The organism is Roseburia zhanii (genome assembly GCF_014287635.1).
GTDB lineage: Bacteria > Bacillota > Clostridia > Lachnospirales > Lachnospiraceae > Roseburia_B > Roseburia_B zhanii.
In genome coordinates this window covers 1-57,671 of sequence record NZ_JACOPH010000014.1, presented here as the reverse complement: position 1 = coordinate 57,671, position 57,671 = coordinate 1, and the positions used below count along the sequence as shown (strand labels likewise).

61 protein-coding genes and 3 pseudogenes (1 of these 64 running past the window's edge) are annotated in these 57,671 nt (G+C 39.9%); 10 read left to right on the top strand and 54 right to left on the bottom strand.

Annotated features, from left to right (window positions below; translation table 11 throughout):
- The 16 genes and pseudogenes from H8S17_RS13100 to H8S17_RS17140 form a co-directional block, all read right to left on the bottom strand.
- A protein-coding gene (locus H8S17_RS13100) for a hypothetical protein (protein WP_006859337.1) crosses the window boundary here: on the bottom strand, positions 1–483 show its 5' portion. Its footprint begins 6 nt before the window's first position; the window shows 483 of its 489 coding nt (coding positions 1–483); its start codon is at positions 481–483; its stop codon lies beyond the left edge, outside the window.
- Positions 484–629: 146 nt separating this feature from the next.
- Positions 630–779 carry an AgrD family cyclic lactone autoinducer peptide gene (locus H8S17_RS13095; protein WP_005602841.1) on the bottom strand — a complete coding sequence of 50 codons (150 nt, stop codon included), beginning with the start codon at positions 777–779 and terminating at the stop codon, positions 630–632.
- Positions 776–1,357 (bottom strand): accessory gene regulator B family protein, encoded by a 582-nt coding sequence (locus H8S17_RS13090; RefSeq protein WP_005602844.1) that lies wholly within the window; start codon positions 1,355–1,357, stop codon positions 776–778. Before H8S17_RS13090 ends, H8S17_RS13095 begins: the two co-directional genes overlap by 4 nt.
- Before the next feature lie 137 nt (positions 1,358–1,494).
- A complete protein-coding gene (locus H8S17_RS13085; RefSeq protein WP_005602847.1) occupies positions 1,495–2,799 on the bottom strand; it encodes a sensor histidine kinase in 1,305 nt (434 codons plus the stop codon).
- On the bottom strand, positions 2,800–3,525 hold the full coding sequence (locus tag H8S17_RS13080) for a LytR/AlgR family response regulator transcription factor (RefSeq protein WP_015561011.1): 726 nt from the start codon (positions 3,523–3,525) through the stop codon (positions 2,800–2,802).
- Between the two features lie 189 nt (positions 3,526–3,714).
- On the bottom strand, positions 3,715–4,299 hold the full coding sequence (locus H8S17_RS13075; protein ID WP_005602852.1) for an accessory gene regulator B family protein: 585 nt from the start codon (positions 4,297–4,299) through the stop codon (positions 3,715–3,717).
- Between the two features lie 14 nt (positions 4,300–4,313).
- Entirely contained in the window at positions 4,314–4,478 is a 165-nt protein-coding gene (locus tag H8S17_RS13070; RefSeq protein ID WP_005602854.1) for a cyclic lactone autoinducer peptide, read from the bottom strand.
- 103 nt (positions 4,479–4,581) lie between these two features.
- A complete protein-coding gene (locus tag H8S17_RS13065) occupies positions 4,582–5,868 on the bottom strand; it encodes a GHKL domain-containing protein (protein WP_005602855.1) in 1,287 nt (428 codons plus the stop codon).
- Between the two features lie 2 nt (positions 5,869–5,870).
- Positions 5,871–6,578, bottom strand: a complete 708-nt coding sequence (locus tag H8S17_RS13060) for a LytR/AlgR family response regulator transcription factor (protein WP_005602856.1) — start codon at positions 6,576–6,578, stop codon at positions 5,871–5,873.
- A 44-nt stretch (positions 6,579–6,622) separates the two neighbouring features.
- Positions 6,623–6,958, bottom strand: coding sequence for a helix-turn-helix domain-containing protein (locus H8S17_RS13055; RefSeq protein WP_242655659.1), 336 nt, complete (start codon positions 6,956–6,958; stop codon positions 6,623–6,625).
- 218 nt (positions 6,959–7,176) lie between these two features.
- The gene (locus tag H8S17_RS13050) at positions 7,177–7,647 is read right to left on the bottom strand and encodes a methylglyoxal synthase (RefSeq protein WP_005602859.1); all 471 of its coding nucleotides are present in this window, start codon (positions 7,645–7,647) and stop codon (positions 7,177–7,179) included.
- On the bottom strand, positions 7,644–8,465 hold the full coding sequence (locus tag H8S17_RS13045; protein ID WP_006859543.1) for an AraC family transcriptional regulator: 822 nt from the start codon (positions 8,463–8,465) through the stop codon (positions 7,644–7,646). Before H8S17_RS13045 ends, H8S17_RS13050 begins: the two co-directional genes overlap by 4 nt.
- A 24-nt stretch (positions 8,466–8,489) precedes the next feature.
- Entirely contained in the window at positions 8,490–9,443 is a 954-nt protein-coding gene (locus H8S17_RS13040) for a beta-galactosidase small subunit (RefSeq protein WP_005602861.1), read from the bottom strand.
- Positions 9,427–11,328, bottom strand: a complete 1,902-nt coding sequence (locus H8S17_RS13035) for a glycoside hydrolase family 2 TIM barrel-domain containing protein (RefSeq protein ID WP_006859544.1) — start codon at positions 11,326–11,328, stop codon at positions 9,427–9,429. The genes H8S17_RS13040 and H8S17_RS13035 overlap by 17 nt, the downstream gene beginning before the upstream one ends.
- Before the next feature lie 66 nt (positions 11,329–11,394).
- Positions 11,395–12,282, bottom strand: a pseudogene (locus H8S17_RS13030) (MFS transporter); the annotation flags it as partial.
- Positions 12,283–12,301: 19 nt separating this feature from the next.
- Positions 12,302–12,376: pseudogene (locus H8S17_RS17140) on the bottom strand (MmcQ/YjbR family DNA-binding protein); the annotation flags it as partial.
- Positions 12,377–12,739: 363 nt separating this feature from the next.
- Between H8S17_RS17140 and H8S17_RS13025 the strand changes: the two are divergent.
- Complete coding sequence (locus H8S17_RS13025; protein ID WP_005602875.1) at positions 12,740–12,988, top strand: transposon-transfer assisting family protein; 249 nt, start codon at positions 12,740–12,742, stop codon at positions 12,986–12,988.
- Between the two features lie 82 nt (positions 12,989–13,070).
- Here the strand turns inward: H8S17_RS13025 and H8S17_RS13020 are convergent, their stop codons facing one another.
- Together H8S17_RS13020 and H8S17_RS13015 are read right to left on the bottom strand one after the other, a co-directional pair.
- Positions 13,071–13,496 (bottom strand): LptM family lipoprotein, encoded by a 426-nt coding sequence (locus tag H8S17_RS13020; RefSeq protein WP_005602876.1) that lies wholly within the window; start codon positions 13,494–13,496, stop codon positions 13,071–13,073.
- A gap of 15 nt (positions 13,497–13,511) precedes the next feature.
- Complete coding sequence (locus tag H8S17_RS13015; protein ID WP_005602877.1) at positions 13,512–14,621, bottom strand: hypothetical protein; 1,110 nt, start codon at positions 14,619–14,621, stop codon at positions 13,512–13,514.
- 441 nt (positions 14,622–15,062) lie between these two features.
- Here H8S17_RS13015 and H8S17_RS13010 point away from each other — a divergent pair, with 441 nt between their 5' ends.
- The 5 genes from H8S17_RS13010 to H8S17_RS12990 all read left to right on the top strand — a co-directional run bounded on the left by H8S17_RS13010 (position 15,063) and on the right by H8S17_RS12990 (position 18,570).
- Positions 15,063–15,596, top strand: a complete 534-nt coding sequence (locus H8S17_RS13010) for an RNA polymerase sigma factor (protein ID WP_015561002.1) — start codon at positions 15,063–15,065, stop codon at positions 15,594–15,596.
- 4 nt (positions 15,597–15,600) lie between these two features.
- Positions 15,601–16,533: a DUF4367 domain-containing protein gene (locus H8S17_RS13005; RefSeq protein WP_015561001.1), complete on the top strand. Its 933-nt coding sequence runs from the start codon at positions 15,601–15,603 to the stop codon at positions 16,531–16,533.
- A 48-nt stretch (positions 16,534–16,581) separates the two neighbouring features.
- On the top strand, positions 16,582–17,193 hold the full coding sequence (locus tag H8S17_RS13000) for a GNAT family N-acetyltransferase (protein ID WP_005602880.1): 612 nt from the start codon (positions 16,582–16,584) through the stop codon (positions 17,191–17,193).
- Between the two features lie 137 nt (positions 17,194–17,330).
- Positions 17,331–17,762 carry a hypothetical protein gene (locus tag H8S17_RS12995; protein WP_005602881.1) on the top strand — a complete coding sequence of 144 codons (432 nt, stop codon included), beginning with the start codon at positions 17,331–17,333 and terminating at the stop codon, positions 17,760–17,762.
- Between the two features lie 283 nt (positions 17,763–18,045).
- A complete protein-coding gene (locus tag H8S17_RS12990) occupies positions 18,046–18,570 on the top strand; it encodes a hypothetical protein (RefSeq protein WP_005602883.1) in 525 nt (174 codons plus the stop codon).
- Between the two features lie 437 nt (positions 18,571–19,007).
- Here the strand turns inward: H8S17_RS12990 and H8S17_RS16775 are convergent.
- The 15 genes and pseudogenes from H8S17_RS16775 to H8S17_RS12920 form a co-directional block, all read right to left on the bottom strand.
- Positions 19,008–19,384: pseudogene (locus H8S17_RS16775) on the bottom strand (DUF6483 family protein).
- Positions 19,385–19,472: 88 nt separating this feature from the next.
- Positions 19,473–19,778, bottom strand: coding sequence for a hypothetical protein (locus tag H8S17_RS12975; protein ID WP_015568725.1), 306 nt, complete (start codon positions 19,776–19,778; stop codon positions 19,473–19,475).
- A gap of 37 nt (positions 19,779–19,815) precedes the next feature.
- On the bottom strand, positions 19,816–21,522 hold the full coding sequence (locus tag H8S17_RS12970; protein ID WP_242655664.1) for a methyl-accepting chemotaxis protein: 1,707 nt from the start codon (positions 21,520–21,522) through the stop codon (positions 19,816–19,818).
- Positions 21,523–21,703: 181 nt separating this feature from the next.
- A complete protein-coding gene (locus H8S17_RS16765) occupies positions 21,704–21,829 on the bottom strand; it encodes a hypothetical protein (protein ID WP_279287814.1) in 126 nt (41 codons plus the stop codon).
- Between the two features lie 210 nt (positions 21,830–22,039).
- Positions 22,040–22,936 carry a DUF6674 family protein gene (locus H8S17_RS12965; RefSeq protein ID WP_119224546.1) on the bottom strand — a complete coding sequence of 299 codons (897 nt, stop codon included), beginning with the start codon at positions 22,934–22,936 and terminating at the stop codon, positions 22,040–22,042.
- Positions 22,937–22,987: 51 nt separating this feature from the next.
- Complete coding sequence (locus H8S17_RS12960) at positions 22,988–23,671, bottom strand: SpoVG family protein (RefSeq protein ID WP_118506704.1); 684 nt, start codon at positions 23,669–23,671, stop codon at positions 22,988–22,990.
- A gap of 18 nt (positions 23,672–23,689) precedes the next feature.
- The gene (locus H8S17_RS12955) at positions 23,690–24,079 is read right to left on the bottom strand and encodes a hypothetical protein (RefSeq protein ID WP_118506703.1); all 390 of its coding nucleotides are present in this window, start codon (positions 24,077–24,079) and stop codon (positions 23,690–23,692) included.
- Positions 24,080–24,090: 11 nt separating this feature from the next.
- Positions 24,091–24,432 carry a sortase gene (locus tag H8S17_RS12950; protein WP_118506702.1) on the bottom strand — a complete coding sequence of 114 codons (342 nt, stop codon included), beginning with the start codon at positions 24,430–24,432 and terminating at the stop codon, positions 24,091–24,093.
- A 12-nt stretch (positions 24,433–24,444) separates the two neighbouring features.
- Complete coding sequence (locus tag H8S17_RS17135) at positions 24,445–26,985, bottom strand: helicase-related protein (protein WP_279221198.1); 2,541 nt, start codon at positions 26,983–26,985, stop codon at positions 24,445–24,447.
- Positions 26,986–30,746: 3,761 nt separating this feature from the next.
- Positions 30,747–31,049 (bottom strand): TnpV protein, encoded by a 303-nt coding sequence (locus H8S17_RS17130; RefSeq protein ID WP_242648075.1) that lies wholly within the window; start codon positions 31,047–31,049, stop codon positions 30,747–30,749.
- Positions 31,050–31,904: 855 nt separating this feature from the next.
- Positions 31,905–32,273, bottom strand: a complete 369-nt coding sequence (locus tag H8S17_RS12940) for a hypothetical protein (protein WP_005602908.1) — start codon at positions 32,271–32,273, stop codon at positions 31,905–31,907.
- The gene (locus tag H8S17_RS12935; protein ID WP_005602909.1) at positions 32,270–32,488 is read right to left on the bottom strand and encodes a DpnD/PcfM family protein; all 219 of its coding nucleotides are present in this window, start codon (positions 32,486–32,488) and stop codon (positions 32,270–32,272) included. The genes H8S17_RS12940 and H8S17_RS12935 overlap by 4 nt, the downstream gene beginning before the upstream one ends.
- A 29-nt stretch (positions 32,489–32,517) precedes the next feature.
- On the bottom strand, positions 32,518–33,408 hold the full coding sequence (locus tag H8S17_RS12930; protein ID WP_186867608.1) for a hypothetical protein: 891 nt from the start codon (positions 33,406–33,408) through the stop codon (positions 32,518–32,520).
- A gap of 47 nt (positions 33,409–33,455) precedes the next feature.
- Positions 33,456–35,363 carry a C40 family peptidase gene (locus H8S17_RS12925; protein WP_186867625.1) on the bottom strand — a complete coding sequence of 636 codons (1,908 nt, stop codon included), beginning with the start codon at positions 35,361–35,363 and terminating at the stop codon, positions 33,456–33,458.
- A 106-nt stretch (positions 35,364–35,469) separates the two neighbouring features.
- Positions 35,470–37,848, bottom strand: coding sequence for a VirB4-like conjugal transfer ATPase, CD1110 family (locus tag H8S17_RS12920; protein WP_008116395.1), 2,379 nt, complete (start codon positions 37,846–37,848; stop codon positions 35,470–35,472).
- A gap of 185 nt (positions 37,849–38,033) precedes the next feature.
- Here H8S17_RS12920 and H8S17_RS12915 point away from each other — a divergent pair, with 185 nt between their 5' ends.
- Both H8S17_RS12915 and H8S17_RS12910 read left to right on the top strand, forming a co-directional pair.
- The gene (locus tag H8S17_RS12915; protein ID WP_014081285.1) at positions 38,034–38,297 is read left to right on the top strand and encodes a type II toxin-antitoxin system prevent-host-death family antitoxin; all 264 of its coding nucleotides are present in this window, start codon (positions 38,034–38,036) and stop codon (positions 38,295–38,297) included.
- Entirely contained in the window at positions 38,294–38,626 is a 333-nt protein-coding gene (locus tag H8S17_RS12910) for a type II toxin-antitoxin system RelE/ParE family toxin (protein ID WP_005602916.1), read from the top strand. Before H8S17_RS12915 ends, H8S17_RS12910 begins: the two co-directional genes overlap by 4 nt.
- Positions 38,627–38,653: 27 nt before the next feature.
- On the opposite strand, the gene H8S17_RS12905 is transcribed toward H8S17_RS12910, so the two are convergent.
- The 19 genes from H8S17_RS12905 to H8S17_RS12820 all read right to left on the bottom strand — a co-directional run bounded on the left by H8S17_RS12905 (position 38,654) and on the right by H8S17_RS12820 (position 53,649).
- A complete protein-coding gene (locus H8S17_RS12905) occupies positions 38,654–39,166 on the bottom strand; it encodes a PrgI family protein (protein WP_005602918.1) in 513 nt (170 codons plus the stop codon).
- Between the two features lie 13 nt (positions 39,167–39,179).
- Positions 39,180–39,590: a DUF4313 domain-containing protein gene (locus H8S17_RS12900; protein ID WP_005602919.1), complete on the bottom strand. Its 411-nt coding sequence runs from the start codon at positions 39,588–39,590 to the stop codon at positions 39,180–39,182.
- A gap of 12 nt (positions 39,591–39,602) precedes the next feature.
- Positions 39,603–40,445 carry a hypothetical protein gene (locus H8S17_RS12895; RefSeq protein ID WP_005602921.1) on the bottom strand — a complete coding sequence of 281 codons (843 nt, stop codon included), beginning with the start codon at positions 40,443–40,445 and terminating at the stop codon, positions 39,603–39,605.
- Positions 40,446–40,499: 54 nt separating this feature from the next.
- The gene (locus H8S17_RS12890; RefSeq protein WP_186867607.1) at positions 40,500–40,877 is read right to left on the bottom strand and encodes an electron transporter RnfA; all 378 of its coding nucleotides are present in this window, start codon (positions 40,875–40,877) and stop codon (positions 40,500–40,502) included.
- 240 nt (positions 40,878–41,117) lie between these two features.
- Positions 41,118–41,639 (bottom strand): hypothetical protein, encoded by a 522-nt coding sequence (locus tag H8S17_RS12885; protein WP_008116407.1) that lies wholly within the window; start codon positions 41,637–41,639, stop codon positions 41,118–41,120.
- A gap of 90 nt (positions 41,640–41,729) precedes the next feature.
- On the bottom strand, positions 41,730–43,907 hold the full coding sequence (locus H8S17_RS12880; RefSeq protein ID WP_186867606.1) for a VirD4-like conjugal transfer protein, CD1115 family: 2,178 nt from the start codon (positions 43,905–43,907) through the stop codon (positions 41,730–41,732).
- A 6-nt stretch (positions 43,908–43,913) separates the two neighbouring features.
- Positions 43,914–45,032: a PcfB family protein gene (locus H8S17_RS12875; protein WP_186867605.1), complete on the bottom strand. Its 1,119-nt coding sequence runs from the start codon at positions 45,030–45,032 to the stop codon at positions 43,914–43,916.
- Positions 45,032–45,436, bottom strand: coding sequence for a hypothetical protein (locus tag H8S17_RS12870; RefSeq protein WP_186867604.1), 405 nt, complete (start codon positions 45,434–45,436; stop codon positions 45,032–45,034). The genes H8S17_RS12875 and H8S17_RS12870 overlap by 1 nt, the downstream gene beginning before the upstream one ends.
- Positions 45,437–45,445: 9 nt before the next feature.
- The gene (locus tag H8S17_RS12865; protein ID WP_186867603.1) at positions 45,446–46,639 is read right to left on the bottom strand and encodes a hypothetical protein; all 1,194 of its coding nucleotides are present in this window, start codon (positions 46,637–46,639) and stop codon (positions 45,446–45,448) included.
- A 30-nt stretch (positions 46,640–46,669) separates the two neighbouring features.
- On the bottom strand, positions 46,670–48,094 hold the full coding sequence (locus tag H8S17_RS12860; protein ID WP_186867624.1) for a relaxase/mobilization nuclease domain-containing protein: 1,425 nt from the start codon (positions 48,092–48,094) through the stop codon (positions 46,670–46,672).
- 10 nt (positions 48,095–48,104) lie between these two features.
- Positions 48,105–48,437 (bottom strand): plasmid mobilization protein, encoded by a 333-nt coding sequence (locus H8S17_RS12855; protein WP_118092893.1) that lies wholly within the window; start codon positions 48,435–48,437, stop codon positions 48,105–48,107.
- 4 nt (positions 48,438–48,441) lie between these two features.
- Positions 48,442–48,972 carry a multidrug transporter gene (locus H8S17_RS12850; RefSeq protein WP_118092892.1) on the bottom strand — a complete coding sequence of 177 codons (531 nt, stop codon included), beginning with the start codon at positions 48,970–48,972 and terminating at the stop codon, positions 48,442–48,444.
- A 242-nt stretch (positions 48,973–49,214) separates the two neighbouring features.
- Positions 49,215–50,198 (bottom strand): DUF3991 and TOPRIM domain-containing protein, encoded by a 984-nt coding sequence (locus H8S17_RS12845; RefSeq protein WP_008116421.1) that lies wholly within the window; start codon positions 50,196–50,198, stop codon positions 49,215–49,217.
- 4 nt (positions 50,199–50,202) lie between these two features.
- Positions 50,203–50,742 (bottom strand): JAB domain-containing protein, encoded by a 540-nt coding sequence (locus H8S17_RS12840; RefSeq protein WP_008116423.1) that lies wholly within the window; start codon positions 50,740–50,742, stop codon positions 50,203–50,205.
- Positions 50,714–50,842, bottom strand: a complete 129-nt coding sequence (locus tag H8S17_RS16760) for a hypothetical protein (RefSeq protein WP_008116427.1) — start codon at positions 50,840–50,842, stop codon at positions 50,714–50,716. Before H8S17_RS16760 ends, H8S17_RS12840 begins: the two co-directional genes overlap by 29 nt.
- 9 nt (positions 50,843–50,851) lie before the next feature.
- Positions 50,852–51,850 (bottom strand): DUF5688 family protein, encoded by a 999-nt coding sequence (locus H8S17_RS12835; RefSeq protein ID WP_186867602.1) that lies wholly within the window; start codon positions 51,848–51,850, stop codon positions 50,852–50,854.
- 247 nt (positions 51,851–52,097) lie between these two features.
- Complete coding sequence (locus H8S17_RS12830) at positions 52,098–52,271, bottom strand: hypothetical protein (protein WP_015520972.1); 174 nt, start codon at positions 52,269–52,271, stop codon at positions 52,098–52,100.
- Positions 52,272–52,276: 5 nt separating this feature from the next.
- Positions 52,277–52,717 (bottom strand): hypothetical protein, encoded by a 441-nt coding sequence (locus H8S17_RS12825; RefSeq protein WP_005603533.1) that lies wholly within the window; start codon positions 52,715–52,717, stop codon positions 52,277–52,279.
- Positions 52,718–52,728: 11 nt separating this feature from the next.
- Complete coding sequence (locus tag H8S17_RS12820; protein ID WP_014081288.1) at positions 52,729–53,649, bottom strand: ParM/StbA family protein; 921 nt, start codon at positions 53,647–53,649, stop codon at positions 52,729–52,731.
- Positions 53,650–54,452: 803 nt separating this feature from the next.
- On the opposite strand from H8S17_RS12820, the gene H8S17_RS12815 reads away from it, so the two are divergent.
- Entirely contained in the window at positions 54,453–54,794 is a 342-nt protein-coding gene (locus tag H8S17_RS12815; protein WP_186867623.1) for a MobC family plasmid mobilization relaxosome protein, read from the top strand.
- The gene (locus H8S17_RS12810) at positions 54,743–56,113 is read left to right on the top strand and encodes a relaxase/mobilization nuclease domain-containing protein (RefSeq protein ID WP_186867601.1); all 1,371 of its coding nucleotides are present in this window, start codon (positions 54,743–54,745) and stop codon (positions 56,111–56,113) included. The genes H8S17_RS12815 and H8S17_RS12810 overlap by 52 nt, the downstream gene beginning before the upstream one ends.
- 95 nt (positions 56,114–56,208) lie before the next feature.
- Here H8S17_RS12810 and H8S17_RS12805 read toward each other — a convergent pair whose 3' ends face one another.
- The gene (locus tag H8S17_RS12805) at positions 56,209–56,493 is read right to left on the bottom strand and encodes a hypothetical protein (protein ID WP_186867600.1); all 285 of its coding nucleotides are present in this window, start codon (positions 56,491–56,493) and stop codon (positions 56,209–56,211) included.
- A gap of 26 nt (positions 56,494–56,519) precedes the next feature.
- Positions 56,520–57,098 (bottom strand): hypothetical protein, encoded by a 579-nt coding sequence (locus tag H8S17_RS12800; RefSeq protein WP_118192892.1) that lies wholly within the window; start codon positions 57,096–57,098, stop codon positions 56,520–56,522.
- Positions 57,099–57,671 lie beyond the last annotated feature (573 nt).

Below are 57,671 nucleotides of genomic sequence, written 5' to 3'. Positions count from 1 at the left end.
TGCACTAAACGTGAATACCGTTGAAAAGGAACGTGTAGTATTAGGGAAGTTTGTTGACCTGAAAGTTGTATTAAATCTATAACTTCCCGCTTGCGTAATCGGACCACAATCATATGTATAATAGAAGCCATCTGCGCCTGTACCAGATATAATAAATGGCTCCTGATGTATCCACGAAATACTTCTTCCATCAAATGTTGTAGTATCGCTGCCATATCCATATACCTTGATCGTAACGCCAAAATTTCCATTTGTAAGCCAGCCATATTTATAAAGTGAAATGCTTGTCACCTGCGGAGCCGGTCCATCTCCAGGCCACCATAGCGGATTAATCCCTTCCTCATTACCACTGCCTTCAACTATTGTTCCTTCCTGATCTCCTGCAATATTCACCGTCATTCCACCATCATTGGTTTCAGAATATTCAGGAATACTACTCTCCTTTTCTGCTGCTGACACCATTGTTCCCATACCCATTAACATAGTCAATGCTAATGCAAATGCAATAACTTTCTTAATTATTTTTTAACATATCAGTACCTCCTTTTTATACTTGTCATCTTGGAATAAACAATTAAGTTCCTATAGCATCTATGGCTACAGATATAATAGTAAAACACGCCAGTTAACTATCTTTCACTTTTCTTCTGGATAATCGGACGTTTCGGCTGATGAAATATTCCCATGCATGCAGGTGGGAATCTATCTATTCCATATACAGCTTCATTTCTCATGACATGTTCTACAACCTTCAACACTTTCTTATTAACCTTCTTCATTCTTTCACCTCCTGTTTAAAAATTTTTGCTATACACAGCAAAGCTGCACATAATATAACAGCTATTGCCATATAACTAACGTAAACCATATCTGCATCTAACAGAACACAGCCAAGTATTATGCACCCCTCAAGTAAAACAATAGTCCTCGCAGATTTTTTCGATTCCATCAATTCATCTGATGTCATGTGCATATTAGGATGATTCGCTGTACCAATCAATCCTATCCCTGTTATAGCAAGTAGTACTATTGCAAATAACCATTGTGGATGTTCTGACAATTTTTCACTTATAATCACGATAACTAAATAAGAAACAATGGATGCTAAATAACATCTATAAAACTTGTCCAGATGATATCCGCCAGTTCTCTTTCTTAATTCTAAAAAAAACACAAGAAAAAATATAGTTGGGAGCAGCTTGTGAAACATCAAACTGATTACGATAATACTGCCAACAGTAATAAATTTCTCTATCCAACAGATAAAAACATAAACATATCTTGCTTCCATCTCTTTGTCAATTAACCTTGCTTCAGTCATCTGACCAATTAAATCATCAGCTATTTTTTCAATCATAGTTATGCCTCCTGCCAAATTAAGTATAACTTTATCTGTTTACAAAACAATATCCATTGCAGAAAGTGACCTTTTTTTGCAGAAAATGACAAAAAAAAGTGATTTGCTTGCAGCAAATCACTTTTTTAAGGTTCATCTTAGTTTGGCAATATAACTGAGAAGTAGAACTCATTATTATCATTTCGTATAGCATAAGAGCCTTGATATTTTGTTATAACCTCAATTATATTTTTTATTCCAACCCCATGCTCATCCATTTCATATTTCTTTGAGGTCTGTATTTCTCCATCTTTAATATTAAGTTTACCATCATATGTATTCTTTACAGATATAATAATGTTGTCTTTCTCTTTAACCAGTTTCATTTTCATAAATTTTTTGCCTGAGCACTTTTCACAAGCCTCTATTGCATTATTCAAAAGATTCGATAATATAACAACAATATCCTCATCACACATTTTAATTCCTGATAGATCATTGATTTGAAAGATAAATACAATGCCTTTATCCAATGTTTCCTTATATTTGCTATTTAATATAGCATCAATAATCACATTATTTGTTTTAATATAATCTAACTCTGTACTCAAATTTCCGCTTATACTTTTCACATAATCCTTTAGTTCATCATAATTTTCCATCTCTATCAAAGACTCAATGCACATAATCTGGTTCTTATATTCATGTGTTTTTTTCCGTTGTTTAACAAAATTTTCTGAAATAGAACGGTACATGTCTGTCTGATTTCGTGCTTTCAGTTGAAACACTTCATTTTCACGAATCTTAATTTCACGTTTTAATATATCATTTATCATATAGAACACAACTATATTCATCCCTGCTAAACACAATGCTATAACCAAGAATACATTTTCCTGCTTTTGATTCTCAATGTTTCCAGATGTCATGATCAATGCAATAACTGTGAAGATTGTAAAAACTGGGAAAAAAATAAATCGAAGCCAATCTGTACTTCTTAAAACATCCGAGGACTCCCCTCCTACTTTCTTCCTGATAAGCAAAACAACTAGGAAAAGAATTATTTTTCCCAAAACCGTTATTAAACTTCCACCTACAAAATGCAACCTGCTAATTTCTGCTATACTATCAAAAAGAGAAACATTTAACCATAGTGTAAAATAGTCTACAGAAAGCAGCAATGCCTGAAATAATAATGATAAGATTATTGCTTTTCCGAAATGAATTTTAAAATAAAAGCACATAAACACCGCAACAGCAACTATAGCCAATATTTGTTTCAAGATAAACTTATCATAAAATAATGAAGCTATTACATATTCACATACCACAATTCCTAAAATAATACTATAATTTCTATAATTATTTTTTGATCTCTTTTCAGCAAAACTTTCAAAAAATATTTTGCAGCATATTACCTCCAATATTATCATCATAATACTTTGAATGTAACTAATCAGCATCTACAATTCTCCTTTATACGAAACAAATGTTTCTTCAACAAATTTATATCGTGCTTTTGGAATTTCCAACTTAATACCATTGTTCAATAACGCCTCATACCGGCTGACTTTCTCAATATGCTTCATATTAACCAGATAACTTTGATGTATCCGGATAAAATCATTACCTTGCAACTCTTTTTCCAGCTCATCTAGTTTGCCATATATTGAATATTTTTTTAACTTGTCCTCCATAATGTAAAACTCAAGTTTATGCAATCTGCTCTCTATGTATAACAAACGCTCTAATGCTACAATCTTTGTACCCTCATTAAAGTTAAATTTCTTCTTTTGGGCTACATAATTCATATTCAAGCTGATTGCATCCATACACTCAAATATTAGTTCCGGAAAATTTACATTATTTTTCAGAATATATCTTATAGCTCCTACGCTGTATCCTTGAGGGGCACATGTAATAAATGCTGTAACAAAAACTATAAAAACATCATTGCTGACTTTTCTTATTTTCTGCGCAGTTTCCATTCCATCCAGTTCATCCATATTTACATCCAGAAAAACAATATCATACTTTGCTAGATTGATACCTAAACTTATAAAATCCTTTCCTGATTCAAATTCATCAATTTCGTATAATATATCATTTTCATTCATATATTCTATTAAAATATCATGAATGCGTTTTCTAAATTGTCTTTCATCATCACATATAGCAATTCTGAACATATGCTCATCCCCTTCCACACACAAATTTGACATACTTCTTTCATTTGGTTGGATTATTTTTTGTATATTTTCCTATTTTTTATTATATTTCGGCATTTTCATCCAAAATTTTAACCATTACTCTATATTTGTAATATTCCATGTTCGTCTACAAAATTATATATCAATACCTATTTTTAATACATTTTGCTATTGCACATATCGTTTCACTGCAATCTTTCCCATAACCATAAATACTGCTATCAGGACTATACTCACATACCCAGCATAAAAATAATCTTGTAGATCCAAACAAAATAAAATGATAAGAACACATACCTGCAATGCTGTTATGCAATGTGTTACCCTTGCATAATACTTTCTTTCTTCCTCATCAAGAGGTTTATTGATACTTTCCACTGGGGCAAGGACAATAATAATTACCACTGCAAGAACTCCGATCAATAAAATCACGGCATTAGGAACATTTTTCATTACAGGCTCATATGTATAAACCGGAATAAATAAAATTGCCATTGATATCAAAAAACAGCCGATTCTACTCTTACAGTGGCTGCCCCCACTATAGCTTCTCAACGAGGCATAAAATAACAGGAAGACCAGAACAAGTCCCGGTCTCCCCGTCACAATGCCAAATATTCCAGAAGCCAAAAGGTTTCCTGCAACAACAATGCCATTTTCTATCCCATATTGGTACAGTTCTGCATCCTCTTTTTGCACAATCTCCTTTTGTATCAATATTTCATTTATCTTCTTTGCAAATTTAGCAATCATACCCTGTTACCACCTTAAAATTTTCTAAGTTTTTTCGCATTATCCGGTAACTTGTCCTGTCCGAAAATAAACCAGCAGCAACGGTTCATATTGGTTGCAGTTACCGTAAGGGCAAGTGCTGCCACGCTGGTTAATGCTCCATGACTGAGTCGGTTCATCAATCTTCTTAATTTTGACATATATGTATGTCCTCCTTTGCATTTGATGAATGCACTATATCATACTTTACAGGAAAATGCGGCAAAGTGTAACAGATTGACATTTAAGTGTAACGCTTTGCATTTATTCCTTCACTTCAATTCCATAGAGCATTGCTGAAACCTCAAATATATCCCCTTTATCTGTAAAACTTACCGTTCCATTGTATTTTTCTACCACTTTGCGGACACTCTGAACACCATGCCCATGTCGGATATTATCTTTCTTGGTTGTTTTCAGGCTTTTATTTTTCTTTCCTGTTTTGCTGTTTGTTATTACAAGAAGCAAAATCCCCGACTGGTACTTATTTTCAATCTTTACAAAACGCTGTTCCTCCGGCACCTTGCTACAGGCTTCTACCGCATTATCCACAAGATTTCCATACAATACACCTATATCCCCATGATCAAGCTGCATCTTCTTTGGAATACGAATAGATGTTTCTACTTTTATCCCCCTTGCCTTTGCCCTGCCAAATTTAATGCGGAGCACAGAATCTACGATTGGATTATCAGAATACTGCTTTTCATCTATCTGCTCAAATTCTATGCACATCGCACCGATTTTCTCTGAAAGTTCATGCCCATCACTATTTTCCAACAGATGATACAGTTCATGCAATTTATGTTTCATATCGTGCTTTAACTTCTGCACTTCCTTATTCTGTTTTTCTGCTTCTTCATAATAGATGTCTTTATAGTGCATTTCTTCCCTGTACATTGCATCCTCATACTGTTTTTGCACAAGATAATTAAAACGTTCCATCATATACAGCATAAAATAATCTGTCAGGACAATGGAAATTACAATACTGGCACACATAAGCAGGCTTTTTTCACTGCCAGCTTCCAATGACAAAAGAATAACAAAGCAGCAGTTCAACACCGTAAAGGCAAATACCATAACAAGCACACCCAAAATTTCTTTCGGAAAATCAGCAATCTGCATCCCTTTCTTTGAAATCAATTTTGACAGAATATACATCACATTTCCACGAACAAAGCTGCATATTACCATTACAAAATAATATTTATAACTTTCTCCCATATGAAAATTCATAGCATGGAGTAACAGCAAGGCTACAGGTTCAAACAGCATTCCAATACCCATGAATGTCACAATATTTATAATTCTCGTCCACATTCCTGATTCATAATAAAATGATAACAGTATAAGCACAATCAAAAGAGTCGCAAGATTCAGATACGGATTTTTTATGCTACTGACAAATGTCCATATAATTGCAGCAATGGTAAATCCAGCCCATATCCATACCTTTGATACTGGTTTCATTTTCTTATTGGAATGAAAATAATACATAAACACTGCCAGATCAAACAGGCTGATGGCAAAGCGTATCACATATTCCATCCTTAAACCATCCTCCTTACAAACTCCATATGTTTTTCTTTTAAATTCTGCTTATGGGAGCGGGCAATCAGAAGTCTTTCTTCATTGTCCATCACTACTTCATCTCCATCAATCGCCCTGATATGCCCAAGATTGATGATATATGATACATGAATATGGGCAAAGACCTTATCATCAAGCTGTTTCCATATTTCTTCAGTTGTCATATTTGCCTTGAAATTTTCTGAAATCGTATGTATCACTGCCTGACGACCTTTCTTCTCAAAATACACAATATCATCGCAGCTAATACGAAACTGATTTTTTCGGAACTGAAAGACAAAGTCACGCTTTATCATATGAAGATACTGCATGGCTTTTAAAAGAACGGACTCCAGCTTTTCCACTGTAATCGGTTTAGAAATATAGTCAAAGGTAATAACCTCAAAAACATCCATAACATACTGAGTATATCCAGTCAGGAATACAAACAATGCTTTGGCATCTATTTTCCGGATTTCTTTTGCAAGCTGCAAACCATTCATCTCCGGCATTTCAATGTCAAATATATACAGATGATACATTTCTCCATAATCTATAACATGCTTCAGCAACTCCTTCGCTGTAAAATACACTTCATAAGAAAACTGGTACTGTGCTAACTTATCAAAAGCACTTTCCAGCATTTCTACATCTGTTCTGCTGTCATCACAGACCGCAATATTAAGCATAACACTTCCTCCTTTTCGAGCTTGGAAGCAGGAAGCACTTCAATTTATCTAATCAACTTAGATAAATACGCCAGCACACGGTCAAAAAAATCATTTCTCTGCTCTTTTGTGCTGTTCGCAACATAGTAATCCAAATTAAAATCTTTTATGTTGCTGCTCTCGCCTGTTATAAGATATGTAGGATCAATTCCATATTTATGATAGAGTGTCAATACTTTATCTACAGATATTCCAGTTACACCTGCTTCAAGTTTTCGATAATGTTCTACTGTAACACCCAATACATCCGCAATTTCTGACTTTTCAAGGTTCATATTCAGTCTTGCCTCTCTTAGTCTCTTTCCTATCTGTATATTGGCATCTTTTCTTCCTGTGTCCAAGATTTTGCACCTCTTTTCCATGTTAATCATATCAATGGGACTTTGATTCTCATAGTCCAGAAAACAACCCAATGCACATCATTTTATGCTCGTGAGTAGGTTAATTTGTGCTTTTATTAAAAAAACGAATGGCACACCTGATGCCATTCGTCTTTATCTGCTTTATATTCTGTTGTAAATTCTATTAGCGGACAGCTTTTGGCTATTTATCATATCCATCACTGCATTTCTTTTACTCTGACATCCACTGTATTTTTAAAATTTTCAATCTGATGTGAATACTGTTCATTCATAAGTGTGGAATGAATCATAAAATCCGCTGTCGCAATATTATTTGCAATCGGTATATCATACACCTGTGCAATTCTAAGAAGTGCCTTAACATCTGGATCATGTGGCTGTGCTGCCAGTGGATCGGAGAAGAAAATAACCATGTCGATATTTCCCTCTACAATTTTTGCCCCTATCTGCTGATCTCCACCTAATGGACCACTGTTATATCCTTTTATCTTTAATCCTACATGATCTGCTATCATTCTCGCAGTCGTTCCGGTTCCTGACAGATTATGTTGCTGTAAAATTTCTTTATTGTCCATACACCATTTCAACATATCCTGTTTTTTCCCATCATGAGCAATCAAAGCTATGTTTTTTTGTTTTTCAATCGTCATTGTAAGATATTTAATCATCTGCGTACCCCCAAGCTGCCGTTTCTATTATTGTGTTCCATCCTTTTTCTGTACTCTCTTGGTGTAATCTTGTATCTATCCTTAAAAACACGGTTAAAAGTTCTTTGACTTTCAAACCCACAATCAAGACATATATTTGTAATGGAATCCATTGTGTTTTCCAGTGCCGCAACTGCATAATTTAACCGGACTCCATTCACATATTTACTAAAATTACAGTGAAATGTTTTTGCAAACATTCTTGATAACACATATTTGCTTACACACAAATCGTATGCCATTTTTTCAAGACTGATTTTCTCTCTAAAATTTTTAGCTACATATTCTACCGCATTATAAATCAGGTCATCACTCCCTACTGTGCTTTTATCAACCATTGGCATTTCTGCGAAAACATGGGCAAGAATCATCTGTACATAAGCCTGTATCAGCATGGGATTCCCCTCTGTTATTCCTGCCAGATATTTTATGGCATTTACTACATCAGGATGCACTTGCTCTTTTTTTACAACCGGGTTCTTCGGGCTGTATATCTGCAACTCTTTATAATAGGAAGGAAACAGTGTCGGATCAAGATACAGGTATATTACCTTGTTTTCTTTTTTCCCAAATACTTGATAATGATGTATTACGTTTGGAAACACGATTGCAAAATCACCCTCATCCATGTGATACAATTCTTGTCCAACTCCAAGTTCAATATCCCCATCCGTTACATACACTACCTCTATTGCTTCATGTAAATGTGGTGGAAAATGCACTGTTTTCTTCCACTCTACCACTATTCCATCAGTTCTGTTCTCATATACCAATAACACTTGCAAGCAACTCCTCAAACAAACTTAGCGGATAATGAAGGAATAGTGAATGTCTTTTTCTGCACTAATCCGATAATCATCTTCCACATCACTTCCCCAGCTATCAATTCCACCGACTCCTCTTACTGCACCATAGACACAAAGGACTGTTCTTCTTGCTGGTGGCAGTTCCTCATGGTGTGTTGCGTTTTCAATCTCTGATGCTGTATAAGGCAGGCACGAAAAAGCAAATGCCTTGTCGTTTTCTTCTATTCTTAATGTCTGTGGTGAACTATCCGTTCTGCTATTATCAAGACTTGTATGTCTTGTAATCTCCAGCCACTCTGTATCCATTCTCATACCACATTCCTGTGGAACCAGATATGGTGTCAGGCTCAAATCTGATACCTCATAAATTCCTTTTTCTGCCCCTGCCTTTCTGTCCGGATAGGTTTCCCCCGATAATCCCTTGTACATATATTTATCTGCAAGTGTCGGCATAATAAACCTCATTCCGAATACCGGAAGTTCCGGCAGTCCCTTTACTCCTGTGTAATCCACATCCACCTTGATATTTCCAGTTACATCAATGGTATAAGATACAATGACTGTTGTTACTGGATTGCTGACAGTCTCATAAGTATATTTCACAATTATTTCCCCGGCAGCCACATCACCGCCATAGCTGTTATTGTCCGGAGCATACTGCTTTTGCAATTCACCATCCATAATAACTTCAGTTTTTTTACAGTCAATGAACATATCCGATGCGAGCCAGCTTCCACTTTTAATGTGAAACCTGCTGCCTCTGTCATTATCTGTTAATGCTCTCCAAAAAGTAGGCTTTGGACAACGATACAGCCATTCATAACCGTTTTTTACTATAGACTCCAAACCGCCCTGTGAATAAGAGAATATATAGTCAAACCCATCTCCATGTACACCAAGTGTATAATCTCCATATACAACTCTCAATTTATTCTTATCTGTATAAGCCATAGTAATACCTCACTTCCTGCATAGCTGGTTTTTCCTTACGGTCTGCAAATACAATTCCATTTCCTGAAAACTCATAATCAGAAGGCTTATCATCAAAGTCCCCGCCATAACGCAAAACTTCTTTTCCTGTCACTTCATCTTTCACGAGAAGTGCCTGATCAATGAAATCCCAGATAAATCCACCGTGGTACATCTCATACTTATCTATTAACTTCATATAAGTACCAAGTCCTCCCATCGAATTACCCATATCATGCATATACTCACACAAAAGATACGGTTTCTTTGGATTATTATTTAAATATTCCTCCACTTCATAAGGCTTTGCATACATCCTGCTCTCTACATCTGATATGGTTTCCTCATAATTACGGTCATAGAAAGAGCTTTCATAATGAACAAATCTGCCATCCTGCTTTTCCTTGAAGTAAGTATTCATTGCTTCTATGTCATCACCCGCATAAGATTCATTTCCTAAAGACCAGAAAAGAATTGCTGTATGGTTTTTAAAAGTTTCAAAATTACTCCTAGCCCTGTCAACAACAGCCTCCCGCCATTGCGGAATAGAACAAGGTACGCTGCACGATGGTTCAATCGCACCAAGTTTCTGGAATGTTCCATGACTTTCCATATTCGTTTCTGCCATTACATAAATACCAGCTTTATCACACAGGTAATACCACGGTATCTGATCCGGATAATGGCATGTGCGTACTGCATTGATATTATTTCTAATCATACAATCAATGTCTGCTGTCATTTCATCCATACTGATGCTTCTTCCTGTCTTTGCACTCCACTCATGACGGTTTACTCCGGTAATGACAAGACGTTTACCATTTAAATAGATTACCTTGTCAATCATTTCCAGTCTTCTGAAACCTATGTCATATGGAATTATCTCTAATATTTCTCCATCTTCGCCTCTAAGCTCTACATATGCGTGATACAGATATGGGCAGTAATTATCCCATGCCTTAACACTTCCAACCTCAGTATCTATCACTCCTACAAGACTTCCAGCTTTTTCCTCTAAGGTGATATTGTCCTCTGCCACCTGATTATTCTCTCTGTCTTTTAAAACCAAATGGGCAGATACTTTCTTTCCTTCTGGAGCAGATACTTTCATCTTTACCGATACCCTGCCGCTTATATTGTCCTTGTTTAGTGTTGGCTGAAACCATACATCTTCCAAATGCACCTCTGGCACTGCTTTTAAAGTTACATTTCTAAAAATTCCAAAAAATCGGAAAAAGTCCTGATCCTCCAAAAATGCTGCCGTACTCATTTTGTGAACCTGAACTGCCAGCACATTTCCTTTTTCTCTGATAAATGGTGTCAGATCAAATTCTGACGGTGTAAAACTATCCTCCGCATATCCTACAAACTGACCATTCAGCCACAGATACATCGCTTCTTCCACACCTTCAAAACAGATACGGATTTTCTTTTCACGCATTTGCTCACTCAAATCAAATCGTTTGATATAAGATCCGACAGGATTATACTCTGCCTCGGAAAACATTCCTGCCTCGTCCCCGGTACTCTCCATACTATACGCACCCCTGTGATATTCTTTTCCCTCCCACGGATACATCGTATTGATATAGCGTATTTTGTCATAGCCTGCCAGTTCGATATGCCCCGGAACCATAATCTTATCAAATGAAGATGCATCAAAATTTTCCTCATAGAAATTTTCCGGTCTGTCCATTACATTTTTGCTAAAAGCAAACTCCCATTGTCCATTTAATGACTGCATCAAAGGATTTTCTGATTTTTCCATATCTGCATAATCCATATAGTAACAATGGTCGCTGTGTGCGTCCAACTGGTTTACACGGAACACTTCCGGATTGTCTAACCATTTCATATCAGCGTTCATAATAATTCTCCTTTTTTTCTTATTTTCTATATAGCCCCTAAAGTCAAACTCCAGGGGCTATTTTCATTACTGATTCTGCATATTTTCTTTTAATTTCATATTTGCACTCTCTACATTAAGGAATGAAAGAATGACTGTAATAATAATGTCAAATATAAACGGAAGCCACAGATACATAAAATACATCATATTGATACAGCTATCCGGCTGAACCGCATTATCAAGGTTAATATATCCACTTATGTCAAGCAGCCAGCCTGAAAGTGCAACACCAATACCTCCACCGAGCTTTACACCTAATGAAGTACAGGAGAACATGGAACCGTCAATCCGCTTTCCACTCTTTAAATAAGTATGTTCTGAACACTGTGCAATTACTGCACTCATGTCTCCCTGCCACGGTCCTTCTCCGAGGGATGTAAGAACTGTAAATAACAGCATCAGCGGAACACTTCCCAGATAACCTGCCACTGCAACCATCAAACGGCATACTGTAGCAAGCATATAACTATACTTGTTTAACTTATACATTCCTTTCATTTTTGAAACCAGTGCAGGTGTAACGGCAAGTGCAATGATCAAAGGAATATTATTCGCCCATGAAAATACACCGAACAAATTCTTATTCAGCAATACATATGTCATAAAAAAGATTCCTACATTCACCATAGAAGCACGAAGCTGCTGAAGAATATAGATCACACAAATCATTGAAAAATATTTATTACTAAAGAGAAGTTTTATTGTCTGCTTAAAAGAAAGTTTGTCATCTTCCTCTCCTGCCACACTGTCATCTTTTAATTCTTCATCTGACAGCTCTTTTACCGAAAATACAGCAAGTGTATTGGTAATAATACCTATAATACAGTAAATAAATGCGATAGTTCTCCATGCGGCTGCACCGCCACCAAACATTTCTACTGCACCAACAGTAACAGACTGGATGACCAGATTCAATACTTTCCTCGATTCGCCCATCCGTCAAATCATAACTCATATCAAGAAAATCTAATATCTTTGCCTCTTGGACTGTCCCATCCAGAAGAATTATTTTTACTTTTCTGCTTATGTGCAAAATACTACATACAAAATCCAAATAATCTTTAGGAGTTATTCCTGTTTTTATAAATTCTTTGTGAACCGATTCTCTCCATTCGCTCGCTCCTTCACCTGAAAACGTGCTCCATACGCTTCGAACGACTGTAAGCACCTTAACTGCCCAATCAACATACTCTTTCCTATTCACATAATATATATGGGCATCATCAATCCCATCCTAGTTAGTAATTAGAATAGTATATACATTAGCGTCTTTTTCTGTTCACGTTTTTGGGGTATTACCAAATGGAAATAATTTAGTCAAAAAGATTGTGGTTAGATATTTGGTATCAAAAAACGTGATACAAAACAGGTGTTTAAAGCGATTGCACATCAACAAGGTGTTTCCGCATCAGAAGTAAAAGAACGTATTCAATCAACCATCTGCATTTACCACAAGCACGACTGCCGCAGAACGATTGCGGCGATTTCCGACGCACTGCCGGATATGGACGCAGCTATGCGTCCGCTGGCAGAGCAGACGATCCATAAACTGCAAAACATAACCGACGCAGCATTTGAGGAAGCGCAGTTCACCATGACGCTTTCAGACGCAGAGTAAAAGATGACGCGGGCGCGGCAGCCGATGATGACTGCTGCGCCCCGCGTTTTTTGTGCTAAGCTGTTTCCAATCGTAGGGATTGTTAAAAGTCAAGCCGCATCTTAGATAAGTTTGCCCAAACACCAATGATGTCAGAAGATGTAAAATAATAAAAATCAGAAGTTTCAGATTGTAGGTATCCCTTTTTTGTTGCAATACCAATGTAAACAAGTTCGTAATTCGTCCCATCTGAAAGATCAAACACGAATTTTATTGTACTACCGTCGTTAGTAGAATCTGAATTTGCATCTTTCACAGGCAGCTCAGAAAAAAACGTATATAGGTAGTCAATATCCGCTTCTTCTGTTAGCGTTTTTTCCTTGGTGTCTGCCTCTGAGTTAGAATAGTACGTTTCAATTTTCACAACATCTGATGCAGAAAAAGGAAAAACAATATATTCTTTCTTTCCACAACCAGAAATTCCAAATATAATTGCCATTGCGAGAAAAAATGTAAAGACTTTCTTCATACTTAACTTCCTTTTTTAATTTAATACAAACTGTGTACTTGAACCGACTAAACCACCGTCTAATGTGACGTGACTGTAACCAGACCATCCGTAATGGACAATTAGTTTAGTAACAAGCCCGCTTGTTGATGTTCCATAAGCGGTAACTGCATGAAATACTTTTCCACGACTTTGAACTTGCCCAGGAGAATCAGGAAAATATCCGAATACAATTACTGGACGGTTTCGACCAACTTCTGCAAAAATATCGAAATTTGTTACATAGTATGTTGAAGTTGCCGCAACTCCATACTCATTGCAATAGTCGATTAAGACATCTCGAATAGTTAATCCCCAAGAGGAATTCGATTTTCCATAAGAGAGTAACTTGTCTTGCAAAGTGTTTCCAGTAGTTTTTAAATTACCATTAGAATCAAGGAATGAACTGTCAATGACATTTCCCTTAACTTTATGCCAGTAATTCAAAATCAAACACGCTGCTGTATATCCACAGGTGTTATTCTCGTTTGCAGGATAAATTGCATTTTTGATATATTTGTAGTTTGGAATATACTTATTTGTTGCACGTGCTGAAAAATGAGATTGCAGTCTATTAACACTTGCCCTCGAATTTAGATTCGTTTGCATAAGGGCTAATACTTCTGTATCTTTCTGTGTACGAGAGTTTTGTAATGCCGTATCAAATGCAGATTGTAAAGAACGGCATTCAGCAAAAGACATATCGTATTCGTTATGAATTACTGTGTGAACAAATTTATCACCCGACAGTTGATAATAGTTAAGGGGTCCAAAGTAGTATAAGTTTTCTGAAAGTCCCAAATATGGAGAAGGCGAATCTAATGCTTCTTCCAAATACTTGCCTGATTGTGGGTCGAAAATCATATATCCTGTATCACCCACTTCGACAAGTTCAAAATGATTATCACTTAGATCCGACAGAATCTTTGTTGTCAGAGTAACATTTTGACCTGTTTCTGCAGCAATCTTAGCGTTATGAATGATTTGATGCTGATTCGCACTGACCAACCAATTATCTGCATTAGTCTCAGTTTCCATAGCAAAAGCGGTGGCACTTGTCGAAAGCAATAATAAAGAAGCAAGCAAAACACTTAATATCTTTTTCATTATAAGTCTCCTTTCACTTAATTATCTGAAAACATCCTGCTTTGTCTTTCCTAAATATGCGCATAGCAATATTTCATGTATAAACTATGCGCCTATCCTGCTGATTTTAAGTCGCAGCCTCCATAGTGGGCAGGAGAAATAAGCAGCCCCGCGCATAATCCTATGCAGAGTAGTAACCTGTGTCATCGCTTATTTCACCTCCTGTCGTGTCCTTTTACTCATATAACGGTCAAGATCAAAAAAAGGGACAAACTTTTTTGAAATTATTTTTGATTATTTTTGATTCATACCTTGTTAATGGGTTGCCACTTTCCTGCGCAACATTCTTGTGGTATAATTTGAAACAAGCAGACGCTGTAACGAATACCCATAATGTGCAAGAATAAATTTACTTGCTCACTTAGAATGGATGGCTGCAGGGCTATCCATGAGGAAACTTATATGATGATACTCCTATTTAGTGTTTTGAATGATGAACAACGTGCGCTGGTAGAGCGGATATTCCATGAGCATCATATCCACTTCCAGCGCATTTCGTTTAATATTGTGAAGTCAGAGGAAGCCGCAGAGGATGTCGTGTCCACTGCATTTATAAAAATCATGGACAACATCGAAAAAATTTCTGATTTACCCTGTCCCCAAATGACCGCTTTCTGCGTTACCATAGTGAAAAATGCTTCTATTGACGTACTACGTCAATTACAACAGAGTGTTCACATTGATTACTGGGACAATATTTCGGACGAGGACACGGACGATATTGAAGATGAATGTATTCACAATGCAGATGTACATAGGCTGACTGAGGTAATAGATCAGCTTAATCCCGATGATCGGCATTTTATCTATCTTCGCTATACGCTGGAAATGGGATATAGAGAGATTGGTGAATTGCTGAACATTTCGGAGGATGCCGCAAAAAAACGTGGGCAGCGGCTCGTCAAGAAGCTCCAAAAACTGTATGAGGAAAGGTGACGATATGGATATGAATTGGCAAACCATGCTGCATGAAGCAGCAAATGCCAGCTTTGAAAAGGATATAGAAGTTCGCTCTGCCGCCGATAATGACGCCTACTCCTGTGTAGATTTACCGAAAGCAAAGATCCGAGAATTAAGCGAAAAGATTCTGCACTTGCCGCATCAGGGAATTGTTCTATTATTTAGTAGATACTGCTTCCGGCTATCTCCCCAAGAAACTGAAAAGTTTTTCCAAATGAAAAATGCAAAGGGTCGCTTCCGCTTTTACCGTGAACTACTTTCTACAAGCATGGGGCTTAGCTCGGAGCAAGTGATTTCGGATGCTTCTCTCAATCGCGCCTGTAAAATTGCTATGAAAGACTATTTACGCACGGAGCTAAAAGAGGATGCTGCTGTAAGTAGTACCGGAAAGAGCCGAACGCATATTGTGTTCAGACGGTTCGGCAAAGCTGTTGCAGTCGCAGCAATTACCATAACCCTGTTGTTCTCAACGGCTATGGTAACTAATGCAAAGATCAGGGAAAAAGTGATTGCGTGGATAGTCGAGACATTTGAAAAATACAGTATCTTTGAACTGCAAAGCGACGGGGAAAACACAAAGCCCGATTTGCAGAGCTATAAGCCTACCTATCTTCCCGACGGGGCGGAATTGAAGAATACGGTTGAACAGCCGGAAATGCTTGCCTATGAATATGCCATCAACGAATCGAGTTATTTTAATATTCTTCTTAGTAAATCAGATACAAGGATTTACGCCGACGCAGAAAATACAGAAATTGAATCGTTTGACAAGGATGGTGTGATTGGCTACTACTTCAAGAAAGATGATTTGAATTATATTTGCTATGAGCGGGATGGCGATTTCTTTTCTATATATGGCTCTATTGATATGGACGAACTGATAAAAATTGCCGCTGGTATAACAACAGAATGATATACTCATCTTAGCTGAACAAATCAAAATTTCAGGAGGTATAATAAAATGTCAGACGTATATGAAAACTGTCCAGCTTTTGAAAATGATAAATTTCTACTGAGGTTTTCGCAACTTGATGATGCCGAGGATCTTGTAAGCGTGTATAGTGATAAAAATGCACTACCGTTTTTCAACAGCGATAATTGTCATGGAGATAATTTCTATTATCCAAATGAAGATCGAATGAGACAAGCTATTAAGTTTTGGCTTAGTTCCTATTCATCCAAATGGTTTGTCAGGTGGACAATTATTGACAAAGAAAAGCATGAAGCTATCGGCACGATTGAAGTGTTTCATCGTAGTGCAAACGACAACTTTAATCATGTGGGTGTTCTTAGACTTGATTTGAAAAGTGAATATGAAACTTCAGAAGAAATTTTTACAATTATGAATCTTATTGTACCACCTACATTTGATTTGTTTGAGTGCGAGGAAATAATTACAAAAGTTCCTGTTTATGCAGTTGAAAGAATTGAAGCAATGAAAAGAGTAGGATTTAAGAAGTCAACGAAGCTGTTGGTTGGGACAATGGACGGTTACGCTTATAAGGATTATTGGACAATTAACAGAGGAGTATATATCCCTCTGGATGATTTGGAAGCAAAAGAAAAGGCGTGACCGAAGTCGCGCCCAATCTTCCCCATTGCGGGAGCATTTGCAAATACTGTTTTATGGGAACACGAAAGCATTGTCCCTTTTTTCCTCCTTGTGCGTTATATGGGTGATACCAATAATGCACAAGGAGGATTTTATTTATGAAGAAAAAAGAAATTGTCACATTGGCACTAACTACCGCTCTACTGATGACCGCTCATGCCGTACCCGCATCGGCGGCATCAAATGCGCCTGAGAGTATGTCGCAAACAGGTTCGATACAAACCATTACTCCCCGATGGGAAAGCACCAATGTTGTTGTCCCGTCTATCTCAATCTCTGGCAAGCAGATTTCTGTGTCGGTATACATTTCACCAAAAAAATCGACGACATCATCCGTAGGTACCCTCTATCTGGAAAAGAAAGTTGGGAATGGTTGGACACCCGTCACCTCATGGTCGATTGATGGAACTGGATCGGTTAGCATTACCAAAACTTACACCGGCACAATGGGTATTACATACCGCACCAGAGTAGTTGTCACAACTGGGGTAGACAAGATTGATGCAACTTCTACCGAACGCACCGTCTAAAAAATTTAGAAAAAGATTGTCCCTTTTTCTGTGTCTGTCCGTTATACAAGTAAATCCACAAAACAGGAGGTGAAATAAGCGATGGCAACGGTAAATACTTTATGGGAGCATTTGTGTGGGTCTGCTTATTTCTCTTGCCCACTATGGAGGCTGCGACTTAAAATCAGCAGGACAAGCGCATAGCTTATATAGTCGATGTTTAGGTTATGCGCTGCCGATGGTTTTATCTACTAATTTTCCATGCTCTCAATGGGCATTGATACCAAACGAAAGGAGTTAATCTATGAAAAAAGCATTATGTGTCCTGTTATCCGTTGTTATGCTACTCTCCATGAGTGTTACCGCCTTTGCCGCAGATACAAAAGGAGCACCGTCGCAAACATTACCATCTTGGCTGCCTGATGATGCACCTGCGCCTGATCCAAACTCCGAGATTTCTATTGTTCACTTTTACATCAATGAGGATGGCGAAACTATTGTTTATGATCCAGAAACGGAAGTCATTCCTTATTCAACAGCATACGGTGATGCAGGAACAGCAGCCATTTATTGGGTTAACCGTTCACAAATTTATTGGGGCATTACTTCTTATACCAAAGGACTTATGACTTTTGCAGGAGATGTTACCACGAATCGTGGAGGATTTTACTTGCTTGGAGATATTGAGTTTGACGGAAGTGCTTCTGGCAACATCATGGGAGTAACAACAAAGCGTGGAACCAATACGGCAACACTCAGCGGTTTTATGATTGATGCTAAAGGAGTTTCTTTTACCGCACCTGATGTATCATCTTCTCTGACTTATTGATTATGTCTGTACTTATTATCGAGGAAAAGCCACCTCATTTTACAGATGTGGAGTTTGAATACAAAGGAATTGAATTTAAAGCACAAATCTGTCTGTTAGACACCGGAAAAGTGATGATTTCTTTTCGTGTACCCAAAAATGAATTAGAGCAAAACCTGTGTAAAGGTTTGCTTAATTCTCGTGGTACAAAATTGGATATAAAAATAAATCATTTACCAATGTGTGCAAACGTAGATACTTGCTCCTTTGCAATTCTCAAAGGCTCATCATTATTCTCCGATTTCAGCATTACTGTCGAGAACAATCTGATTCTCAGAGAGGATAGTATCTGACCTCAAATTTGTAATCTTCCCTCTGGCAGAAAAAGGCTACGCCCGTATCAGCAGTAATGCCGATACGGGCGTTTTTAAAAAGGTGAATTTTTATAATATTACTCATCATTTGAGCAAATAAAGCAAATCGCTATATCCCGACTTCATAAGTAATTGTTTGAAACCAGAAAGCACTTCTTCTTTTGTATAATTGTTGTTTTCCAAAAACTTATTATCTTTTTCACTAAGGTACTGATAAAAAAGAGCCACCTCTATTACCTCGTTATTGTTTGTATAGTCAATGCTATCTAAAAGTATGTTCTCTGCTTCGTTAATTTTTCCTAAATCAATCATATCAAGAAATTTTTTCCCGATACTTCATACTTGTTTTCTTTTTCAAGTTCAACAGAAACATACTCTTTCCCAAAGGCTAATGAAAATAATACTCTAACCATTTCTTTTATCATTCGCATGATGTAATCTTTCTCATCGGTAAAATTCATTTTTCCATCTCCTTAAATGCCATTCTAATTGTTTGGGACATATAAACTAACTGTATTGTAAATATAAGTCGACTTATAAAACTGAAATTTACGAAAATCTCTTTTGAATCTTATACAACCATATCCCAGCGACAACAGCTATAAATAATATAAACACAACCGCAATAGAAATGGCATAATCTTTCGGTAATACAACTGCAATTACTCCAGATAACAAAACACAAATTCCTATCAACAAAACAGGCTTTCCTAATGCTTTCGCATATCCATTTTTGTCATTTGTGGTTTCAAATACTTTACCATGAACAGAAGAGTAATTTCCTTTTAACAGAGAAATACTAAAAAATATGAGAAGAGCAGAACTAAACCACATCATTATACTAAAACCTATCATAATATATTCCTCCATCAATTATTTGTTTCGGGAATTCTTATTGTCTTAATTTAAATACCGAAACCATACCGCTAAGTGTTGTAGCCTGAGCTGTAAGTTCTTCACTCGTCGCTGATGTTTCCTGTGCCGCAGCCGAATTATTCTGAACAACTTCAGCAATTCTTTCTGCGGTTGCCTCTACCTGTTCCATACTGTCTGCCTGTTCAATGGAAATTTCTTTTATCTTTTTCGCACTGTCTGCAATCGCCTGTATGCCATCCACAACTTCTCTCAATGAAGTTGAGGCTTTCTCTGCATACATATTTCCATCTCCAACCTCATGAATAGCCGCTTCAATAAGTGCTTTTGAATCCACCGCTGATTTTGCACTCTGTTCTGCAAGGTTTCTGATCTGATCCGCAACAACAGCAAAACCTTTTCCGGCTTCTCCAGCTCTTGCTGCCTCAATCGAAGCATTTAATGAAAGAAGATTTGTCTGGCTTGCAATATCTTCAATCTGTGTGATAATTGCTCCTATCTTCTCAGAGGTTTCATTTATGCGTGACATAGCCTGCACTAATACTTCCATATCTCCACGACTGCCTTCTGCAATCTCCGCATACTTATAGGCTTCATCGTAAGCTGTTCCTAATTCTTCTGCTGTTGTTTTTATTCCGCTTGTAAGTTCATTGATAGTTGCCTGCATTTCCTCAACCGATGCCGCCTGATCCGTTGCGCCTTCTGCTAAAGACTGTGCCGCTTCTGCAAGGTTTGTGGAACCTGTAAGAACCTGCCCCGATGCATCATCTACCCCTCTTACAGTTGTATCAATCTCCTCATTCATTTTTCTTATGCCTGTCAGCAAATCGGTAAATGCTCCTGTATATACTTCCTCACACTCTGTATCAATCGCAAAATTACCTTCTGACATTTCATTTAACATTCTGCCAGAATCTTTAATTATAACTCTAATTCTGTCTGACATTGCAGATACACCAGATACAAGTTCCTTAATTTCATCCTCAGACTCAACCGTTGGAAGTGGAGAATCTATGTCACCCTCTGCAAATGTAATAAATCTGTCCTTTAATTCATTTAATGGTTTTTCAATGCTCTTTGATATTGCAACGGAAAGACTGTTTGAATAAATCGTTGATACTGCAATTACAATTATTATAATTGTCAATGCAGCTATCATAACCGTTCTCAACTGTGCACGTTTAGCGTTTCCAAGTGAAATATTCAAAGCCATAAGTTTCTGTAAAGCATCATCCAACGCCTGATACTTTGGTGCTGCTTCATCGGTCATCATCCGCTGAGCCTGTAATGATTTCGCAGTATCAGTCGTTGCACCGACCTCAATTACTTTTGCATCCACTTCCTTATACTCTGCCCATGCTTTATCAATAGCGTCCATGCAGGCAGTTCCCTCTTTTGTTATCATTGTTGGGCGTATTTTTTCCAAATATTCCTCAAACGATTTAACAGCCTGTTCATGCTGTTCTTTCATACTTTCAATGAGACTATCTGAATCATAACCTACAATACCTCTTGAGGCAGCCCTTACTTCCGCTGATTCATTCATTGCCATAGCAATGTCTCCCTGTGGATACGCATAATTATCCAGTATCGTTCCATAGTTGTTTATCGTATAAAGCATAATCACTACAACCAGTGCTGATAATATTCCAAAAATGAGAATAATCTGTCTGAAAGATTTTTTCAGTCGTGCACCAATCTTCATTTTGTTAAGTTTCTTAAACATTTGTCTTGTCTCCTTCCTAATGGATAAAATGGTTCTTTGTTGTCCCATCAATATGTATATACAAGTCAATATATGACCGTACATCAAGGTGGTTTCAATATAAAAGGCACATTTCAATTATGCACTAACGCATAACCAAAATGTGCCATATACAATCAGATCATGCCAAAAGAAAACAGACTTATCCTGTCTGTCTGTCTGTCTGTCTGTCTGTCTGTCTGTCTGTCTGTCTGTCTGTCTGTCTGTCTGTCTGTCTGTCTGTCTGTCTGTCTGTCTGTCTGTCGAGATTATATGTATCAGCCTGCATATATGCAACCCCTTTCTGTGTTTTTTCATATAAAATTTGTTACTTGCAAAATTTTATACATAACCACAGTCCATCTATCTTACTCAAAGGATAACTTATTCCTCGATAAATTACTCGCCATTTCTTGCATTTTTTTATATTTTCGCCATTTTTTGCCTGCTATTAAAACAAATAAAAAGGACGCAGGATTTTACTCCCACGCCCCTAAACTTATCTGGCTTTATCTTCTCTGACTTTTGGCAGCTCCTTCCCTGCCGTTTCCTGCTTTGCCTCCGATGTTTTTCTTGCCGCAAAAGCATCTGCATTATACTTGTACTCCTGTGGTTCAGCTACCATCGGTGAGTAGATGATCTCTCTTTCTGTATCCGGTGCTTTCTGTTCCTTATCCTTTGTCTGCTCCATACGCTTTTCCTTATCAAACTGCACATTCATAGCCAGATTATCCAGCTTATCAATCGAGGCATCCAGATGCAGCTCCATTGATACAAGCAGTTTTTTCACTGCTTTCATAGGGGCAAGTACAGCCTTTGTGAGATGGTGTTTCTGTTCTTTCTGTGAATAATCCACCTCCGGCTTATCTGCAAAGGTACGGAACGCATTGTTTACGGTCTGCCCGGCTTTTCGGAGTCCCTTTGCAAGAAGTGCTGTCCTTGCAATATCCCTGTCTGTAGATACAATCGTATCTTTTACCACTGTTCTGACATTGAGAAGTCTTTTCTTAATTCCTACAAATTCTGTCACCCTGTAAAGTGCCGCCCTGCCCTTTGCCTTTGTTTCATCAACAATATTCTTGGCAGTAGATTTTACCTGTACCTTTATCTCAGATACCTGTGACTTTATCTGCTCACATCTGGCATTGAGTCGCTCCTGTGCTTCTGTTAATGCTTTTTTTGCATTATTGATAAGGGTATCTTCCTGCATTTTCTTGATCTGGTCCTGCATACTGGTAAGTTCTTCTGTCATAGACACAATCTTTTTTTCCAGACCATCCACATAGGTGCATATCTCAAATACATCATTTGCCTGTTCTTTCATAGTATTCTTTTTTAATAAATCGAGAAGTTCTCTTATGATCTCCTCATTAGTAAGTGTCTTTTCTGCTTCCATCTGCTTTTCCTCCTTATAAACGGGGCAGCATATGCCGCCCCTTAGCCTTAATTATCGAAAAGGTGTATCCTTTTTATCCCTGTCGGGATTTCCGTGGTTCTGTCCGGCATTCTCCCTTGCTTTTTCGTTGCTCTTATCCTTTGCTTTCTCATATTCTGCAATAATCTCATTATAGAGCTTCTCCCTGAAATCCTTTGTGACCGGATAGCAGACATCCTGATAAATCGGTTTGCCGTGCTCGTCCACCTGCTTTGTTTTATAAGAAGGCATTGATACAAAGATTTTCTCTTTGCCCTGAAGGATGTTTACATTATTTACAATGAAGCTGTTTTCAAAGTAAATACGGGCAAGTCCCTTGATATTACTGCCTTCCCTTTCATAAGGTGTTACCGTCACAGAAAACTCCGGCATTTCCTGAGTTTTTCCCTGTGTCTGTGTTTCTGCTTTCTCCGGCTCCCTGATTTTTACATAAGCCTCAAGGATATTAGTATAGAGTTCCTCACGAAACTCTGCCGTGATAGGATTGCATACATCCTTATAAATCACGCTGTTTTTCTCATCACGCTCATTGGAACGGTATCTTGGCATTGATACAAAAAGCTCTCCCTTTTCCTTATTTTCAAGGATTGCGATATTGGTAATCTTGAATGAATCACCAAATACCACGGTCGCAAAACCCTTGATATTGCTGCCATCTTTTGCTCTTACCTCGTTTACCTTAATTGAATACTTCATACGCTGTTCCTCTCTTTCTTATACTTCTGAATTATCATTGTTTTCTGGTATGATAAGCTCACACCAAAGCTGTTCTATCTGTTCACAAGACAATCTGCCATTTAACCAGTTGCCAAGTGTAACAACCATTCCGTCCTGCTCATAGTAGAGCCATTCCTGTGTTTCGATGTTTCCCTCATACACGATAGTCACATCAAAATCAGGCATAAATAATCCTGCCTCCGTATCCCAGATACAGGCAACTCCCTGTCTGAGTGTCAGATTCAGGCTTTCGACATACACAGACCAGCCGCTTACGACAATCTGAAAGTCATCATCAATCTCTGCAATATCGTCCTGAGTGTCGATCAGCTCCTCCATTTCCGATACTGCTTCTTCTATCTCCCCCAGTCGGTATCTCTTATTCATCTGCCGCCTCCTTATATCTGCACCTGACAACAAAACGCATTGTTCCCTGTCCCGGCATTCAGCATTTCACTTCCGGTTTCTTCCATTACCGGGTATCTGATATCTATGCCCGGTATCTCAATAATGCCGATGACACTGCCTTCTTTAAGAATGGCTTCCTCCTCTTTACTAACGGTGGTTTGCTCTTTCTCAACCTCTGACCTTTCATCTTGCTTCTCCTCCAATGTCTGCTCAAATTCATTTATGAGCTGGTTCGTGTTTCTCTCTCCGGTTGTACCCCAGAAAAAAGGGACTGCCATAATGGCAATCCCTGCTGTAATCAGTAGTCCTGTGACCACTTTCCTTATGCTCATAGAGTTTCACTCCTATCTTTTCCTGTTTCTGTCTGGCATATAGATTCCCTTATCCTCTGCAACAATGCCCGCATTTTCTATTCTGTCCTCAGACTTTTCTTCGTCCGGTCCCCCAAGATCTGCGTCCATAGCTTTTGCATTCTCAAGGTCAAGCTGGGCATTTAATTCATACTGCCTTGCAAGTTTTTCTTCCAGTTCTGCACTATATGCAAACGGCTTGTCATACTCCGCCTTTGAAGCCTCAAGATCATTCTGGTACTGTTCAACCTTCTTTTCCAGAAAATCAACATTTTCGTGAAGTCCGTTGAACAGGTTCTCCAGCTTTACCATACTTCCCACCGGACTTGTGGAAAGTTCTGCCTTGTATTCCGTCTTTCCACGAAGCACCATATAGTTGATACTGAGGAAATTCTTTTCCACCAGAAGCTCAAAGCCGTGGAACTTACCGACTGGAGTGGTTTCGCCTGTCTTACATTTGCTGATTGCTTCAAGCATTACGGTTCCACCATCCACTCGCTCTGTATAAGTTGCATTGCCTATGGTAATGGCAAAATCCGGGTTATCAATCAATTCCTTATCCCTTGCCTTTATATCCTCCCTGACATTGGCAAGTTTCTCTGTCGCAGTTTTGATGAGTTTTGGATACTTGATCATAAAATTATCCTGCAATCCGTATCTCTGATTATCATAAGACGCCTTTAAGAGCTTTAATCTCTGGACATCATTGTCAACCTCCATCTTTTCCCTGATTAAAGGGTTGCCTGTAGCAACCGCCTTAATCTCCGCATAAGAAAGTGTTGCCTCATCAATGTCCTCACAGCTTCGGCTCACTGCCTTGCTTGTCATAACCTGACTGATGAAACGCTGCTTGTTTTCCACAAGTGACCAGTTGTATGCATCAAAGGTTTGTTTTGTAACATATCGGTAGATTGCCACCTCATCGTTTTTATTTCCCTGTCGGATACCTCTGCCTTCCCTCTGTTCAATGGAAGAAGGCTTCCACGGGCAATCGACATGGTGCATTGCAACAAGGTGTGTCTGTACATTAACTCCGGTTCCGCACTTATCTGTCGAACCGATAAGGACTTTTTTCTTACCTGTCCTCATTTCCTTAAAGAGTGCATCCCTCTGTGCGTCTGTTTTTGCATCGTGAATAAATGCTATCTCCTCCGCAGGGATACCATACTTGATAAGTGACTCCTTCAGATAATCATAAATCGTAAAGTCCTTGTCCGGTCCCGGTGTTCCAATATCCGAAAAAATAAGCTGACAGCCTATATGACCATCAGCATTTCCTTTTACATATTCTTTCCAGACATTTTCCGCTACCTTATTGAGCTTTCCGTCCGGGTTGTTCGGTGCGTCCTTATCAATCAGTCTTGCGTCTGTTCCAAGAAGTCTTGCTTCGTGCGTAATCTTTAAGAAGTTGTCAACACTTGGATCAACACCCCCGCCCCTTATCCTTTCTGCCCTTACAACAAATTCTTCCATTACCTGCTTCACATACCAGTCCGGCTCCGACTCCACGATAATAGGCTTGCCGCCACGGAGTGCAGGCACATCAAGGTCAAGCATATCCGCTGTCTGCACATCGGCAACCTCACGGAAGATGTTCATAAGCTCCGGCAGATTGGTAAACTTATTGAACCTGCTCTTGAAACGGAAACCACTGCCCTCAACCGTAAGCTCCAATGCCGTTGTTACTTCTCCGAAGTTAGCCGCCCACGAGTCGAAATGATGAATTCCCATCTCCTCAAGTGCCGATTTCTGCAAATAAAGCTGCATAACATACATCTCACACATCGTATTGCTTATCGGTGTTCCGGTAGCAAATACAATGCCCCTGCCATCATTTATCTCTGATAAATACTGGCATTTAAGCTGCATATCCGTTGACTTTTTAGCCCCACTACTGCTGATTCCCGCCACATTATTCATCTTTGAAAATGTGGCGAGGTTCTTAAAATTGTGTGCTTCGTCTACCATAATAGAGTCAACACCCAGCTCCTCAAAGGTAATGAGGTCATCTTTCCTGCTCTCATCGGTCAGGGATTTAAGCTGTTCCTCAAGCTTTTTCTTCTGGCTTTCCATCTGCTTTACGGTCCAGCGTTCCCCATTCCGCTCCTTCATATCATCAATCGCATAGGTGATCTCATTTATCTGTTCATTAAGCATTCGCTCCTTTCTCTCTGCCGAAATTGGAATTTTCTCAAATTGCGAGTGCGACATAATGATGCAGTCATAATCGCCTGTCGCAATCCTTGATACAAACTGCTTTCTTCGGCTCTTTTCAAAATCACGCTCCGTTGCAACCAAGATGTTTGCTGACGGGTAAAGCCTTAAAAATTCACTTGCTGTCTGCCCGATAAGCGGCTTTGGCACTACCATAATTGTCTTATTGGCAAGTCCGAGCCTTTTCTGTTCCATACACGCAGCCATCATCTCAAACGACTTTCCGGCACCGACACAGTGGGCAAGCAGGGTATTTCCTCCCATAAGGATTCGTGCCACCGCATTTTTCTGGTGCGGTTTTAATTCAATTTCAGGGTTCATTCCCGGAAACTGCAAGTGGCTTCCGTCATACTCACGCAGGCGGATATTATTGAAGGTTTCATTATAATACTCCACATACTTCTGTCTGCGTTCCGGTTCTGCAAACAGCCATTCCTTGAACTTCTCCTTGATCATATTCTGCTTTTCCCTTGCAAGCATTGTCTCATTCTTATTGACTTCATAATGGTACTTGCCATCACCGTCATCAATCCTGTCCCTGACAGTGACCGTTTTTAAATTCAATGTTTCCTCAAAAATAGAATAAGCGTCCATTCTGCTTGTACCGTAGGTTTTCGTTGCTGCTACGGAATGTTTATCCATACTTTTATTTTCAATGAACCATTCCATACTCATTTTATTCAAGTGTACCTGAATACCGGAATTATAATACTCTGTTCTGATTGCCCTTGCTCTCTTTGGTGTATTAAGCAGCTCATAGATAAACTGCTCATAATCAAGCGGTTCAATCCAAGTTGTACCAATCTTTACATCTATATCCGAGGCTTCAATCCATTCCGGCTGAACTTTCTCTAATGCTGCGGCATTGGCGGCAAATCTTTCTGCCTGTGGATTGTCGGTATCAGCCGCCATTGCCTTTGCAACACGCAGCTTATCCCTGACATTGCCTGACAGATATTCGTCTGCTGTCTCCCAGCCTGCGTCCGGGTTATTTTCATTGTAACGGTCAGGATTAAGAAAAATAATTCCATCGAGTTCCTTTATGAGAGTATCCCTGTCTGTTTCATAAATGGAAAGCATATAAGGAATATTTACATATCCAAACTCATTGACCGATACATTAAGAGCCTCAACCGCAGTTTCTACCCTGTCCACCACGGATTTTGCTTTAATCGTCTGCTTATAAAACATATCCGCCTTCTTCACCTCCCCGTCCTCATTTACTTCTTCCAGACTGCAAAGAAGCGGATAATCGCTGTCATCCCTGAACGCTGTACGGTTTGCTTTGGAAGTGATTGCTCCATACTTTCCAACGAATTTATCATATTTTACATTCAAAAGCTGCTGTTTGTCTGCAAGCTCCTCATCACTACATCCCTCCATCTGGATATCAATCAGCTCTCTTGTTATCTGTCTGATTTCATCAAGGCTCTTAATACGCCCCTCCGCTGTCGGTGATACTTTCTGCCTTACCATCTCTGAATTTTCCCTGTAGTAAAGTTTTCCTTCAAAGAATGTGTAAGTATAATTTCTGACATCCGGATCAGCGGGAATGACTTCCTCTGTCTGTTCCTCATTATCTGCCAGTCTCTCAAAATCTGTCATCTGTGCTTTGATGTTACTGATTGCCTTATTGAGTGCTTCATACAGATTGAAGTTCTCATCATTATTCACACAGACGGTATATTTGCTGTCCTGTCCGAACATCCTTGTATCATACTGCATTGTACCAAGCATCATCTCCGGGTGCTCTGCAAAATAGGAATTGACTGCTATGCCATCACCTGTGACACCAAGATGTACCCAGTCAGGCTCTATATCAATTTTTCGCTCTCTTTTCTGTAAAAAAAGAATGTCCGCAGTCACCTCAGTTCCTGCATTATCCTTAAATGCAGTATTCGGAAGTCGGATTGCTCCCACAAGTTCTGCCCTCTCAGCCAGATACTTTCGTATAGTCGGATTGCTCTTATCCAGTGTTCCCTTTGTGGTAATCACTGCAACCATACCTCCCGGTCTTGCCTGATCGAGTGCTTTTGCCAGAAAATAATCGTGAATACGGAAGTTATACTTGTTGTACTTTGGATCGAATATCTTATAATCTCCAAATGGCACATTTCCCATAACAACATCAAAGAAGTTATCCGGATATGTGGTGTTTTCAAATCCTGTAATACTGATATTGGCATTCTGGTAAAGCTGTTTTGCTATTCTTCCCGATATGCTGTCCAGCTCCACTCCGTACAGCCTGCTTTGCTGCATTGGTGCTGGCATACTTCCGAAGAAATTACCGATACCCATAGACGGCTCCAAGACATTTCCGCCTTTAAACCCAAACTGCACAAGGGCTGAATTGATACACGTTGCAATCTCCGGCGAAGTGTAAAAGGCATTATTTACAGTTGCTCTTGCCGCACTGTATTCCTCATCGGAAAGAAGCTCTTTCAGTTCTGCATACTCTTTGCTCCACGCAGCATTATTCTCATCAAATGCCTGTGACAAGCCTCCCCAGCCGACAAACTTTGATAAAACAGTCTGCTCCTCCTGTGTTGCAAGTCTGTTTTCTGCTTCAATCTGCTTTAGTGTACAGATTGCATCAATGTTCCACTGGTATCTGGTCTTTGCACCACCCTTTTCTGTTTCCCACAGGTTATAATGGAAATTGAGTTTTGTCTGGTCTTGTGTTTTTTCTTTTCCACGCAGACCTTCCACTGGCGGTAATACTTCCTGTGCAGGTGTTTCAGGGGCAGCCTCCTGTGGTTCGGTATCCTTCTGTGGAATATCTGCCGATACATTCTTATCCTCATCAGAAATTATACGACCATCCGTGTCAATCTTGGTATTCAAGCCATATGCAATCGCCCGTTCTCTGGTTTTAAGACGGCTTTCTCTCACACTGTCCTCAATATCAAAGAACTTGCGGTAAACAGGATTCATCTTTTCCCTGTCAATCTTATTTTTTATGGTCTGATAGATTGCCTTCTGGTCCTCTCCACAGTAAAATGGCTGTTTTACCATATAGGATAAGATTTCATATACCTCACGCCATGATACGGTATCCCCTGCCCTCTCTCCATTTCTGTTTTTGTAGCTTACTTTCACATCTGCACTGCTTAAAGTGTATTCTGTGAGTCCATACTGATTATTGCAATATGCCTTTCTCTCACCCTGAACATTTCCCATCGCTATCTCACAGATCAGTTCCAGCTTATTCGGCATAAATGCAAAATCCGATTGCACCACATCCATAAGGAAAGCACGGAATGGTGTGTAACAGCTACATTCTGACACAAGTATCTCAATGGCATCTCTTAAATCTTTATCCATTGCAGCTACACGGTCAGCATAATCAATCGGCTTGATATACCGTAACTCAGCCGCCTTTCTGTTTACAGCATAACTGTCAGGCTCATCAGGAATAGCATAATCATCAATTTCTGATTTCTCCTCCTGCGTATCAACTTCACGGTACTCTGCGTCAATGACTTCATCATCTTCACGAAGTCCGTCCATTGCAAGCTCATCAATACGAGGTGTCTCCGACTGGTATTCTCCGGTAAGGATAAGTACACCGATTTCCTTTTCGACATTCTTCCACGAAACGTATCCTTCTACTTCTCCATCTTCATCTTTCCATTGGATACGAAGTCCCGAACCGTGAAATGTGTCATACCCGTGCAAGCCCAGACCGTCAAGCGGCCAGCTTGCACCCCCCTGACCATATTCTGCCTTGATATGCTTTGCTCTGGTTCCTGCGTCTATCTCTGTCTGATAGATTTCACACACCCTGCCTTTTCCACCGACAAAGCCAGTTCCTTTCATAAGTATCTCTTTTACATACTCACTTGGTACACTCTCTGCTTTCTTTGGATTAAGGTAATTATATTTTCTGGCAAGGGCAGCCTTTTTATCCTCCTCGAACTGACGCATAAATTCATTGTGTCTGGTTTCCTCCGGCTGCTTCACACCAAAACTTGCCTGCCCGTTTTGGTCGAAAAAAAAGGAAGCCTGTGTATATTCGGCTTCCTTACTGACACCCAATGAGTTAATCTCATCAAGCTCTCTATTTAATTCTTCCTGTGTTTCTAATGAAACTTCATCACGATCTGGTGGAGCACTACTTCCTCTGCCTGCATCTTCGCCTGCTCTCTTATCTTCCACATCTCCATTGTCGATGACGGATTCTGTGGCTTGTGCTTCATTAGATACTGTTCCTCCAACTGATCGTAAAGCTGGTTTGCTTCCTCCTCTACTGCCGACATCTTCTCGTACATCTTCCCGAATCTCATCAGTGTCTTGTACCTTGCCGGTTCGTTCTCCAGAAGATACTTCATTGCCATTCTCCCGTATCTGCCCAGCTTCGTTAAATCCTCTGTCTCGTCCGGCATTGTCAGCTCCGGATACAGCAGTCCGTCCACTTCCTTGTAAGTCATTGCTTCTAACATATGATATTCTCCTTTCGCTCTCAATCGTTTGTAAATTCCTACTAAATTCTCTAAGAACACTACAGGAGACATCGCATACAAGGGAACCAAGACGGTAAACTATCTCCTCATCTTTGATATTTACAATCTGACTGAAATCCTGTTCTTGCACAGATAAGTCAAATCCACATCTCGTCCCTACAGCATACATAACACTGGAATATACTAACTGCTCCATATCGCTATCCTGCTGTAAGCCCTTGCGTTTTTCGTTGAATTCCTTTATCACACTACCTGATAGCTGCATTAGTTCGGACATTCTATCCCCGAACTCCTCTTTTATTATATTCCAAACATTTGTTCCTGTAAACTGTTTTAGCGTATTTTTTAGTGATTCCCTGTCATCGCTTTTATACCGCTCCATCTGTCCTTCCGATACCAGAAAGTCTGCATAACTTTTCAGGTTTTCCCCCTCCAGATCCCAAGTCAGCTTCACATTCTTTCCGCCTGTATCACTGATATCGAAAATATATCTCATACGGGGATTAAGTGCCCTTGAGGGGAAGATAGCACAGCCCTTTGCTCCACGCTTTACATATCTTCCCACTTTCTTCCAAGTGTCATAATCTGCCATAAGGGTACTTTTCTCCGGTGATCTCTGAGCTGTTACCATAACGATATTATCAAATTCATAGCGATATAACTGACCAGCAACTTTTAATACATCTTTCCAGTTCTTTTCAGAACGGGTGATGTTGCTGATTTCTGAATCATATATCGCTTTGACCTTCATATCAACACTCATGTGTCACCCTCCTTTTACTTCAGTAATTCTGCAAACATTTCCTTAAAGAGCTTTGACTCCTCCCCGTCAAGCTCAATCACAAATTCTGCATCAACCGCCTGTCTATCACATTTGCCCTTTCCTTTTACAATCTTTCGCATAATCCTGAGAAGCACATAACACTGCTTTGACTTGGCTATGCTCTGCTTAAAGGCAAGTCCGTCGCTGTCAGCCGACTGCTGTGTCTCATAGACAATCACATTCAGCTTTCTGCTGATTTCCTCAACTTTCTCATATGGAATACTGACAGACGATTTTACCTCTCCCGGTCTTTCCCATTCCTTATGAAGTTCGTTTAATAAAAATTCCATATCCTTAATAACTGCTGTCTGCTCATTTTTCATCGTGTCTTTCCTCCATTTTCCTTTAATGAAGAAGGGAGCTGTTCTTCGCTGTATGGCGAAAAATCAACTCCCTTCATATCCTCCGCATCAAGGACTATCTGTTCTGAATAATACATATCCATTGCCTTGTTTATGGCATCGTCAAGTGACTCTGCCTTTACTGTCTCTACCCTTGAGAGAACTTCTTTTATCTCAATATCAAATTCTTTTTCCATTCGATATCAGCCTCCAATTCCATTTTTCCTCATCGGCTCTTTTTTTCTTTTACCTGTCTTTCCTTAAAACCTTCATCATACTTTCCATCTTCAAGCCTGTCATAAAAATATTCCTCCTCTATCGTTCCAAATTCCTTATACATCTGGTGCAGGAAATCATTCTGCATATTTTTTGGAATATCATCATCCTTTGACAAATCCTGATAAAAATAAAACTTCTGCTTGAGTTTCGCCCTGTAATCATAAACATCTTTTATCTTTTCAGGTGTCCCGTATTCTCTTTTATATGCCTTAAAGTTGGTCTGCGAAAGTGTGGAACCAAGATAAATCCCGTGCTCCCACGATACCCCGATCGTTGTGTTATCCTTAGTTGGCTCCTCGTCTTTCGGATATCGCTTATACTCTGTTGCTCCAAGAGCAATCGTGAGAGAGCCGCTTTTCATATCCATTACCACAAGATTGCGTGGAGATAATGCTTCCAGTACCATATAATCGTGGTCATTAAAATTATGAAATGTCTGCCCTCTTTCAAATGTCCTGTCGCATTTTTCATAATGCAGGATAAAGTCATCTATCCAGCCTCTATCCGTCATTCCAATCTCATCCATCTTTGTAATACACTCTGGGGAACTTGTTGCCTTATCAAAGTAAAATTTCTTTGAATCATTATAATATCCTTGCAAAAAGCGTCCCAGTTCCACATCATCTCTACAGAATTTTGCAAATACTGTAACATTTGCTGCCCTGTAATACTCTGTAAAACCTTCCGCAAGCGTTCTTCCAAGAAGCAGCATCTGATCTGCAAGCTCTGACATATCATCAATGGCAACGAACTTCTTATCATCTTCCAAAGTCATAAGCATATTTCTTTCTGTTCCCTTATAATTCTCCATTACAAGAATCATATCTTTTAAATCCATTCTTACCTCCTGTTCCAGAGAGGACTTTCGCCCTCTCTGCCAATTTTCTATGGTCTGCCAATTACTACAATTTTTCCGACACTTGCCACATCACGGTAAACTACGCCAACTCTTTCATTCAGGGCTTCTACCACCTTGCCATTGCCGACATATACTGCCACATGGCTGATATTCTTATATCTTCCGTTGTTTGTGAAACTGTAAAAGATAAGATCACCAGGCTGCATTTCATCATAAGATACGGTCTTTCCTGCTTCATCAAGTCCCTGTGCTTCTGCCGCTGCTGTAGTTGCTCCTCCATGACTGATATTCACACCTGCATCCTTCCATGAATAATACGCAAGTGAACTGCAATCATAATAATTGCCACTATCTCTTAATTCCTGACTGTAAGGATAACCCACTCTGTGAAGGGCATAAGAGCAGACTGCTTTCTGCCTGCTATCTGTAATACCACTGAGGATTGCATTTATTTCATCCTCTGTCATGGAACTTACTCCGGGGCTTCCACCGCCTCCACCGCTTCCACTTCCAGCATATCCAAGCTGTCCCATAAACTCAGGACTCATGATCTGCTCAAGCATTTCTACCTGATCAGAATTAAATCCATAAACGGAAATCATATCTCTGTATGATTTGAGCGTAACATTTACATACAGTACCGACTTCGTAACAGTTGTTACATTGCCATCTGCGTCTGTTTCCTCCACATCTTTTGTTCCACTACTTGTAGTATAAGAACACATATCATTTACTACAGTCTGCAACCACCCCTTTGATATATCATTCATAATTGTTGCAGTATCGCCTACACCATACTTGACCATGTAGACCGCCATAATGTCGTAGTAGTTACTTGGATTTTCATCCATTCCCTCATAATCTACATACACCAGTTCGCCAAAGTCATATCCGGTATGTTCATTCACTTTGGTATTCACATCACGGTTAAATTCAGACACATAAGCACTTGTAACTGTCTGCACTGTATCTCCTGACTCCAGCGGCGGTAAAAATAAGGCAAATGGTGAATTATAAAGAATCGCTATCACAGCAATAACCGGAACTGCAACGATTACCACTAAAAGAACCAACAGCAAAAGTACAAGTCCGATAATCGGAGCTGCCGCCTTTATCCAGAGAACTGCTTTTTTTACAATCAGATCTTTTACCAGTTTTACAACACTGTCCGTCTGATTTTCCTGTTCTTTCATCTTATCCAGAAAAAATTTAATCTTTCTGCTACGGTTCGCTGCTTTCACATCCTTCGTCTCAATAGATACACCCGTGGCATAGCCTGCCGCCATGCCGACTGCTGTACCTGCTCCCGGTGCAACCGCTGTACCTGCCGCTGTGGTTGCCGCTTTTGCCGTAGTTTTGGCAGTTTCTTTTGCAGTGTTCTTGGCAGTTTCTTTCGCTGCTGTCTTTGTCGTGTCACCGGCAATCTTTTTTGCCGTATCACTGGCAGCTTTCTTTCCCATCTTTTTTGCCAGCTTCTTTCCTGTTTCTACCTTCTTGATACGCCTCTTTGCTTCGGCTGCCGCTTTTTTTCTGAAAAGTGACGCTCCCCTTGAAGCAGTTCCCGTAACCGGACGGCTTGCTTCATATGCAAGATAAGCTGCCTGTGACACTTCCTGCCCGCCTTCCACCTGCTCTGTAACTGCTCCAGCCGCAAATGCTCCCGTTCTTCCTGCTATATGAAGATTGGTATTCTTCGTCTTGATAGAAGTATTGGACTCCCGTATATTTCTCTTAAATTTTGAAAGTTCCTTTTCTTTCTTCTCTGCCTGATGAATGGTACTCTTACGATAAGACTTCTTTTTACCTGTATCATTTATCTTTGCACTGGCAATTTTCGGACCACGCTGTACGGTGTAAATGTTACTGCCCTTAATTTTAGCCTTCTTCGGTTCATGCATATGAATCTTAGCTTTTTTCTTAGTGTGAATGACCATAGGCTTGTCATCCGCTTTTTTTATCTTCAATGTTCCCACCTTCTTTCTGTATCCTTAAAAAAGTAGCCATCCGGAACTTAGTCCAAATGGCTGATACATTGCAATTCTAATCAGCAAATTTTGCCTCCCTTTTCTTCTGCTCCGCAATCTTTTCGTGGATATTGGTGTTATACAGTCTGTAAAGGTCAGTGTCCTTGCTGATCTGGTTATCAAACGGAATTACCACGGAACCACACTTGATAAGTCCCATTCCCGATGCAGTATTGGTTACGAAACGAAGCTGTGCCTCTGATACACCGATAACCTCTGCCATCTTGGAACTGTCTGTATTCGCCTGCTTTAAGAGTGCAACAAACTCAGAGTTTGCAAGCATTGTAGTGGCGGTGTAGTTCTGTAAAAGGTCCACGACGTTCTGGGTGATACCCGTGCACAGTCCACCTTGTTTCCTCACCTTCTTCCAGAGCTGCTGTAAATATTTTGCAGAATACTCCGAATTAAGCAGGACATGGAACTCATCAATATAGAGCCAGGTTGCCTTGCCCTTCTGCCCGTTTTCTACAATTCTGTTTTGAATAGACTCCATCATAACAAGCATTGTGATAGGACTAAGCTCCGTGCCTAAGTCCCTGATACCATATACCGTGAATCGGTTATCTACATCAACATTTGTCTGGTGGTTAAAGATATTGAGGGAACCATTTACAAAAAGTTCCAAAGACAATGCGATATCCTTTGCTTCGTCCTCCGGCTGTTCCATAAGGATATCGTAGAAGTCACTCATTACCGGAATATACTTTTCCCTGCCCCTTGCGATGTCGATATACATCTTTCTCACACAGCGGTCAATGATTGATTTCTGTCTGGAATTTAAGCTGTCCCCGATACACTGCTCACAAAGACCAAGCATAAATTCCCCTTTTTCCCTTATCATTCCCTTTGAATCATTCGGATCAAGACTCCACACATCCATCTCAAGCGGATTTACATAGTTGTCCGTGTATGTGGACATATTTACCACGGTTCCACCATAAGTCTGTGCAATATCAAAATATTCGTTCATCGGATCAATGACGATAATCTCATCATCTCCCGACAAGAATACGCTGCCCATTTCCATCTTACAGAAGAATGATTTGCCGGAACCCGGCACTCCGAATACAAAGCCATTTCCGTTGATGAGCTTCTTTCTGTTACCGATATTTACATTCTTACTGATCTGGTTGATACCGTAATAATTACCTGTGCTGTCATTCAGTTCCTGCACATTAAACGGCATAAGCACCGCAAGCGACTGGGTAAGAAGGGTACGCATTGTTTCCACCTGTCTTACACCAATCGGAAGTGCCGTGTTGAGTGCTTCCCTCTGCTTTAAGTAGTGTGTATCAATCGTACAACTGTTACGCTTTCCGATTGTTTCTACTGTTTCGCAGACACTCTCAAGCTCCTTCTTACTTTCTGCCATAAGGATAATGGTAACTCCTACAAAGAAAAGACACTGGTCATTCTCACGGACATCATCCATAATTGCCTCAATCTCTTTTTTCTCCGTTCTCTTTGCATAAGAGATTTCTGTGGAGAAGTCATTGTTCTTATTACGGACTCTCTGCTGCTTGATAATATCCGACTCAATACCAAGATATTTCTTCTGAAGCACCTTTGTAGTCAAATCCTTTGGCACAGGCACTACATCAATACTGGTAATGGAGTGTACCGGAAGGGAAGTAATCTCATTGATAAATCTGTCAGATAAACTGCTGGGATACTTCTTAATGAAAAGTGCCTTGCAGTATTTACTCTCGTCCTCAAAATGGTCTGGGAAATATTTCACCATACCATTACATAAATCATTCTTAAAATCTGCTCCGACCTTCTTTGCCTTTTTGATATCAAAATCAAAACTGCCCTCATCGCCAAGATGGTAATAGTCATAGAGCACTTTCAGCCTTTCATTGCCGTTAAGCGGCACAATCTCTGCACCCAGCTCAATGAAAGCCTTGTGTATCGTTGCCTCAAGTGTGGCAAACTGTGCCTTTGCCTCCTCGAAGTTCTTTCTCTCAATCGTGATTGTCAGGTATCTTTCCTGTTCAATCCCCTGTCTGCCCTCAATAATCTTCTCCTCAATAATGTCATTGTAGATTCTTCGGTAATTATTGAAGCCATCGTTTTTTTCTGTAATAAGAACCTTATCACGGAGATCCTCCATATTTTTGTTCTTATTGTTAATCGTAATCTTATAATTACAGTCCAGCGAATTTAAGAATTTGCAGTATCTTTCAAAAATGCCGATCTGCTCATCCTCCGTTGCCGTTGTGTAATTGATGTCCTGAAAGCGGTAACACTTGGAATACTTATTCCTGCTTACTTCAAAAATACCGTTTTCAGCCACCGCCATAATCTCTATGGTTTCCTGAATGGATTTCGGTGTCTTATACAAAGGCTCACTTGCCTTTTTCAAGAGCTTAAATCCGTCCGTAAATAAACCCATTGTCTCTAACCTCGCTTTCTTATCTGTGAAAGCCCGCCGGGAACATCACCCAACGGGCTTGTTCCCGACCTCACGGTCAGATACATATGAATAGTTGTGTTTATCCTGCTAACACTAATGGTATATCCATTGACTTCATAACAAAATTTGTGTATAATTTTGTTATCAAACAAGGAGGTGTTTTTATGCCAGCAATCAAATCAAGTGCTGATTTAAGGAATAATTACAATGAAATTTCTACATTTTGTCATAATTATCCTGAACCAGTTTTCATTACGAAGAATGGAAAAGGCGATCTTGCTGTTATGAGCATTGAAGCCTACGAAGAACTGACCAGCCGCTTTGAACTTTACAGCCAGATTAAAGAAGGAATGGACGATATTGCCACAGGCAATACAAGACCATTTTCCGAAGCTATGGCTGATATCAGGAGCCGCCGCAGTCGATGAGCTATCAGGTTCATATCACTTCCACCGCAGAACACGATATTATGCGTGCTGCGGATTACATCGAATTTACCCTCAAAAATCCGGATGCCGCAGATAATCTGTTAGATGCTGCGACTGAGCAGATAGGCTCACTAGCCGACCTGCCACAGAAGTTCCGTCTGGTAGATGATCCGGTACTGGCAAGCTGGGGCATTCGTTTTGTGATAATCAATAATTACCTTGCCTTTTATACGATTGATGAAGAAAAGCAGACTGTAATCATAGTCCGATTTCTCTATCAGAAAAGTAACTGGACTTCCATTCTTCGACAGGGATTTTCCCTCATTTAAGGAATCTGTTTTTATGCAGGTTCCTTTTTAGTGCATTGCTTTATAAGCAGCCACACCCGCTACCGCCAGCACAAACACGGCTGCCAGTCCAAACATCATGTTTCTTGTCTTTTTCTTCATTTCTTCAAATTCCTCCTGTTTCTTTACTGCCGACTCAGATGTTGTAATCTCTGATTGAGTTTTTTTGCCTTTCTTCTTTACCTGTCCGTTCTGCTCCATTTCAAAAGCCTTGATAATCGGCTCTCCCTCAGTAGATACATAGGTAAGAGCCTTATTTCCAAACATAAAATGCAGTTTCTTTCCCATATACTCGTAAAAATTCATTCCATTAAAAGAATAAAATCCTCCAAGTGCTATCGGAGCTACACACGGAATCGCCACATAAGCAGAACCTGTAAGACCAATATATCTATAAAGAAGTAATACGATACCGCCACCGACTATCACACTGGCAATAGAAAATACAAGCTGTTTTGCTGTAAGTCCCATTGCCACCGATTCCTGATAACGGTCAATGTCTTTGTTTATTTCAATAACCATTGTCCTCTGCCCCCTATCTTGCTAACTCCTTTGTCTCCGGCTTTCTTGCCATACCGATATTTGCCTCATACATATCCATTCCGTCCGGACACAGTTCTCTCAGCTTATCAACATTGAACAGATAAAGAGGATATTCACAATAACCACTCCTCTGTGTAAATCCTGTAAACTCCCCAAGCTCATTTTCTGTGATGAATTTCTCAATATCCGGCATATCATTCACATTCAGATATCCGCAGTAATTCGGTGCAGCAACAGACAAATTTACGGTCACATCACCAAACGGCTCATCGTATCCATCTTCATTACACATAAGCCCGATATACATTGCCTTGTTATTCATATACTGCTGAATATCGAGTGTTACCTGTGTCTCCCCGGAAAAACTGGAATTATAAGTCACCTGTTTCTTTTCATTATCCATAAATGCCTCCTTCTATAATCCGAATGCCTTACTTGTAAGTGTCTGTGCTCCCTTCACACTTCCAACCGTCATTGCTATGGTAAATGTCATTTCACACAGATAAATAAGTGTCTGTGCCCAGTCTGCATAACTTCCCGTAAAGGAAGGCAGCCCTGCATTGATAAATGCATTGCATACCACAATCGCAAGTGCCATTGTTACCGCCTCAAACACACAGGATAAGAAATACTTACAGTAAGTTGACATCGTATGACTTACCATTCTGTTTCCTGCCATTGTAGAGCAGGCGATTGCTCCAAGCGGCACAATGATCAATATTTTTAAGAATCTGAAATACACGGTGTAAATGATAAAGAAACCACAGATAATAATGATGATTGCAAGCAGTGCCGTAAGGATCAGCATTACCAGACTTTCACCAAATCCAAGTCCCTTAATAACATCTGCCTGTGCACTGTCAATGGCAAGCTGTGTTGTTGTTCCTGCCGAAATAAGCCCTACCAGATTTCCGATGGAAGTAAAAAATGCTTTCATAATCGTGACATTATTGGCAACAAACCATTCTGCAAGTCCTAATCGGATAAGCATACGCAGGATTGATTCAAACCTCATTTCATCTTTCACATCTATACTTTCCGAACAGAAACCGATAACAAAGAACAGTACCACAAGGGAAGAACCAACCGCTACAAAGATTGGCTCTATTCCCTCGATGACTGCCCACGGACCACCGCCCTTAAAACTGACGGGCGATTGTCCAAGCATTGCAAAAACCAAAGATATCTGATTGTTCCAAAATCCAAACATAGCTTCAAGGAGAGCAAGTATTTTGTCTCCCAGCTTAAAAATATCCATACCTGTTATTCACCTCTTTTCTTCTATTGCAACAGGGATTATTTTTTCCCTATCTTAGAAGCCTAAGAAAGTGAGTACAGTAGAAATACCTGCCATGATAATACCTGCCACAACCCCCTTTAAAGCTGAGTTCATAGTAGATGAATCCTGCTGCTGGTATGCCTGTGCAAATTCCATTACATTCTTTGCAAGGATAATTACTCCAACTGCACCGATAACTGCGATCACAAGCGTTTTTAAGTTCTCAAGTGGCTGTGTTACTGCCGAAGTACCTCCTGCCGCAAAGCAGGTAGTGCTCATAAACATTACTCCCATAACGGCTCCGGATAATGCCGGAACAAATTTTTTCTTAAACTGAATAAATCTCTGCTTCATACCTTTTTCCTCCATCTGATTGTTGTTGGTTGTCATAATAATCTGTTCTTTTCTCATATTGGTTGTCTCCTTTTCGATAAAAAAATAGCCAGCAGGGTTTATCCCTAACTGGCTGTTAAAAGTTACTTTATATGATCAGGCATAGCCTGTTGTAATGATAAAATCGGGCTTTCCCCGATATGTTTTGCTGTGACCACCTCCTTTCAAGGTACAAAAAAAGCACCTTAACCATAATTGGCTAAAGTGCTGTGTGAATTAAATATTAAGTCATTTACAAGAATGACAAAGCTATAATTATCATATATTGCTTTTTCTTAATAATGATTCAAGTTGACTATTAATGGCATTTTTTAATAATTTCGAGAACTCTTGTCCACTTGCAAAATATTTTTCTCTTATGATTGGAAAATCCTTTGTATGTGTACCATCTGGTGCCTCAGCTTCAACTAAATTATTTAGTAAATTTTCACATTCTATTTTTTTGTTTTCCAATTCTTCAGTATAGCCCGCATCGAGTAACGGTTTTGCAATTTCATAACGCCCCAAATCGTCCATAAATTGATTAAGCAATCTATAAAATGCTATTTCACTGTCTGTTTCTCCTTTGATTTCAGAATCATATTTATGCCAATTTATTAGTATTTCATGCAACCTGCTATATCGATATTTATCAATTTCATTTAACTTTTTTTGTTCTTCAATATGTTTTAATCTATAACTATTTATCAAAGAAATTATTATATTCGCTATCGATGTTATAAGAGCTGCAAATACTGTTGTTGTTAGAATCACTGTATACAAAAAATCTTTCTTTTCCATTAAAGTACCACCATACAATTCCCAATTTACGAAACTCTTTCATTCCGCATAGGCACATTATACCACAGTTCCTGTGCCTATGCGACGCCTTTACTGATTCTTCCGATATGAACTCATCTTCTCCACCGTCACTTCCGGATAGAAATAAGTAAGAATCGTTGCTTTCGGAACACCTGCCGCAAGTGCTTTCTTCACTTCCTCTTTCTGCTCCGCTGTATATGACCAGTGCATCATTCGGTTTGTGATCGTATCCTCCCACTTCGGCTTCTCCCTCTCAGGATTTCTTACCGGCTGTCCTCCTCCACTGTTGTCTGAGTCCTTCTCTTTCTGCGATTCATCGGCATATTCAAGCTCATTTGCCTGCTCCCTGTCAATTTTTGCTTTTTGCTCTGCCTCGTCCTGCATAGAAAATCTTCTGTTCAGTTCCGCATCTCCAAGCATCATAAACTGCTCATAGGTCAGTGTATCAATATACACATTCTCTCCCTTATCCTTCATTTTTTCATAATGCTTAACGGCTTTTTCCGATAAAATCTCAAATGGTGGTCCGATGATACGGTCTGCTCCCTGTGTATTATGAACATACGCTTTTCCTTTTCCGTCCGCTGTCTGATTAAACATCGGGTGTCGGAATGGAATATACTTATTGTCCATTATCGGATCAAAACCACGGATAAAAATAATACATTTCTTATTATCCAGCTTTCTGACCTCATCGGGTGTAAACAGTTCCCTGCCTAAAACATCATAATTTCTTGATGAGCTTCCCTGTCTGCCCTTTGTCTCACCGCTTGATTTTTTATCAATTGTCCCCTTGCCCAAAAGCTCCGAGACATACTTGTGTGTACTCTGCTCATTGCCTCCAAGATAGATGAAAGTATCGCAGTTGCCGGGGATTGTTTCCCAAGTATCTTTAAAAAGTGCCTTTAACTGGGCAAAGTTCTGAATGATGATAATACTTGAAATCTCCCTGCTTCGCATTGTCGATAACAACGAACAGAAGTCATCTGGCAATGCGACATTCGCAAATTCGTCTAACATAAAGGTTACATGGATCGGCAGTCTGCCACCACAGTTAAAGTCTGCCTGATAGTACAATTCCTGAAATATCTGTGTGTATAACATACCGATAATGAAGTTATAGGATTTATCACTATCCGGGATTACACAAAACAGTGCTGTCTTTGTCTCCCCATCTCCATTTACTCCAATACCGATATCAGACAAATTTAACTCATCTTTGGAGAGCAGTCGTAAAACCTGCTTATTTTCAAGAAATGCAAGTCTTGAGTTTGCACTGATAATAATAGAACGAACTGTATCGCCCGCACCTCTCATACATTTGTTGTACTGTTTGACCGCAGGGTGATTTGCTCCAAGCGGCGAACTCTCCTCCAGAAACTTCATACGGACATCCAGCTTTGAAGCCTTTCCCGGTTCCTTAACCTCTGCTTCTCCAAGCAGCTTCAAAACTGTCTCAAAGTTTCGCTTTGCAGGCTGCACCTCCAGCCACACATAATAGAAAATTGCCTGTAAAAACAAGCCTTCTGCTTTCTCCCAGAACGGATCACTCGGCGTTGAGCCTTTTGGTGTGGTATTACTGATAAGATTGGTAATCAGCTTCACCACATCAGTTTCCTCTCTGATATAGGAAAATGGATTGTAACAGTCTGATTTATCCATCTCCAAAAGATTGATGACTTTTACATTGTACCCGTTATCCTTTAACATCTGCCCGCAGCTTCTTAATATCTCTCCTTTCGGATCAGTACAGATAAACGAACAGCTATGTGGCATCTGCATAAGATTCGGTTTTACTTCATAAAATGTCTTTCCTGCACCGGAACCTCCACAGATAAGAATATTTCCATTGAGCTTCAGCCTTCGGAAATCCAGCGACATTTTCACATTCTGGCTGAGTATCCGGTTGAAATTCTCATCTTTATCCGCCAGTATCTTATTGACCTGCTTCGGATTTTCAAATCTTGCTGTACCATATTCTTTGCCGGGCATATAGTTTCTCTGGCTGGTGTAATACATAATAATAGCCATTGCATAGATACATAATGCAATGGCTACTGCGTTTACTGTATTTGAATTGTAATAATTGGCAAAAGGAACTGCACACACTTCATTGAACCTGTTCATAAAGTCATTAAAGGCAATCCCTTCTGTCCATGCACCATTTATCAGATAACCAAGATACCCGGATAACACTGCACCCACTAAAATAAATATCAGTGACGGTTTTTTCTTCGTTGTCTGCATAGGCTCCTACCTCTCTTTTCTGGTAGTAACCGTTTTCTTCTTTGTGGTCTTTTTCTGCTCTTTCTGAACCTTTTCATATCGCTCCCTGACAGATGATTCTACCTTATCATAATGCGTATAAAGTTCGTCTCCCTTTTTCGTAGTTACCACACGGTTCTGCTCATCATAGAGTTTGTAATCTTTTCTGGTATCAAGGAATGTGAGCATTGTCTTTCCATTATGGATATCCATAACGTTATCCTTATGCAGCCACACATATCTGACATCTTTTCCCCATGTTCCCGGAACTCTGGTCTTTACTGCATGGTCGTTTTCTTCTGCAATAAGTTTCTTACTGATCGTAACATCTGACAGGTTCGTATTTTTTGAGGCAGATATTGCCCTCATTCTGTCCGCAAGGCTCTGATACCCTCTGATCCTGTTAGTGAAAGCCTCCTTATCCATCATTACCTTGTGTGTACCATCCTCACTCCTGCCGCCAAGCACCCCGATTGTCTCAAGCTGTTTTATTACATTTTCTGCCTGCTCCCCATTGATGCTGAAATTCTCCTTGACCTGATCCACACTGATAGCCTGTTTTTCCATAGCAAACATTCCCACTTTTTCAATGAGTCCGTCTATGGCAGAATTTACCTTATCCCCTTCTACCGTGTGGCTTTTCTCGTTTCCCTGCTGTTTTCTCAAAAAATCCATCAGCTTGCCGAGGGACTTTTCATCTCCATTCTTCAGATAGTCATCAAAGGTGGCAATCCTGCCAAATTTCAGCTTCTGTATCATCATATTCACACGGGGAACTGCCTCTGTATGAAAGATGACCTCACTCATACCGTCTGTCTTGTTACAGTCTGGAAGAACCGAATACAGGATTCCGTATTTCTTTGCCATTCTCTCAACCTTTCTCATATCTTCCGTTTTAAACTGCAATACCTGCAAATCCCCGCCCTTTAAGAGCAGCTTTCTCATAGATGTTTTTCCCAACGACTTTTCATAATCAAGCATCCCCTTTAAAAAGTCGATTGCCTTCTGCATGGCGGCAATACCGCCACTGCCTACTTTCATAGCAATCTCTATCCCGTCATATGCGACACGGATAATCTGTACCGCTTCCTGAATTTCCTCTGCCATTATCGCACCTCCGCTTTCTCTCTTATTGTTGTCCTTATTTCTTCCGCCTTTGTACTGCGGATTTCCTCTACTGAAACATCAATGCCATATGCTGTTAAAATATCAGACAGATGACTGATTGCTTTTTCCTCCTCTATCCGGTACATCTCAAGTGCCACAAGCAGGTTTTCGACCTGTTCCACCCACGCAGGCTTTATATCGTACTTTGACCTGTATGTGACCATAATCTCCTCGGACTGTACCTTATCCGTGGAATGTGCCAGAGCTTCGATCAGGGAAATCGTATCTTCCTTACTGCCGCTTCGGAAAGCAAACTGCACCACAAAGTTTTTTTCTTCTTCCGTGAACTCGTGTTCCACACCGTTCATCCCTGTTACCGCCTCATTGACTACTGCTAAATTCATAAGTACCTCCTAACCTGCCATACTGTTTTCAAGCACGGCAATCTCAATAATCTCTTTCATCTTTTCCGCTGAGACATTATTATTGATAAGTTCCACAAGCTGCCCTTCTGTCAGTCCCTTTTCTATGGCACTTTTTATCTGGACAAGCTGTGCAGGCACAAGATCACCGCTTGCAACCAGCTTTACAATGTCAGCTCTTGACTTCTTTTTGAATGAAAATCTGGCAAAAAGTGCCGCAATGCCGCCATTTGATTTTCTTTCTGTACGCTCAACTGGAAGATGCTGGATTACACGCCCGGCAGAGTCCGTAACAGGTATCTGATAATACACGGGTATTCCATTGTACATAGGTGGCACTGCCTGTGAATCTGCAAGTGTTTTCACTGTTTCCTTATTATCAGTAGCTGCCAAAACCTCTGACGGTCCAGCCTTTTCCTCTTTTTCCGCAACCTTCTGATCATCAGATGCCGCACTCATAATCTTATCCTCAAGAGATTCTATCCTGTCTCTCATACGCTCCATCTCCTTGTCCTTATGCTCAATGCTATCTCTTAATCTTGCAATCGTGCTGCTTGCCTTATTAAGTTCATCCTGCTGATGGATGATAATTCCATCCTTATCCTCATTTTCCTTTACAAGCCTTTCCGTGACTTCCTTATCTTCCTTTAATACTTCAACATCGGATAATTTTTTATTAAGGGCATCGTATCTTTCCTCCTGATAGTTGATTTTCTCCACTACCATTTCCATCTGTGCAATCAGTTCTTTCACATACTCTGAGTCCTGCGTATACTGCTCCGCAGCCTTTGAAAGCTGTGCCAGAACTTCTTCATATAATCTTCTCATCACAACGGGCTTCTCTCCCCTTGCCACAGCTTCCTGTATGGTTTCAACCGCAACTCCCTTTTCATAAAATTCCAGTGATACCTTCATCTGATTGCCGGAGAGCTTATTATTGTGAAGGATATTAAAAAGTTCCTCCGGAATCTCCTTATGCAGACCTTCCGATAACACTCTCATCTGTCCAATGTTAAAATTCTTATCCAGATACTTTTCCGTCTGCTCCTGCGTAAGTCCATCCTCAAGATCACTTTTTACAAGCCCGTACACCTCATCATCGAAATTCATTTCTTTTCTCAATGACTCAATATATCTGGCAATCTGCATATTGCTTAACGGCTTGTCATTCAGATTTTGTTCCATATGCTCCTCCTAACTGCGCAAAAAAACAGCCTATCTTACTGGCTGCTCTTTTCTGTCTCTTATAATCTCCCTGTTGTATTCTGTCTTTCTTCCATCTGAAATACTGTCCGGAATCATGCTGTTTAATATTGCCTTACCCGTATTCAGTTCCCTGAATACAACCTTTTCTTTCGCACACACTTCTGAATACTCCTCTTTGTAATGTCTTCTTAAAGCCTGCACTTCCTCAAGCGCATATCCCTGTGCCTGTAATTCCTGCTCCAGTGCCACCCACTTCCTATGCTCATCTTCAAAGAAGGTATCCCCAAGCCTGTATGACTGCTCTGCTGGCTTTAAGTTTTCCATCTCATCAGCCGCAGTAAAAAGTTCCCTGCTCCTTTCCCTTGCTTTATAAATCCGGCTCTTTTCTGCCGAAGTCTCTTTTTTCTTATCCGTAAGAGAAGCTATCGTCCCCACAAGTTCTTCTGCTGAATGGATATTATGCCTTGCAAGGAACAAATACTGTTCCTGCAGCTTATGCATTTTACGGATATCCTCCCTGTACTTCCATACCTGACTGTATGGTCTTTTTTTGAGTTTTCCCACCCGGTACAGCTTCGCATAATGCTTTTTCTGAAGTCCTGACAAGCCTGCCCTGCGGTATCTTTTAACTCTGCACTTTACAATGGAAACTTTCGGTATATCCTGTTTACTCTTATAAAACGCAATATCCTCTTTTACAATCCTGTCCCGGATTGCTTCCTCACAATACATATCCCCAAGAGATTTGCACCTTCTGAACCTTGTCATACCCTGTGGCTTGATTGCCAGATGTTTTCCCTGCTTTATCTGGTATCCCTTTTCAGACAGCAGTTCGAGAAATTCCTCATAGTCCTTCGCCTGCAAAATACAGGCATCCAAGTCTCTTTTTATCATATCGGACCATACAAAATTACCCTCCCTGTACTCACTCCATTCCTTATAGCTTTCGTGCTGCCTCTCCTTTTTCTCATCATCCACATCAATAATGGAGAGTCCATATTCCTGACACAGCCTGTTCGTGATAGGCTGGATATACTTTGCCCAGTCCCCTTTTTCGTAACGGTACTTTTTGCCGTCCACAAAACTCACGCTGTTAAATACGATATGGGAATGAACATGGGCTGTATTATCGTGTACCACAAACACCGCTTCGTATGACTTACCAAGATATTCCTCCACAAATTTCTGTGTAATTTCAAATGCCGTATCCGGATTTACCTCATTTTCCTTAAAGGAAAGTATGATATGATACCCCTGACGCTTATCAATCTTTCCAAAATTACGCTTGGTTTCCTTCATCTGCTCAAATGCGGTATCGACCTGACAGTTTATTGCACCCACCAGTCTGCCATCCTGTGTTTTGTCCGGGTTCATCACATAATCAAGTGCCCGCTTTAAATGTTTTCCGTGAAAATGCCCGCCACAGTCTTTCATATTAAGGATTTTACTGATTGCCAATCTGCACCACCGCCTCATTTACTTTCTTGTTCAGTTTACGCATATAGGCAACAAGCTGTGTTTTATCCTCTTTGGAATAAAGTCCTGCATTGTTATTGAATACGATCTGATTGATATTGATTCCAATACGGTTCACTTCATTGATAAGCTCTTTTAAGAGTTTCCTGACTTCCGGGTAATCATTCGGTTTCTGGCTGATGAGCAGTCTTAAATAATCTGCTTCACACATTCCGCTCTCCTCTGCCTTTTTTGCAAGCAGTTCTGCCTCCTGCGGCATAAGACGGAGCGTTTTCCTGATACAGTGGATTTTATCTGCCATACGCTCACCTTCCCCTCTTATCTGTACTGTAATCCTTTATTCCTTGTGCTATCGTGGCTGCCGCCTTTTCCAAATCACCCTTGCCCTCCAGATTACTGATAAACGCTTCCACCAGTGCCGTTGCAACAGCATCAATCTCCTTTGCATGACTGGTTTTATCAAATAATCGGTCTAACACACTCTCATCTGCCTTTAAACTGTCATACTTTTCCTGAAATTCGCAATATTCCTGAAAATCTTTCGGATCATCTTTCTTTGCCTCTGCGTGAAGTATCAGATCATAATTCCACTCACACACCTTATCAATCACATCATCTATCGGAAATGGCTCTATCTCACCGTTTTCCTCTGCCATATCCTGTCTGTACATCTTCCCCTCTGCATCCGTTCCGATTGCATAATCATGTCCTTCCATATAATTAAGAAGAAGTGCAGCATCTTCTATCGAAGGGTTGATTTGCTTATCATATACTTCTGCCCAGGCAATCAGTTCCTCTGGTTCTGAAAAAAGTGTTATTTCCCTGTTCTCTGCCACCTTGCACCTCCTTATCCGTGTTTCGTAGATATTCACTATGGCTCCAGTCACCGGTAAGTCCCCGGCGACTGCTAGATACGCATTAGAGACATCTCTGTCCTAATGCCATCTAGTTAGGGGAACATTCCCCTAATACCCCTGCAAAATATAGAGTGGTGGTACTTTGTTCTATCACTTTTTGAAAAAACCACCGCATTGTTCCACCATTTTCCGTAAAAACCACTGCTTTTTACCACCACTTTTTAATGGCACTGTCCGGCTATGGTCATCTGCTCCTTTTTCTCATCTGCAAGATTAAGTTTTGTTGCAACAAGCCATTCATTGTAATCCTTATAGCCTGCTGGTGGCGGACAGTCCTTAATCTCATAGCCCAATCCATAGTATTTTTCCATAAGTTCTGCGGCTGCTTTTCTGCCCGGTGAATCCCCATCAAGGCAGAAACGGATAAAAGAAATCTGTGGGTGTTCCCTAAGAAAAGTTTCAAGCGGGGCATCTGCAAGCATTCCAAGAGCCAGCTTATTTGATTCATGGTCGGCAAATATATCCACATAGCTCATAAGGTCGATTGCTGCCTCGAATACAACAAGCTCTGTACTGTTTACATTCACCACATTAAATCCATAGTTCTTATCATTCCCCTCCACATCACACTTGAATGGTTTTCCCTGTTTATCAAATACACCACGCATACTTGCAAATCTGGTTACTCCATTCTTGTCATTTCCTTTAAAGACAATGTTGTGATAATGCCTGCTCTCATATATGAGATTTTCCTTTAAAAACAGTTCTATCACTGCCTTACTGATTCCACGCTCATTGTTAAGATAGGATATCAGGTAGGAATTATCCCCTGCTGGCTGCGGAAGCACAAAAGGCCTTCTTTCCTCTTGCTGTTTCTTTGTGACCTGATGAACAAGCGGCTGCTTTGCAGTGCTTTCAATTCTTCGGTATCCAGCAAAATCCAAGAGCCAGAATACAGCTTCTTTTACACTCATTCCGCCAAATACACGCAGGAAGTCTATCTGTGAGCCGCCATTGTTTCCCTTATCAAACTGCCTTGACCATCTGTACCAGTGGCTTCTGTCATAGATACGGATTGAGTCCATTTCCTTTAAGGTGTGATATTTTCCAATCTTCTTTACAGTATAACCGAGGCTTTCTGCAACAGCACAGAGGTCTACGCTCTTTGCTATGGCAAGTTCCTCCTCTGTAAATCTTCCTTCCATACTCTCACCTTGCCTTTCCCTGCTCTGCCACAAGCGGTGACTTAATATCAAGGTTCCTGTAATCCGTACTGAGTGTAATTCTTGGATTATCAATCATTCCCTTTTCCTTGAAACTAAAGAAGGCACGATTATCTCCTCCCACGATGATATGATCCAAAAGAGGAATTCCAATAAGCTCACACAGCTTATTCATACGGTCTGTCATCATCGTGTCTGCCTTACTGGGAAATATATTTCCTGACGGGTGGCAGTGGATTAACATCATACTGGCAGCATTACTTAAAATACTTGCCTTGAATAATTCTCTTGGGTGTGCCATCGCTTCATTCAGCGAACCGACACTTGCAAAATGCACATTGATAGGCTTTAAGTCGGAGCTGAGATTTACAACACACACCACTTCCCTGTCGAACTGGCACATACAATCCCCCATTACAGCAGCTACTTCTTCCGGCTTGTTAAAGGACTGCTCCGAATAAATCGGAGCCTCCTTTACAAGCCTTATGGATACAACATCAAGTTTGAAGTCGTTCTTCTCTGTCACAGGAATCCGCCTCCTCTCCAAACTCAATACGGATAATAAAGTCACCTTTCTGGCTGTTTATAAGAGCAATCAGTTCTTCTACGGTAAGTTCCTGCTCCATAACTGCCTCCTATCTCGCCTTTTCCTTTGCGTCATATACAAGCTGCGGCTCTGCCACGATACCGTCCAGTCTCTTGTTCGGTGTATCCGTTGCAAGCGTGAGTTTCCTTAAATCTTTATCATAGTGATATACCTGATTGGAAAGTCTTTCTTCCAATGCCACCTCCTGCATATTCACCTCTGCCACCATCTGTGCAAGCTCCTCCGGTTCGGTCAGCTCAGTAGACACCGCAAGAACTTCGTGCACACTTGAAGGCAGGATATACAGATCACTTTCAAGGTTTTCTGCCAGTTCGTGAAGCTCATTCTCATAAAGCATTGATACTGCACCGTCAATTCCCCTGTTATTGGAGATTATCCACAGAGTCTGCTCCGGTGGAACTTCCCTGATCATCATCTCTGCTATCTCCTCCGGCATCCCGTCACTTAAAAACATCTCTTTCATAACATCATTCATATTTCTTATTCTTGGCGGTAAGATTCTTCTTGTGTTTTCAGCCGCATATTTAAAAAGCTGCTCCTCATTCATTTCAAGTCTTTCCGCAAGGCTGTTCGTAACCTTTATACTCTGAATACTTTCAGCATCCGCATTTATCACAAGTTTATAGATAATGGAAAGATCCTGAAATTCTCTGTGTGGCACCTGCTCCAGAAATGACCTGTTCTGTTCCGTATTGATAAGCTGGAATACTACCTTTTCATTGGCATCTTTGTATAAGCTGTCAACATCAACAACTTGTGGTGTCTTTGCAAACTCCATTGCCATAAGGTCACATGCCGCCATCAGTGTTTCCTCCAGATCACCACAGTTCTGATATTTCTCATACATATCGTTGATATAAATAGTAGGAGAAATATTAGTATCTTTGCCTCTGATACTGATACCGTCATAGGTCATATTTACCTTTTCCACAGGCATAACTACAAGCTCCATACCTTTGAAGTTATCCGGCATATAGTCCATAAACTTCTCTTTTACTACTTCCTTAAAAATCTCATAATTCATCATATCTGCTTATCCTCCAAACAAAAAAAGCGGGGGAACATAAGTCATTGGCTTACATTCCCCCGCAAGGTTGATTGTTTTTATTTTCTCTTTGATATACCCGTCAGCTCATTCCGGACAATCCCGTATTCTGTGCATTTTAACCTCCTTGATTATAACAATTTCTTAAATTTAAAGAAATACTTCACAAGTCTTCTGTTTTTCCTGTAAGCAGGAAAGAAGCCTTTTACCTCCATCGTCTCACCTCCCCTCAAAATGTTCCCATTCTTACGAATGAAAGAAATACTCTTGCTACCAGACAGAATAGAAGAAGAACCAACCTGACAAGTCCCAAGAACAGCTTGAATGCTCCAAGAACAATTTTCAGCATCCACTTGAGTACCTGTAAAACAGCGGTTCCTACGGCTCCTGCAATTCTTCTCATAATAATCAATCTCCTTTCAACATCCATCCCATTGCCAATCCTGCAACATCTGAATCATTCATAACATCTTCTTCCGGCTGTTCTTCCATATCTTCCTGTGGGTTTGCAATCACTACCGGCTGGCTGTTCTTCACTCCCGCCAAAGCTCCCCCAAGTAAAGAAATGACCTCTTTTCTTGCCTCACTCATTGCAGAATACTCAATTTCCTTTTTTATCTTTTCTATCTCGTCCCTCGTTACAAACTGTTCATATCTCTTTTCCTCTTTGGAGGGAATATCATCCTCTCCATAGTGGTCAATATAAAACTCACAGGCTTCAATCAGGAACTGATTCTTTGACTTATATATCTTTGGATTAAGCCCCTTTATAACCTCATTGATTTTAGCGTGTTGAGGATTGAGCAGATTCAGTCGGAATGTGCTCTCCATAATATGCCTTCGTGCCATATGACTACCCCCTATGCAAGTCTCTTAGCAGTTTTCAATCCCATAATGGCAAGCTGTTCATATCCTCTGGCATTTGCCTTTACATCAAGGATATAAGAGATATTCTTTGCTTCGTGATTGCTGAAATTCTTCATTACCACTGCCCCGCCACCTACAAATACAATCGGTGTAGTTTTAAGGTTATAACCAAACTCACGGATTGAGTTATATACCTTTTCAACAAAGTCCTCTATCTCAGCCTTGATAATCGCAAGGTATTCATCATCTATATCAGACCTGCCATATCGCATAATATTCTGGATTTCTGTTTCATCAACTTCCCCATTGAGCTGTCTTACACACTGCTCATTTATAGAACGCATACAGGTAATAAGTCCTCTTGGCACGGTAACACACTTTGATTCGTCCGGTGACTTGTTAATCACGGGCATAATATCTATTGTCCAGCTACCGATATCAACAACCAGCGTTTTCTTTGCCATAGTCGGTATCTTGTCAACCACAGCCGCATAGCACTGTGGGAATACCGCCACATCGTCAATCTCAATATGGTATGCTTCATTTTCATATCTGAAATCAACACGCTTATTCTTGGTCAGGTATTTAATAAAGTTATTTCTCTCTGCTCCAAATCGGGTAAGTGGAAGTCCTACTGCAAGAAATACCTTTGCATCTGACAATCCTCTTTTCTTCAATTCCTTTGCGACTGCTGCCAGTGTCAAAAGATAAAAGCTGTCATCTTCAACCTTTGTATCTTTCACTTCCTGCCTTACTGTTCCAATCTTGTAATACTTACCGTCGTACTCAAGAACATCTCCAAAAAGTGCCGGAGTAGTTGTAATCTCCTTTACCCCTGTGACAAATACCTGAGTTACGGTTTTCATCATTGACCAGCCGTGATCAATTCCTATTACCTCTAACTTGTTATTCATTTTTCTGTTCCTCCAAATCTTACTAATTTTGTTCATACAGCTACCCGTACCTTTCGGTTTGTGTTTCTATCCTATTTTCCTTGTCTCTGAAAGATCTGCCAACGATTTATATTCGATCACACTCTGCTCTTGCTTTCATAAGACAATACTTCCATATACAGCCACCTCTCTTTTTGCGAGATGACTTACATTCAGACCAAATCAGCTTCTTTTCTGCCATCTCCTGCTCATTTCCAATAAAAAAGGCCGGACAAACAGCCAGATACACTTTTCAGTGCAAAGCTAATTTAGTCCTACCTAAAATTATTACTATTCAATTTTCACCTCTCTTGGGTACATAAAGCACACTCAGCCCATGAATCTGAACTGCTCTATGTAATGGTCATATTTCGGATTGATATGTCAGCGCTGCCCTATCCTGTACCGATTTAAAGGTATAAAAATAAGGACTAAATTAGTTCCAACCCCTTGATTTTACTGGGTTTCTTCTAACTTGTCCCAATTATAACTCAAGCACCAAAAACAACCTTAGCAAGCACTGCCTGTGTCATGACACAGGCGAAATTCCCCACACTTTACTATCGTATATGCGTGTGAATTTCCATAGGGAAGCATCCCTAACCCTCTTTTATTTTTTCTTCGGTTTTCCTGTGGAATACCTTGACCTTTCCTGACGCTTTTGCTACAATTTGTTTTGGATAGTTATGCCCAAAACTAAATAAAACTTGAAACAAACTGTTGTAAAAATCGAACATTTTACAGCAGTTTTTTTGTACCCAAAAGAGAGAAAGGAAGTGGCAGAAATAGCAAAGCGAAACCGCACCAATCCGGTGCAATTTTATCTCAGCGATGATGAGCAGTACATCCTCAATACCAAGTTCAAAGCATCCGGCATGAAGAGTATGTCTGCCTTCCTGCGCAAGCTGATCTTATATGGATATGTGTATGATGTTGATTACAGTTACCTGCGAAATTATAATACGGAGTTGGGACGTATCAGCTCCAATTTAAACCAGATCGCAAAGAGGGTAAACAGCACTGGAAACATTTATCAAGAGGATATAAACGAAGTAAAGGAGTTGATGAATGAGGTATGGCATACACAAAAATCCATGCTATCAAAGCAACCGTTGATAAAGCCATAGAATATATCTGCAACCCGGACAAAACCGATGAACAAATCTATGTTTCGTCTTATGCGTGTACGCCCGAAACTGCGGCAATTGACTTTAAATATACGCTTGACCATTGCAGGGAAAACAGTCCCAACAAAGCCTATCATCTCATACAGGCTTTTGCTCCGGACGAGGTCGGTTTTGAAGAAGCGCACCACATTGGAAAGGAGCTTGCAGATAAACTTTTAGAGGGAAAATATTCGTATGTTGTTACCACCCATATTGACAAAGAACACGTTCATAATCACATCATTTTTTGTGCCGCTGACAACATCGAACACAACAAATATCACGACTGCAAACAGTCCTATTACCACATCCGTAAACTGAGTGATGAACTGTGCAGGGAACACAATCTTTCCGTCATCATTCCGGGTGGTGAACGTGGCAAAAAATACAAAGAATGGCAGTCTGATCAGAATGGTTCGACTTGGAAAACACAGCTTCGACAGGACATCAATTTTTTCATCAAGTCGGCTTCCACCTATGAAGAATTTCTGCTTCTTATGCGGGCAAAAGGTTACGAAATCAAAGGGGAAACTTTTGGAGAAGATGCTGCAAAATATATCTCTTTCCGCCCTCTGGACAAGGAGCATTTTGTCCGTGGTAGTGCAAGGTCTTTAGGGAAAGAATACACAAAGAAACGTATCCGGAAACGCATCGAAAAGAAACGGGAACGAAAGGCAGTTATCCCGAAAAAAGACTACTCTTCCCGCAAGATCATTGACACCTCGGACGAGAAATTCCAGAACAGTCCCGGACTGCAACAGTGGGCGGCAATCGAGAATCTGAAAATCGCCGCACAAAGCTATAATGAAGCTGGTTCTCTCTCCGATCTGGAGCATAAAATTACTGTAAAAAACGAAGCGGGAAAGTCCGCCAAACAGAGCGTTGTGGAACTGGAACACCGCATGAAAAACCTTGCGGAAATCATCAAATATGCCGAGCAGTACAAGGACAACCGCTCTTACCATATCGCCTACAAAAAAGCCAAGAACCCGGACGCATATTTCCGCAGATACGAGAGCCAGATTATCCTTTATGGCGGTGCAAGGCGTATGCTTGAACAGGCAGGCATCAAGCTAAAAGGATTGAATGTGGATAAGCTGCGAGCCGAATATCAGGCATTGGAAACGCAGAAAAAAGAACTGACCACAACCTACAAGAGCTGTGAAAAAGAGGTGTGGAATTTAAAGCGGAAACAGGAAAATCTTAATCGGTATCTCGGACGAACACAAACCGATCCGGTGCAGGAACAACAGACAAAAAACAAAAACCACAGCTTATAAACCAATAGGGGGGAGAAACTTTCGTTTCTCGGAGTACTTTGTCTACAGTCTGAATCAATCGTATTTTTTACGATTGATTTTCTGATTGCTTTTATTTAAAATATAAAATTTAAATTTTCCTTAACAGCCACATGACAGTTAAGTTCTCCCTGAAGTGCCCTTATGCTGTTATAAACCATACTGCTTTCCTGAATTTCATCTATGATAAGTATAGTCTCTTTTGAATTGCAAAATTCTTCCAGTCTCTCTTTTCTGCAATAATTGACCGTTCCAAAACGTAATGAATTTGATAATACAAGCTCCTCAAAATCATGTAATTGATTTTCAACAGCCAGATTTACATAGATTACCCTATCAGCATAAATTGCTACAATTATCAACAACTGAGCTATTCTAATCTTACCTTCTAATTGATTGAATCCAAATATTCTAAAACTTCGGATAAAGTGATTCTCGCATTGCCTTGTTCACTATTTAAAACTTCAGGTTTGCTCATATCGAATGAGGCTTGCGTCACATTTAACAGACTAGGATAAGCATTTTCATATGTTTGTGTAATAAACAGATATGTTTCTCCCACTTCGATTGTTGAAGCACCTTCTACAACAAAAAATTGACCATCTATCTTTCCACCTGGTCGTTTTATTGAAATTGAACTTGATTCTACATTTCCTTTATACACCTTTTCAATACTAATATCAAAAATTGTATATGGAATTTCTGTAGCTTCAACTAATCCAGTTTCAGAATCGGCTCCTGTTTCTGATTTAACATTCAGTGATTCATAATTAATTTCCGTAACTGTACCACTAAAAACTAAATCTGAAGCATCAACAATTTCTTCCGCAGTATCATATACAGGATATTCCGCTTGAATAATAGTAGTTTCATTTTCATTTGTTGTGGATTTTGAATTTGAACTACAAGCACTCATAACAATTGAAATCAATAATATGCCAACTAGCATAAACGCTCTTTTTTTCATATCATCATCCTCCATATTTAATATTAAAATTATTAATCATATTTCGCATTAACATTGTCAACATCAAATGTTTGTGGTGCTGTCATACCATTTCTGTTTCTGCTATATTTCATAATTGATGATTTTGATGTATCCAGAAGTCAACAAGTATTCACGTTAAGGTAGTGTAAATTCTTGAAAGTCATTTTCTATTGCTAAATAAAATATTTATAAACTCAAATCAGTCATTAAAGGAAGGTGTCATCATCACAAAAAGTACAAAATACTCTAATTATACGGAAATCTACTCCCTACAGCATATATCGGAATAGATTTTATCTCTTTGCCCTTTCCACCGCGTGTTATCTCAGCGACATAATTTTAATTGGGAATACAATCACATCTGTGTAAAAACAAACCACTAATAGTAAGGTCACAAACGTAATTGTTGTTATTAACGAGAATGCTACCCCCCCAGATAGCACTCTCCCTCTGAATCAATTCTGTTCTTCATCCAGCCATTCTTTTAGCTTTTTCTGTAACAGCTTTTTATCCGGCAAATATAATTTATACTCTTTTGCATAAATATTGGCA

Coding starts and splice junctions, on each gene's coding strand:
- H8S17_RS12800 (WP_118192892.1), bottom strand. CDS start 57,098: ATGAAAAAAAGAGCGTTTATGCTAGTTGGCATATTATTGATTTCAATT.
- H8S17_RS17135 (WP_279221198.1), bottom strand. CDS start 26,985: ATGAACCCTGAAATTGAATTAAAACCGCACCAGAAAAATGCGGTGGCA.
- H8S17_RS13090 (WP_005602844.1), bottom strand. CDS start 1,357: ATGATTGAAAAAATAGCTGATGATTTAATTGGTCAGATGACTGAAGCA.
- H8S17_RS12990 (WP_005602883.1), top strand. CDS start 18,046: ATGAAAAAAGCATTATGTGTCCTGTTATCCGTTGTTATGCTACTCTCC.
- H8S17_RS12915 (WP_014081285.1), top strand. CDS start 38,034: ATGCCAGCAATCAAATCAAGTGCTGATTTAAGGAATAATTACAATGAA.
- H8S17_RS13075 (WP_005602852.1), bottom strand. CDS start 4,299: ATGATTGCTAAATTTGCAAAGAAGATAAATGAAATATTGATACAAAAG.
- H8S17_RS12955 (WP_118506703.1), bottom strand. CDS start 24,079: ATGAATAAGAGATACCGACTGGGGGAGATAGAAGAAGCAGTATCGGAA.
- H8S17_RS13010 (WP_015561002.1), top strand. CDS start 15,063: ATGATGATACTCCTATTTAGTGTTTTGAATGATGAACAACGTGCGCTG.
- H8S17_RS13040 (WP_005602861.1), bottom strand. CDS start 9,443: ATGGCTTATACAGATAAGAATAAATTGAGAGTTGTATATGGAGATTAT.
- H8S17_RS12950 (WP_118506702.1), bottom strand. CDS start 24,432: ATGAGCATAAGGAAAGTGGTCACAGGACTACTGATTACAGCAGGGATT.
- H8S17_RS12940 (WP_005602908.1), bottom strand. CDS start 32,273: ATGAAAAATGAGCAGACAGCAGTTATTAAGGATATGGAATTTTTATTA.
- H8S17_RS12860 (WP_186867624.1), bottom strand. CDS start 48,094: ATGAAAGACTGTGGCGGGCATTTTCACGGAAAACATTTAAAGCGGGCA.
- H8S17_RS12910 (WP_005602916.1), top strand. CDS start 38,294: ATGAGCTATCAGGTTCATATCACTTCCACCGCAGAACACGATATTATG.
- H8S17_RS12995 (WP_005602881.1), top strand. CDS start 17,331: ATGAAGAAAAAAGAAATTGTCACATTGGCACTAACTACCGCTCTACTG.
- H8S17_RS13005 (WP_015561001.1), top strand. CDS start 15,601: ATGGATATGAATTGGCAAACCATGCTGCATGAAGCAGCAAATGCCAGC.
- H8S17_RS12930 (WP_186867608.1), bottom strand. CDS start 33,408: ATGGATTTAAAAGATATGATTCTTGTAATGGAGAATTATAAGGGAACA.
- H8S17_RS13070 (WP_005602854.1), bottom strand. CDS start 4,478: ATGTCAAAATTAAGAAGATTGATGAACCGACTCAGTCATGGAGCATTA.
- H8S17_RS12935 (WP_005602909.1), bottom strand. CDS start 32,488: ATGGAAAAAGAATTTGATATTGAGATAAAAGAAGTTCTCTCAAGGGTA.
- H8S17_RS12830 (WP_015520972.1), bottom strand. CDS start 52,271: ATGAGAAGAATTGCAGGAGCCGTAGGAACCGCTGTTTTACAGGTACTC.
- H8S17_RS13060 (WP_005602856.1), bottom strand. CDS start 6,578: ATGCTTAATATTGCGGTCTGTGATGACAGCAGAACAGATGTAGAAATG.
- H8S17_RS12895 (WP_005602921.1), bottom strand. CDS start 40,445: ATGGATATTTTTAAGCTGGGAGACAAAATACTTGCTCTCCTTGAAGCT.
- H8S17_RS13080 (WP_015561011.1), bottom strand. CDS start 3,525: ATGTTCAGAATTGCTATATGTGATGATGAAAGACAATTTAGAAAACGC.
- H8S17_RS12975 (WP_015568725.1), bottom strand. CDS start 19,778: ATGATAGGTTTTAGTATAATGATGTGGTTTAGTTCTGCTCTTCTCATA.
- H8S17_RS13000 (WP_005602880.1), top strand. CDS start 16,582: ATGTCAGACGTATATGAAAACTGTCCAGCTTTTGAAAATGATAAATTT.
- H8S17_RS12880 (WP_186867606.1), bottom strand. CDS start 43,907: ATGCAGACAACGAAGAAAAAACCGTCACTGATATTTATTTTAGTGGGT.
- H8S17_RS12855 (WP_118092893.1), bottom strand. CDS start 48,437: ATGGCAGATAAAATCCACTGTATCAGGAAAACGCTCCGTCTTATGCCG.
- H8S17_RS17130 (WP_242648075.1), bottom strand. CDS start 31,049: ATGCCGGACGAGACAGAGGATTTAACGAAGCTGGGCAGATACGGGAGA.
- H8S17_RS12905 (WP_005602918.1), bottom strand. CDS start 39,166: ATGGTTATTGAAATAAACAAAGACATTGACCGTTATCAGGAATCGGTG.
- H8S17_RS12825 (WP_005603533.1), bottom strand. CDS start 52,717: ATGGCACGAAGGCATATTATGGAGAGCACATTCCGACTGAATCTGCTC.
- H8S17_RS13035 (WP_006859544.1), bottom strand. CDS start 11,328: ATGAACGCTGATATGAAATGGTTAGACAATCCGGAAGTGTTCCGTGTA.
- H8S17_RS12845 (WP_008116421.1), bottom strand. CDS start 50,198: ATGGAAGGAAGATTTACAGAGGAGGAACTTGCCATAGCAAAGAGCGTA.
- H8S17_RS13020 (WP_005602876.1), bottom strand. CDS start 13,496: ATGAAGAAAGTCTTTACATTTTTTCTCGCAATGGCAATTATATTTGGA.
- H8S17_RS12885 (WP_008116407.1), bottom strand. CDS start 41,639: ATGGAAAAGAAAGATTTTTTGTATACAGTGATTCTAACAACAACAGTA.
- H8S17_RS12820 (WP_014081288.1), bottom strand. CDS start 53,649: ATGAATAACAAGTTAGAGGTAATAGGAATTGATCACGGCTGGTCAATG.
- H8S17_RS13085 (WP_005602847.1), bottom strand. CDS start 2,799: ATGCTGATTAGTTACATTCAAAGTATTATGATGATAATATTGGAGGTA.
- H8S17_RS13095 (WP_005602841.1), bottom strand. CDS start 779: ATGAAGAAGGTTAATAAGAAAGTGTTGAAGGTTGTAGAACATGTCATG.
- H8S17_RS12960 (WP_118506704.1), bottom strand. CDS start 23,671: ATGAAGTATTCAATTAAGGTAAACGAGGTAAGAGCAAAAGATGGCAGC.
- H8S17_RS13050 (WP_005602859.1), bottom strand. CDS start 7,647: ATGATTAAATATCTTACAATGACGATTGAAAAACAAAAAAACATAGCT.
- H8S17_RS12920 (WP_008116395.1), bottom strand. CDS start 37,848: ATGGGTTTATTTACGGACGGATTTAAGCTCTTGAAAAAGGCAAGTGAG.
- H8S17_RS12835 (WP_186867602.1), bottom strand. CDS start 51,850: ATGATGAATTATGAGATTTTTAAGGAAGTAGTAAAAGAGAAGTTTATG.
- H8S17_RS12900 (WP_005602919.1), bottom strand. CDS start 39,590: ATGGATAATGAAAAGAAACAGGTGACTTATAATTCCAGTTTTTCCGGG.
- H8S17_RS16765 (WP_279287814.1), bottom strand. CDS start 21,829: ATGCAGGCTGATACATATAATCTCGACAGACAGACAGACAGACAGACA.
- H8S17_RS16760 (WP_008116427.1), bottom strand. CDS start 50,842: ATGGAGCAGGAACTTACCGTAGAAGAACTGATTGCTCTTATAAACAGC.
- H8S17_RS12925 (WP_186867625.1), bottom strand. CDS start 35,363: ATGGTCATTCACACTAAGAAAAAAGCTAAGATTCATATGCATGAACCG.
- H8S17_RS13015 (WP_005602877.1), bottom strand. CDS start 14,621: ATGAAAAAGATATTAAGTGTTTTGCTTGCTTCTTTATTATTGCTTTCG.
- H8S17_RS12870 (WP_186867604.1), bottom strand. CDS start 45,436: ATGAATTTAGCAGTAGTCAATGAGGCGGTAACAGGGATGAACGGTGTG.
- H8S17_RS12890 (WP_186867607.1), bottom strand. CDS start 40,877: ATGAGAAAAGAACAGATTATTATGACAACCAACAACAATCAGATGGAG.
- H8S17_RS12865 (WP_186867603.1), bottom strand. CDS start 46,639: ATGGAACAAAATCTGAATGACAAGCCGTTAAGCAATATGCAGATTGCC.
- H8S17_RS13065 (WP_005602855.1), bottom strand. CDS start 5,868: ATGGAATATGTGATACGCTTTGCCATCAGCCTGTTTGATCTGGCAGTG.
- H8S17_RS12810 (WP_186867601.1), top strand. CDS start 54,743: ATGGCATACACAAAAATCCATGCTATCAAAGCAACCGTTGATAAAGCC.
- H8S17_RS12970 (WP_242655664.1), bottom strand. CDS start 21,522: ATGTTTAAGAAACTTAACAAAATGAAGATTGGTGCACGACTGAAAAAA.
- H8S17_RS12965 (WP_119224546.1), bottom strand. CDS start 22,936: ATGGAAGCAGAAAAGACACTTACTAATGAGGAGATCATAAGAGAACTT.
- H8S17_RS12875 (WP_186867605.1), bottom strand. CDS start 45,032: ATGGCAGAGGAAATTCAGGAAGCGGTACAGATTATCCGTGTCGCATAT.